Raw genomic sequence first — 55,449 nt, 5'->3', positions numbered from 1 at the left:
GGTTCGGACCCGAGGTGGTCTCGTTCGGACCGCGCACGAGGGAGCAGGCTCGACCCGCGGGTCACCGACGACGAGGTGACGACGGCACGCGCGATCCCGGCCGCGGCGGCTGCCTCGAGGACGGCCTGCGTGCCGTCCGTGTTGACCTGGTCGACCTCGGCGGCCCGTGCGGCACCGAAGGCGTAGACCGCGGCGCAGTGGACGACGGCGTCGCACCCCTGCATGGCGGCGCGGAGGACCGGCGGGTCGGTGAGGGCCGCGGTCGCGACGGGCACCGTGTGGACCCCGACCCTCACCTGCGTCCTGCGGTGCTCGGGGTCGGGCCGCGCGATCGCGAGCACCTCGTGCCCCGCGGCGAGGGCGGCCGCCACGACCTGGCCCCCCACCATGCCGGTGGCGCCGGTGACCGCGACCTTCATCGCGCACCCCGGACGTGGCGGAAGCCCTGCGCGTCGACCTCGGGACCGGTCGCCCTCGCGGCGCCCCTGGTGGGGTCGGGACCGGCCGGGATGCCCGGGCTGCCCGGGCGGTCGAGCCAGTCGGTGACCGCCCCGAGGACGAGGTCGAGGGCCTGCGTCAGGAGGGGTTCGGCGGGGTCCATGGGCGGTCGTCCGATCCGGAACCCGCGACCCTCGAAGCCGGCCTCCAGGTTGTCGAACGTCGTCGTGAAGAAGCGTCGGTAGGCCTCTTCCAGCAACGGGTTCCGCAGCTCGGGCACCGCGGCGAGGTCGATGCCCGCCCACGTCGCGGGGAGGGCGAAGAGCTGTCGCCCGCGCACCGCGACGAGGGTGCCCGACCGGGTGCGGGTGAAGGTCAGGCTGCCGTCGTCGAACTCGGCAGAACCGTTGGGGCTGCTGACAGTTCGCCAGGTAAGGCGGTGCCGGTCCGGGCTCCGCTCGACCAGCTCGATCTTGCAGACGTCGATCGGCTCACCACCCCACGCTGCCAGGTAGTTGGGCTGGGGCAGGTAGAGGTTCCGCTCGGCCTGACGCGTGCGAGTGGTGCCGGTGGAGGACGACGCCGACGAGACGGTCACCCGGCGCCCACCGAGGTAGTCGGCCATCAGGCTGATGCCCGCGGCCACGTCCACCCGGGCGACCCACTCGTCGAAGTCGGCCGGGACCTCGCGGCCCACCTCGAAGACGGTTGCCCCGTCCACGAGCCGCCAGCGCATCCCGTCGGCGTTCTCCGGGACCCCTTCCACCAGCGCGTCGAACGCCGCGAAGAACGCCGGCAGCCCGTCATAGGCGCTGACCGGGTATGCCGCGGGGTCGAAACCGAGGGGTACCTCACGGCGGTCGACGGTGTCCTTGTCCACCCCGGTGGACCAGGCGAGCGCGCTCCGTCGGGCGGCGCCGACAGCACCGAGGACGGCCGTGAGGGGAACGTGTCCGGCGGGGTCGTCGGCCGCGACGACCAGGGGGGTGAGCAGAGCCCGCAGCGTCGACAGCACCGCGTCGGCGGGCGACGCGCCCTCGTCCGGCCCGCCGGTGGCGGCGCTGAGGACCCGCGCCAGGCGCGGCTCCACCGCGACCGACCGCGCCGCGCCGCGGGCCAGCGGATGGGCCGCGTGGGCGCCCTCCAGCATCGTCAGGCGGCCCTCGGTGCGCCCCGGGGAGGGGCCGACGGCGAGCAGGGCGCGTTCGAACAAGGGTGACGTCGACCGGTCGAGCCCGAGCAGCGCCGCGGTGGCGCCGTCAGCCGCGAGCAGGTCGGTGGCCACCACGAGGGTGCGGCTGTCGAGCGGCTGGGCGAGCCGGCCGCCATCCGGTCCCACGCTTGCCTCGAGGGCGTCGACGACGACCAGCGTCGGGGCGAGGTGGGCCAGGAGGTCGGCAGCGACGTCCGCGGCCTCGGCACCGGCCACCTCGGGAGCCGCGCCGAGGAGCGTCGTGAGGCCCGCGGCATACCCGTCGACCAGGTCGGTGACCGCGCGGGCGGCCACCACCCGGGTGGGCGCCTCCACCCACGCGCGGGACGCGAGGTGACCGGACAGCACGCTCGTGTCGGGGACCCGTGCGGCGACGAGGTCGCGGCCGAGGTCGACCACGTCATAGCGCGTGCCGGTCGCCGTGCGGCCACCGAGACCCGCGAGCCGCGCCAGCTCCTGCACCGAGTCGTGCCCGCGGTCGCGGTCGTACGCCTGCACGGTCGCGCCGACCACGACGGGGCTGCATCCCTGGTCCTGCAACAGGTCCACCAGCGCATGGACCACGCTCGAGGCGACCGGTGTGGGCTGGCGCAGCCGCACGAGCACGACGGCGGCGCCGGAGAGCTCCGGGGCGAGGGCCGAGACCGCCGGGCCGAGGGCATCGACGTCCCCACCGCCGACCACGATGCAGGCCAGCGGGTCCCGGCTCGGCACGCCACGGGGTGCCACCCGTCCATGTAACCAGCGTGCCCTCGCCAGCGACAGGGGCCGATGACATAGTGAGTACGTGGCCGACGACATCGACATCCAGCAGCACATCAAGGGACTCATCGACGAGGAGCACAGCCTGCGCGGCAAGCTCGGCGCCGGCGAGATCAGCGTCGAGGAGGAGAACCAGCGCCTGCAGACCATCGAGGTCGAGCTGGACCAGTGCTGGGACCTGCTGCGCCAGCGTCGCGCCAAGCGCGAGTTCGGCGAGGACCCGTCCGCTGCCGAGGTGCGGGATGCCCGCATCGTGGAGAACTACCGGGGCTGAGCCACCCGCCGTTCACCCGGCGTTCGGCGTGGCGGACTGGACACCTCAGCGAGGGGTTCTACTCTCGAAGTAGGCCGGAACCCGACAAAGGGGGTGCGCCATGCGCACAACACTCGCCCACCTGCATGTTCCCCACCCGCACGTAGCCCACCATGAACCGAAGTGGTGGCTGAGCCACAGCCTCGTGGCCGTCGCGGCCGCTGCACTGATGATCTACGGTGCAGCCGTGCTGCTCGTCCTGGCCGGGTTGCTGCTCTTCGGCTGACCCCGTCACCCCCCAGATCTCCGCCCTGTTGGAAGTGGAACTACCGGATAGCCGGTAGTTCCACTTCCAACAGCGGTGGAATCAGTGGGTCACCAGCGTCGGTCGACCCACTCCTGGAGGTGGGGCAGCTCGTCCCCGATGACGGTCGAGTCGCCGTGGCCGGGCAGCACCACCGTGTCTGCGGGCAGGGTGAACAGCCGGGTGCGCACCGACTCGATGATGGTGTCGAAGTCGCTGTAGTTGTGGCGGGTCGCTCCCGGCCCGCCCGGGAACAGCGTGTCGCCGGTGAAGACGACCCCGAGCGCTGGGGCGTGGAAGCAGCACGACCCCGGCGTGTGGCCCGGGGTGTGGATGACGTGCAGCTCGACGTCACCGACGGTCAGTACCTGGCCGTCGGCCAGGGCCGCGTCGGGGGTGACCGGGTAGAGCTCGTCCCACAGGAAGCGGTCCTCCGGGTGCAGGTGCGCGGGCGCGCGAGTGCCGTCGCAGACCTCGCCCACCGCGTCGATGTGGTCGACGTGGCCGTGGCTGATGAGGACGCCCTGCACGCGCTGCTCGCGCGGGATCGACTTCACGATCGCGCGGCCGTCGTGGCCCGCGTCGATGACCAGGCACTCTGTGTCGTCGCCGATCACCCAGGTGTTGTTCTCGAGGGTCAAGGCGCCCTCGGGCCGGTCGAAGGTGCCTGCGGTGACGATGCGCGCGACGCGCACGCCGCCCGGGGTAGGTGCGATGTCCGGCATACCCCCATCCTCACCCATCGCGGCTAGGCTCGCGCAGGTGAGCCGGATCTTCACGACGAGCGTCGCCGCGGTCTACCCCCACTACGTGAACAAGGTGGCGAAGAAGGGCCGCAGCCGCGCCGAGCTGGACCGGGTGATCGAGTGGCTGACCGGGTTCGACGAGGCCGCGCTCACGCGGCACCTCGCCGACGAGACCACCTTCGAGGACTTCTTCGCCGCCGCGACGGTGAACCCCAACGCGTCGCTGATCACCGGGTCGATCTGCGGGATCCGGGTCGAGGAGGTCGAGGACCCCCTGATGCAGAAGATCCGGTACCTCGACAAGCTCGTCGACGAGCTGGCCAAGGGCAAGCCGATGGACAAGGTGCTCCGCGGCTGATGACCCACGGGCTCTTCGTCTACGGCACGCTCGCCCCCGGGCGACCCAACGCGCACGAGATGGACGGCATGGTCGGCACCTGGGAGCCGGCCGTCGCGCGCGGCGACCTGTTGCCGGACGGGTGGGGTGCGGCCGCCGGCTACCCCGCGATCGTGCTCGATGACGAAGGGCCCGAGGTGCCCGGGCTGCTGTTCCGGTCGGACGACCTGCCGGCCCACTGGGACCGGCTCGACGCGTTCGAGGGCGAGGGCTACGACCGGGTGCTGACGACCGTGCACCTGCACACCGGTGCGGAGGTCCGCGCCTACGTCTACGCCCTGCGGCGGTAGTCCCGAATCGCCCCCACGGTGTCGGGCGACTTGGTAGCGTCCGGGCGCATGAAGGTGGCGCCGTGTCAGCAGCGGGTGTGATCACGTCGCAGCAGACGGCTGCGCGGTCGAGGGTGGCTGTCCTCGTGGCTGTCCTCGCGGGGGTCCTGCTGGTGGTGGGCGCAGTGGGCCTGCGGTTCTACGAACCGCTGACGTGGAACGGTTACGTCGGCCCTGGGGGAACAGGTGCCACGCTGGTCGACGATCCGATCTTCGGGTCCGCCGCAGTCCTCGATGGACCGGCCGGCAGCACCGCGACCGTCGTCTACTCGGTCCGGAACGACGGTCACCTCCCGGTCACGGTCTTCGCTCCCGGCGCCGACAGGACGCCGGACGACATCGTCGACGTGCGCTGGGCCCCGGTGTTGGGACCGGGCAACACCTTCGGCGGGGTGCGACCCGACCCGGAGGCCACCTCGATGCGGGTCGGACCGGGTGAGGAGGTCGCCATGTGGGTCACCGTCACCAAGTCGTCCTGCGGGCCGGGTGTGACCACGACACTCGACGTCGTCCCGATCCGGTGGGGGCTGTTCGGCCTGACCAAGGTGCAGCAGTTCGAGCTGAGCCCCAAGGGCCCTCCGCCCCTGGTGCTCTGCAAGGCCTAGGAGGTACGTACGACCTAGGCGCCCGGGACCCACTCGACGAGACCGTCGAGCACGGCTCGGTCGCCGGTGATCTCCAGGGTCTCCAACGGGATCCGGCCGTACATCGTGAGGACGATCTCGCTGGCCGAGCCCCGGCCCGTCATGGTCGCAGGGTCCGTCGAGTCGCCACCATCCGGAAGGCGGGCGAAGCGAGCGCCGTCCCCGTCGAGCCAGAGCCGCCAGGCGGGGCCCTCGGTCGACACGTAGTCGAGCGTCGCCGGTTCGTGTGGCCAGGCGTACGTGGTGGCGTTGCAGGAGGAGAGGAACTCCTCGACGCCGTCCACAGCTGCCTCGTCGGGGATGGGCTGCGGTGCGCCGAGAGCGACCTGGGCGTCATAGGTGTGCACCGCGACCTCCTGCAGCTGGTGTCGGGCGACCGCCCCGGCCGTGAGTGGCGACTGCGAGACATCCCACCAGGCCCAGCTCCCCCGGTCCGGTCCGGCGTCCCGCAGGGTGGTGTCCAGCTCGGCAACCGAGTCGGCCAGCCAGGCCTGCAGGGCATCGCGGTCCCGGGGCGCGTCCGCGCCATCCCCAGGAGCCGTGCCCGCCGGTCGCTCGTCGGAGGGGCCGAACGCCACGATCGTCGCCCAGCGCTGTCGCCCTTGGCCGATGTGCTCGGCGAGGTCGAACAGCGTCCACCCGGGGCAGGTCGGCACCGGCACGTCGAGATCGGGCGCCGCGGCCACCAGGGCAAGGAAGGCGGTCGATCGCTCATCGATCAGTCTCAGCAGGTCGGGGAACTCCGGCGTCGTGTGCACCCCGGATGTCTACCAGCCCGATGACCCTCGGCGACATCGAGTTTCGGGCGGTCATCGGTATGAACCGTGCGGCCTTCGATCGTTTCTTGCTTCCGCGGGAGGCTCAGGCGTGGTTGCCGGCGCCGATGCGGGCGCGCAGGCCGAGGCTGAACACCTCGGCGGGAGGCTTCTGTGAGGACTCGAGCCTGCGGTAGGCCGTGGGGGTCGCGCCCACCTCGGCGAGGAACTGACGGTTGAAGTTGGCCATGTTGCGGTAGCCACTCAGCTCCGCCACCTGGGCGATGGAGGCCGGGGTCGTGTCGAGCAGGCGGCGGGCGTGCGCGATCCGCAGCTTCTTGACCATGTTGCTGAAGGTCATGCCGGTGGCACTGCGGAAGTACTTCGAGAACGTCGGCTCCGACATGTAGGCGAGCTTGGCCGCCGTGGAGAGCCGGATGTCGTCGGTGAGGTTCTCGAAGATGTAGGCCAGACCCGCCTCGACGGCGTTGAGCGAGTTCGGGTCGGTGGGGCGGCCGAGCCACTCACTGGCCACGACCTCGCGCTCCTCCTGGGGGGCGCGCGCGAAGATCGAGAGCAGGCGGAACAGGCTTGCGACCTGCTCGGTGCCCTCGCTGCGCACCACCTCGAGGATGTTCTCGGCGGCGCGCCAGGCGGTGGCGCCGGAGAAGACGATGCCTCGCGCGGACTGCGCGAGGATGTCGTCGATCTCCTGCAGCTCGGGGATGAGCCGCATGCACTCCCGCACCCACTCGTCGGTGAACTGGATGACGGCGTCGCGGTCGGGGGCCACCTGCCCCGGGGGCAGGTCACTCACCCAGTCGTGGGGTAGCAGCGGGCCCATGATGCTGACGTGTCCGGGGGCGAAGGTGCCCACGTGGTCGCCGGCGATGAAGCTGCCGTGGGTCTTGGTGATGAGGTGGATCTCGTACTCGGGGTGGGCGCCCCACCCACAGATCTCACTGGGGAAGTCGTGGGTGAGCGCACGGAAGGCGTGCTGCGGGTGAGGGGGGATCACCTCACGGCGAGGGGCGGTTGGGTAGGGGCTGCCGGGGCGGTGGGCCAAGGGGAGCTCGACCACTTCCGGGGGCGCGAAGCGCGCGAGGGGGCGCCTCGGCGTGCCCGTCGACTGATACGAAGTCCTCACCTCCATCTGCTCCAGCGTGCGGTCAGAGCCGATCGAGACCTCAGTCTGCCGCACGAACGCTCAGGCGTGAAGGGCCCTGCTCAGATGAGCGGAATGGGAAAGTATCGAAACTCTGGCGAAGGCGTCATTGTCCGGTTGCCTGCCTCGCGGCCACGCTGAGGTCATCCCGGCACCGCGGCCAGGACCAGGTGAGCCCCACCTCGTCCCCTGCGAACGGCGGGACTCGAGTACCAAAGGCTCACCTACCAAAGGAGTTAGGCATGCTCTGTTCGAAGCGCGCCCTGACCGCGGGTGCGGGCGTGGTGGCAGCCGCGCTCGCCATGGCGGCCTGCTCGTCGGGCGCAGTGTCCAGTGGCGGCGGCGGAGGCGACGGCAAGAACGTCACCCTCAACCTGGCCACCGTGAACAACGGCCAGATGAAGGACATGGAGAAGCTCAAGGGGGAGTACGAGACTGCTCACCCCGGCACCAAGATCAACTTCCAGGTCATGGAGGAGGGTGACCTCCGCGCAGCGGTCACCGCCGACGTCGCCAGCAAGGCCGGCCAGTACGACATCGTCACCATCGGCGCGTACGAGACCCCGCAGTGGGGTGCGAACGGCTGGCTGGTCGACCTGACCGGACCGCTCAAGTCCGACGCGGCATACGACGTCGACGACCTCCTCGCGCCGGTGCGCGAGGCGATCTCCAACGACGGCAAGCAGTATGCCGTCCCGTTCTACGGCGAGTCGTCGATCCTCATGTACAACAAGGAGATCCTCGACAAGGCGGGTGTCACCCTCTCCGCCAACCCCACCTGGCAGCAGGTCGCGGACGCGGCCAAGAAGGTCAACACCTCCTCACGGGCCGGCATCTGCATGCGCGGCAAGCCCGGCTGGGGTGACCTCTTCGCGCCGCTCACCACGGTCGTGCAGACCTTCGGTGGCAACTGGTACGACACCAGCTGGAACGCCACGGTCAACACGCCGGAGTGGAAGCAGGCGGTCACGTTCTACAAGACGCTGCTCGACACCTCGGGGGAGAAGGACCCGGTGTCCTACTCCTTCAACGAGTGCCTGACGGCGCTCAAGGAAGGCAAGGCCGCCATGTGGGCCGATGCCTCCGTGGCTGCCTCGATGCTCGAGGCCGACGACTCCCCGGTGAAGGGCAAGATGGGCTACGCCCACATGCCTGTCGACAAGACCAAGGAGTCGGGCTGGCTGTGGAGCTGGAACCTCGCGGTCCCGGCGACCACGAAGAACAAGGACGCCGCGATCGACTTCATCAAGTGGGCGACGAGCAAGGACTACCACAAGCTCGTCGGCGAGAAGCTCGGCTGGTCCCTGGTGCCCCCGGGTGCCCGTCAGTCGACCTACGACCTGCCCGAGTACAAGCAGGCTGCCGCGGCCTACGCGCCCATCACCCTGGACGTCATGAAGTCGGTGAACCCGAAGCAGCCGGGCGTGAACCCGCAGCCCTGGGTCGGTATCCAGTACGTGTCGATCCCCGAGTTCCAGGACGTCGGCAACCAGTGCGCCCAGCTGATCGCCGACTACCTCGCCAACCGCGGCACGGTGGACGACGCACTCGGCAAGTGCCAGGGCATCGCCAAGAAGGCGGGCGACGCGCACAAGTAGTCCCCGCCCGGTCCTGAGGACCTCCGTCCGAACTCGCACGGACGGAAGACAGGGTGCCGGGGTCGTGACTCCCATCCGGCTCCGGCACCCTCCCCCAGGTCCTTCCGCCCGTCCCGCAGATCGCCTGCTCACATCCCCCGAACACCACCTGTCCAAGCCACAACCAGGGGAGTTTCCTCATGGCCGTCACCGAGCTCGACACCGTCGTCGCGCAGACTGCGACCGACAAGCGGCGGGTCAAGACCACCTCGAAGGAGGTGTGGACCGCACGGTGGCTGTTGCTGCCGGCCGTCCTCTTCCTCATCCTGCTGACCCAGATCCCGTTCCTCACGACCGTCGGCTACTCGACGATCCGGTGGAACCTCCTCTACCCCAACGACCGCGGCTTCACCTGGTTCAAGAACTACGGCACGGCGCTGTCGTCCGGCGACCTGTGGCCGTCGATCGTCGCCACCGTCGTGATCACCGCGTTGGCCGTGGTGTTCTCGCTCCTGTTCGGCATGATGTTCGCCCTCCTGCTGAACCGTCAGTTCCGCGGGCGAGCGGTGGCCCGCACGCTGATGATCACGCCGTTCCTGATCATGCCTGCGGCCTCGGCGCTGATCTGGAAGTACTCGATGTTCGACACGAACATCGGCATCCTCAACTGGCTCTCGCGGACGCTGCACCTGCCGGTCATCTCGTGGAGCACCGAGCACCCGCTCCTGGCCGTGATCATCGTGCTGACGTGGGAGTTCACCCCGTTCATGATGCTGATCCTGCTGGCCGGGCTCCAGGGCCAGGACACGGGAATCCTCGAGGCGGCCCAGGTCGACGGCGCCGGCCCGTGGCGCATCTTCACCTGGATCACGTTGCCGCACCTGCGGATGTACGTGGAGATCGGTGTCCTGCTGGGCGCGGTCATCATCATCCAGGTCTTCGACCCGATCGCGATCCTGACCAAGGGCACCGGCGGCACCAAGACGCTCGCCTACCTGCTCTACGAGCGGGCCTTCATCGGCCTCGACGTCGGTCAGGCCGCGGCATACGGAGTCATCACCGTGGTGCTCACGATCATCGTGGCCACGATCGCGCTCCGCACCCTGTTCAAGGTCTTCATGGCTGGAGGAAGTCGATGACACGCAGCGTCCGGGGAGGCCTCGTCACCACACTCACGTGGGTGCTCGTCCTGGTCTTCTTCTTTCCCGTCTTCTGGATGATCATCAACGGCTTCAAGCCGGAGGCGATCGCCTCGTCCATCCACCCGAAGGTGTTCTTCAGTCCGGTGACCACCGGCTACCAGCTCGCGATGGACCGCGGGATGAAGGGCTACCTGATCAACTCCATCACCGCGTCGGTGACCGCGACGATCATCGCCGTGGTGCTCGCCATCCCCGCGGCGTACGCGCTCAGCATCCGGCGGGTGAAGAACGTCGAGAGTGCTCTCTCGTTCTTCATCTCCACCCGCTTCATGCCGATGGCCGCGGTGGTGCTGCCGCTGTACATCATCCTCAAGAACCTCGGCCTGCTCGACAACATCTACATGCTGGCCGTGGTCTACGGCGCGGTGAACCTGCCCGTCACGGTGTGGATGATGCGGTCGTTCTTCCTCGAGGTGCCGTTCGAGATCGTGGAGGCAGCCCGCGTCGACGGCGCCGGCCTCTACCGCGAGATCGTGCGGATCGTCCTGCCGCTGGTGCTCCCCGGCGTTGCCGCGGCCGCGCTGATCAGCTTCATCTTCAGCTGGAACGAGTACTTCCTCGCCACCCTGCTGACCAGCAACGCGGCCCGGACCACGCCACCGTTCCTCGGCAGCTTCGTCGACGGACGTGGACAGTTCCTCGCGGTCCTCTCCGCCGCCGCGACGATCGCGGCGCTGCCAGTCATCCTCGCCGGGTGGGTCGCGCAGAAGCAGCTGGTGCGCGGGTTGTCCATGGGCGCCATCAAGTAACCGACGGCCAGGACTACTTCCGTGACACACGAACCCACCCTCCACCACCGTGCCGCGGCCGGGGCGACCCTGCTCCCCGTCGTGCCCGAATGGGTCGCCCAACCCACCTACGACCGCTCGCAGGTGACGGCCTCGATCGTCCACTTCGGGGTCGGCGGCTTCCACCGGTCGCACGAAGCCGTCTACCTCGACACCCTGATGAACCAGGGGCAGGCGCTCGACTGGGGCATCTGTGGGGTCGGCGTGCTGCCGCACGACCGACGCGTCATCGACACCCTCGACGCCCAGCGTGGCCTGTACACGCTGATCGTCAAGCACCCTGACGGGAAGTGGTCCGCCAAGGTGGTGGGCTCGATCGTGGAGGTGGTCTTCGCCCCCGCGGACCGTGCGTACGTCGTTGACCGCCTGGTCGACGAGCGGACCCGCATCGTGTCGATGACCATCACCGAGGGCGGCTACCTGGTCAACCAGGAGACGGGTGACTTCGACGCGGACGACCCCGACATCAGGCTCGACCTCGAGCCGGATGCCGTGCCGCACACCGTGTTCGGGTACGTCGTCGCCGCGCTGGCCCGCCGCCGCGCCGAGGGTCGCGAGCCGTTCACGGTGATGAGCTGCGACAACCTGCCCGACAACGGAGACGTCGCGAAGCGGATGATCTGCGCGTTCGCCCGGCTCAAGGACCCCGACCTCGCCGACTGGATGGAGGCCAACGTCGCCTTCCCCAACAGCATGGTCGACCGGATCACGCCGGTCACGACCGAGGAGGACATCGAGCGGCTCACCGACCAGTTCGGCGTGACCGACCTGTGGCCGGTGGTCTGCGAGCCGTTCAGCCAGTGGGTGCTCGAGGACAGCTTCACCCAAGGGCGCCCGCCACTGGAGGACGCCGGGGTGCAGCTGGTCGAGGACGTCGTGCCCTACGAGCTGATGAAGCTGCGCCTGCTCAACGCGAGCCACCAGGCGATGTGCTACCTCGGCTACCTCGCCGGCTACCGGTACGCGCACGAGGTCTGCCAGGACCCCCTGTTCGTCCGCATGCTCGCCACCTTCATGGAGCAGGAGGCCAGCCCCACCCTCCAGCCGGTGCCGGGTGTCGACCTCGCGGAGTACCGGCGGCAACTGCTCGAGCGGTTCGCCAACCCCGAGATCCGGGACCCGCTCACCCGGCTGTGTGCCGAGTCCAGCGACCGCATCCCCAAGTGGCTGGTGCCCGTCATCCGCCACAACCTCGCCGCCGGTGGGGCGGTCGACATCTCCGCGCTGATCGTGGCGTCCTGGGCCCGCTATGCGGAGGGGAAGGACGAGCGGGGCGACCCGATCGAGGTCGTCGACCGGCGCAAGGACGCCGTCGTGGCCCGGGCCGCACGCCAGCACGAGGACCTCTGCGCGTTCCTGCGCGACCCCGACCTGTTCGGTGACCTCGCCGACCAGCCGCGGTTCACCGAGGCCTACACCCGCGCGCTCGCCGACCTGCACGAGCGCGGGGCCGTGGCCGCGACCGAGGCGGCCCTCCAGTCCTGACCCGGCCGACCACTGTGACGCATGGTCGGCCGGGTCAGCCCAACGGTGCGCCGAGGCCCGGCGTCCCGACCCACTGCCCGGTATGCCGCGCACCCCACTCGGTGCGCGGCATACCGACGGACGCGTGCCGGCGCAGACTGGCGCCTGCCGGCGCCGACTGGCGCGCGCCGGCGCCGAGCGGCGCGCGCGGGCATAGAACGGCGTGATGTCGCGTTGCGGGTCGAGGTAGGCACACCTGTCCACCTCGCGCGAAGCGCCGCACCCAGGAGTCACCATGAAGATCGCAGTCCTCGGCACCGGCAGCGTGGGGCAGGCCCTCGCCGGCCGCCTCCTCGAGCTCGGCCACGACGTGGTCGTCGGCACCCGCGACCCGGAGGCCACCCGCAGCCGCAGCGAGTCCTTCGTCGCCTGGCACGACGCCCATCGGGACGCGAGCCTGGCCACCTTCGCCGAGGCAGCAGCAGCCGCGGAGCTCGTCGTCAACGCGACAAGCGGGCCCGGCGCCCTCCCGGCGCTCGAGTCCGCCGGCGCCGACCACCTGGCCGGCAAGGTCGTCATCGACATCTCCAACCCGCTCGACTTCTCGGCCGGCTTCCCGCCCACCCTCTTCGTGAAGGACACCGACTCCCTCGCCGAGCAGATCCAGCGCACCTTCCCGCAGGCCCGCGTCGTCAAGACCCTGAACACCCTCACCGCCGCACTGATGGTCAACCCCGGGGATCTCGGCGCGGACTCGTCGGTCTTCGTCTCGGGCAACGACGACGCGGCCAAGGCCACTGTCACCGAGCTGCTCCAGAGCTTCGGTCACACCGACGTCATCGACCTCGGGGACATCACGACCGCACGCGGTCCGGAGATGCTGCTCCCCGTCTGGCTGCGGCTGATGGGCGCGCTCGGCACGCCCACGTTCAACTTCAAGATCGTCCGCTGAGGCGGTTTTGCCGCTGCCCGCCAGCACCCCGACGATCGGGGCATACCCGATCAAAGGGATATTCGGCGTAGTGTCACCCTTGTCGCGCTGGGGCCCGCTGGGTCCGCGCCGAGCTGAGGTCGTCCCGCCATGCCGAACGACACCGCACCAACCGTCCCAGAGCCACGACGCACCCTGGCCGAGCTGGCCGAGGACGTGCGCACGGCACGCGGGGAGGTCGCGGCGCGGCGGATGTCTCCGGTGACCCAGACCAGCCTGCTCTCGGCCCGTCGGGAGCTGCTCCGCGTGATGGAGCTCTATGCCGATGAGCTGGCCGCACGCCGGTTGCCGGTGCCTCACCAGCTGCGCGACGACCTGCGCCTGCTGCGGGAGATCCGCGGAAACCCCGGTAGTGACTGGCATCGGCGGGGCAGGGCCCTCTAGGGGCGTGCTCCGCGGTCAGTCTCCGCGACCGCTGCACAGACGCAGGAGGGCGGCTCCGTCGACTCCGTCGAAGAACCGCCCTCAGTGCGTCGGGGTGACAGGATTTGAACCTGCGGCCTCTTCGTCCCGAACGCCCTCGGGGGAATCGCCGGACCCAGATTCCGTTGCAAGGCAGTGCATCCTGGGATGCTTCAACGGTCCGAACTCAAGGCTTCTGAGGATCTGCGGGCTCGCGGTGGGCTCGCGCGTTCGCTCGTCCGAAACGCCGGGCGCGCCAACGTTGCACCGGCCCCAGTTCACACACCCAGAAGCCAGCCGCGAGTCCGTACACGAAGACGCCCACGGCGCGCCACCAGCTGAAGCCGTCGGTCCGGAGCCCGTTCGCCATTGCCAAGGCAAGGAGTCCGATGGAGACGAGGCACAGGGCGATGTACAGAGTGGACGGCCCTCTGCGGGCTGCTCGGCGTTCTGCGTCGTCCTGAGCAGTCGCACGTTCGGTCATGGACGCAGTGTGCCTGACCACAAGGCCGAAGGTTCGCCCTTCTGCCGACTGGGGTTGATCACAAACTACGGAGTGCCCGTCAGTCGTGCGGCCGTGAGGACTTTGGGCCAGTTCTCGTGCTTGGTGGCTGCCGCGTGGTTGTGGTTGTTCGGGGCGCGAAGACAGCCCTCGTGTCCTGCTCGGTGTCCTTCTGTCGCCCACTCCCGAACGGCAGTCCAGAAGCCTAGGGTGGATCCGTGGCATCGCTCGATTGGATCAGGCGACTCTGGCCGTGGCGTGCGCGGCGGTCGACCGATGGCTGGCCAGACATCACACCTCCGACGGTCCCTCCAGCTGGTCCACCCGTCTTTGACAACGGCCAGGAAGAGCCACCGACCCGATAGCGGAGCAGGGGAGCCTGCCGAAGTGGGCGGGTCAAGGGTGGACGGAGTCCATCACGCAGTGACGCGTAGCGCCCTTGATGCGTCCCGGAGGCGGGCGGAGAGTGGAGCGCAGGGTCGGCAGCTCGAAGGCGACTGTCGCGCATACTGTGCACATGCCACAGAGGGGCGAGCAGCAACGGGTCTCGGTCGTGGGGATGTTGTCCCTCGCGCTGTTGATCGGTTCCGGCCTCGTCCTGGCAACGTCGTTCTTGATTCCCTGGCCACCGGTCGTGGGCTTGCTCGCGATCTTGGTGGGCTTTCTGGCCCTCGTCGGGGTTGTCATGGTCGGGTTCAGGGGCAGCCGTCGCTCTGGACAGTCGGTTCGGGGTGCCGTTGGTCAGAGCGGTCGGGACGGACTGCGGTTCCTGCGCGACTTCCTGTAGCTGGGCGCGTGATAAACGCGCCGCAGGGGCGGCGCTGTCACGCCGAGATGTGTGTTTCCGAGGCTGAGTGCTGCCAACATGGCCGGGTGCGCGAGTATCAGTGGATTCAGGAGCATTGGCCGGCTGATGCGCGTCGTGATCCGCGGTTCGAAGGGCTGCACGGTGCTGTCGCCGAGCTGAGGCAAGAGGGCGACCTGATGGGTTTCGCCATGATGTCTGTAAACCAGTGGGCGACTCAGAAGTGGAGACTGTGGCGAAGGCGCCTGGTGAGCGCGGAGGACCGTCCCGACCTCGACCTGTCCCTCTTCGATGAGAAGGAGGGGTTCCCGACGTCGTGGTGGACCATGTCTCCCGAGGAGGCGACTCGCATGTACGAGGAGTGCGTGGTGCGCGGTCGGCTGGAATGGGAGGGGTCGGTGTACGACCTGCGTTGGCTTCCTGCGGATGAAGCGGCGACCGTGCGAGCGGAGAGGTTCTGGGAGCCAGACTGATGAGTAGGCGGCTTCGCTGACATTGCCCCTGTCCTATGGCGGGGGCCTTTGCATGTCGCGCGGGGTGCGGTGGGGTGCGCAGAGGGCGCGAAGCGCCCGGAGCGCGGGGCCCCATCGCGGGCCCTCGCGCCTCGCGGCGGAGCCGCGCTTGAGCCAGTAAGGAAAGTTCTCACGGCAGAGCAAGGACGCAGGCGAGAGCGCGCCGTCGATCGAAGTCCGCCTCTGCGCACGGCTTTCGACCGGGCCCTAGCCAGAATCTGAGTTCTGGTCTTCTGGGGCTACTGCTGTTGGCTTGGGAGCATCGGGTATGGGGCCCCTCCAGGCGGTGGTGCTCGGCCGCATGTAAAGGTTAGGTCTGACGTCGACCAGCGGAGCGACTCGCAGCCAACTCCAAAGGTCATGTGCGACGTCGACTAGAGGCTCGATGTTCGACTTTTGGGACACCTCGTGAATGCGCACGCCAGTGGCGATGTGCAAGGACGTTCGGGGCCTGCCGGAAGGTACGTCGTACGCCAGGTACCAAGCGCCTGCGGTGGCGATCCCGTTGGGCCACGTGCTGCGTGGTTGGTGCTCGATCGCTTGGGCAAATGTCCGGTACAACGTCTCCACGGTGATCTCGGATCGAGCAGCGACGATGAACGACATAACTCGATGGTCATCCTCGTCGGCCCGCACGTCGACGCCACGTGAGCCGCCAATGCCGCCGTTCACGATGTAATTTCGGCCTCCCCGGTGCGGTCGAGCGCCTTTACGGACCGGGCATTTTCTATGGCATTCCGAAGTGTCCTGCTCTTGAGAGTGGACTTGACCTCGATCACAGCTGCTACTGACTCGACTGGAAAGAATTGGGTACCGCCGACCTGGAATCGCGGGTGGTAGTCGCGGCGAACAATGATGAGATCCTGTTGACGACTTTGTTTCCCGGTGCTGTCGATGATGAAGCCTGTTGCGACCAAAAATCCCTCGGGTATCACCTCCCTGAGATACTGGCGCAAGACTTCTTCGCGGGCGCGGCCACGTTCGCCGCGATGCTTGACGGCCCCAACGGCTGCCATGCGTCTAGTCGCTTCAAAGGGCATGGGCGCCGATGATTTGCTGGGGTAGTGAGGGGCTGGGTCTCTCATCGGGATTGGGTTCGCTCACGGAACTGATCGTGTCATCGAGACGGGAAGGCATCCAGTCATATGTGGAGGACACTCGCGCCAGAGGAGGCCGGCGCAGCTAGACCCCGGGCGTGAAGCCCTAGCCGGGTACCGCTTCGAACGCGGCGGCGAGCCTCCGTCGGCCCCCTCTGGCAGTCGACAGACTGGCGTCATGTCCAACTTGGTTCATGGATCCACGACCATCCTTCTTGGCGCCGGGGCCTCGGTGGACGCGGGACTGCCGGTATCGTCCGAGCTAACGGAACGACTGGCCGCCGCCCTCTCGCAAAGAGACAGGACCGATCACGATCCGTACGGCGGCGAGCGGCTGAGCCGGATCATGCGCGCCGTTGTCGCCGTTCTTTCGGCTTGGGATGCCACCCATGGACGCGGCGTCACCGGGCCGATCGACGTCGAGAGGGTCTATGCGGCCTTGCATGCGATCCGGCACAGGGACGACCAAGAGATCGCGCCGTTCGTTTCGGACTGGAGCTCATTCCTCGCCCAGGAGAAGGCGGACGACTCGGTGCTACTGGATCTTGGACAGGCGCTGAAGCGGGCGTTCGCTGAAGGGACCCACTATGAGGTCGGCGCCACAGTTCAGCGGGCCTTCGAAGAGCTGCATGCGTTGAAGTCTTCGCACGACGTGTTCGGCGCGGTGGCCGATGCGCTGCTTAACGAGCTTCCGCGTGCACTCCATCTCGGTGATGCGAACATCGACTACTTGGCCCCGATGTGGCAGACCCCTGCGGACACCGTCGTCGCCACGCTGAACTACGACATGACCGTCGAGGCCTCCGCGGCGAAGTGCGGTGTGCCTCTCACCACAGGGGCCGAACGTTGGCGCGGTGGTTTCTCCTGGGTATTCGGGGAGGGGCGTCGGCTCCTCAAACTGCACGGCTCAGTGGACTGGACCCTGGTCAACGCAGACGACCCAGGCCGCATAGGCAACGACAGAATCGCGTGTTTCCCGCGGTATACGGTGGGAGATCCGAACGCGCCCTATCCTCGCGTTGTAGAGAGTCGCACAAGTGGGGCACCCGCTGTTGTGTTTGGGCGCGGAAACAAGATGCGTGCCGAGGGGCCTTACACCGCGCTACTTGTCGCCTTCGAGCAGGCTCTCCTCGCTTCGTCGAATCTCGTCGTCATCGGCTACTCGTTCCGGGATCAACACATCAACACTGTCCTCGAACGTTGGTACAACGCAGATCGAGATGGCCGTGGGCTCTTCGTTGTGGATCCTGGGTTTCCGTCGCGACCCCGCGGAGTAGACGACTACGCGTGGACTGTCAGCCGGCGCCTCCACGACCGGAACCCTGGACGGGGGGTGCTTCGGGCCAATCGGGGCCTGCTGCGGACTCCGGCCCAGGCTGGATTGCTGGAGCTGTTCGGAGCCGGCTGACCGAGTGATGGATTTTCTCGGGTCGTGCTTCGGGCGGTCGCGCTGCGGCGGACGAGAGATCCCACGTCTGACGGCCGGACGCGTGCTCTAGGGGCTCCTTCCGTCCGTGTGTTTGGCATTTCGGCCGTGGTTTCTCAGAACCTTGCTTCAGGGCGGCTTGGATGCGTCTATGTTGTGTCGCGGCAGTTTGTCTTCGTTGTCGCGCTTGGGGGGAATCCGTGTTTCGCATTGGTTTGCGGTCTGCTGGCGCAGGCTTGATTGTCGCTGCTCTGATTGGATCGGTTGGGGCGACGGGGTCGGTTGCGAAGGACGCTCGGCCTTCGCCAGCTGCCGCCAGTGACGCGCGCACCAGCGCATACGAGCCGCCGAAGATTCGCTACGGGAAGCAAGTTGGCAAGGCATCCAAGCTTGTTCCCGGACCTAAGCGCGCTGACCTGAGCAGAGCCCAACTTGCCACGCTTGCCTCAAGTGGCCCTCCGCCGGTGGTGGTGAGCAACGCGCAGGGCGACCAGATCCGGTTTGGCAGCCTGGCTCGTGGGACTGAAGGAGACCCGTACTTCAACTGCTCCTACGGGGACCCGGCCAAGAGCTTTTGGGGTGGCAAGGCGTTCGTGTATTGCCCCTTCGTCTCCCTTTGGGATTCTGCATCCAACTCGAACTCGGCGACGTCAACTAACAGCGCGCAGGACACGGCATGGGATGCCTGCGGGACGATGATCTTCTCGGGGGGTAACAGCGGTTACCACGACGACGGGGATGCCTCCCGCCTGACGATGGGCGATGGCATTGACGGTGACACATCATTGCTTGGTTCACGGGGGTATCGGTACCCGCGTTCGGGTGTGTGCTTTGGCGATTGGGTCACAGAGTTCTCTTTCACGGTTCGGTTCACCGACGGCCAGACCCTTACGGCGACGGTCACGCAGACGTTCCCCGTGTACGCGAGCGCCTCGGCCATGGTGGCGCAAACGGTCATCCAGCCGGCTCCGGAGGGTGGCGCGATTGGCGATAAGGAGCAGCTGGCTGGGTGTGGTCAGAGCCGGTCCACGCGCACCCAGGCGACACGGTTCCCCGTGGATCCGGCGACCGGAAACTTCTGGCACACCTTCACCGACCTGACGATCCCGGGCCGTGGCCCTGCGATCAGCGCGCGACGCACCTACAACTCCGTGTTGGCCCAGAATGATGGTCCGTTCGGGTACGGCTGGTCCGACGCCTACGGCGAACGCCTCAACATAGGCGCAGACTCCGTCACGTTCCAAGGCTGCAACGGCTCCGAGACAACCTTCGACAAGGAGGCGGACGGCTCGTACACCGCACCACCCCGCGTTGTTGGCACACTCACGCGCGATGCGCAAGGCGGGTTCGCCTACGCCGTGGCCGGCGGCAACACCAAGACCTTTGACGACCAAGGCCGCCTGACGTCGATCACGGACCCCTTCGACCAGGCGACGACCGTCACGTATCCGTCAAGCAACACGCGGGTGGTGACGGACCCCGCCGGGCGCACGGTGACCTTCACCTTCACCAATGGCCGTATCAGCGAACTACGCGATGGAGCCACGCCCGCAAGGGTCGTGACCTACGACTACGACCCGAGTGGAAACCTCACCGACGTCACCGACGTGGGAGGTGGGCACTGGCAGTTCGGCTACGACCAGGGCCACCACCTTCTCACCATGCGGTCCCCGCGATTCCACCAGTCGACCCAGTCACCTCCGCCTGTCGTCACGACGCACTACGACACTCAGGGGCGGGTGGATTGGCAGTCGGATCAGTTGGGGCGCAAGACGACCTTCGCGTATCAAACGAGCCCGACCGCGACCGTCGTCACCGACCCGGCCGGGAACGCGACGCGCTACGAGTACCAAGACGGGTTGATGGTCTTCGAGACCCGCGGATACAACAGCCCGAACTCGAACGACTGGCTGTACCGATACGACCCCGCAACGCTGGGCCGGACGCTCGTGGTCGACGGCAACGGATACCAGAGCTCCGCCACGTACGAGGCTGACGGCGACCTCAGCACAGCGGTCGACGCCAATAACGTGCAGACGAGCTATACCTACAACGCCCGGCATCAAGTGCGTACGGTTACTCGAAACATGTCAGCCGTCTCCCGCGACGTGGTGACCACCTTCGACTACGACGCATCCGGGCGGCTGAGGACGACATCCCAGCCCCTGATCTCCACCGGTGGGAACGTTACTGACACCGCGGTGACCACCCTCGAGTACGGCGACTCCGCACACCCGACCGACATCACTGGCGTGGTCGACCCTGGCGGGCACCGCACCACACGACGGTACGACAACGCCGGAAACCTCATTGCCGTCATCCAGCCGCCGACCGCACAAAACCCGGACGGCGACGAGACCACCTTCAGCTACGCGCAATACACGGGATGGCTGATGAGTGCCACCACGGCGCGTGGGAATCTGCCCGGCGCAGCGCCCGGGTCGTACACGACGACCTGGACGCACAACGCCTACGGAGACATCACAGCGGTGCGCAACCCGCTGTGGTCGGCGACGACCCCGGTCGCCAACCAGGTCGTGTTCACCTACGACGACGACGGCAACCTGGCCACATCCACCGACGGCATGGGACGCATCACCACCCTCACCTATGACGCGGCAGCCCAACTCACCAAAGCCGAACGCGGAACCACCCGCCTTCAACTAAACGACTACTACCCCAATGGTCGACTCAAGAGCACCACGGACGCCCTCGATGGCGAGACCAAGTTCACCTACGACTCCCTCGGAAACGTCCTCACGCGGACCGATCCGCTGAACCGGGTGACCACGCTGGCCACCGACCCACTGGGCCACGTCACCGCCGTCACGGACCCCAGCGGGCAAACCACCACCTACCGCTACAACGCCCTCGGCCAGGTCAAGGCAATCACCTTCCCATCCGGCGGCCCCGTCAGTTACTCCAACATCGCCTACGACGAGTTCGGCCGCCGAACAGCCGCCACCTCCACGGCAGGCACGGCCTCCTGGGTGTACGACAGCCTGGGGCGCCTGACCGGATCGACCAGCGCCACGGGCACAACCGTCGGCTACGGCTACGACCTCGAAGGACGCCAAACCAGCATCACCTACCCCAACAGCGCGGGCGCGGTCGTCCGTCACTACGACGAGTCCGACCGACTCACCGCCCTTGAGGCGTTCGGCGAGGCGCCCACCCAGTTCACTTACGAGGCGGACGGCGCCCTGAAGGGAATCCAATACCCCAACGGAACGGCAACCTCCTACCAGCACGACCAGGCGGGCCGCGTCCAGTCGATCAGCGCCACCCGCGGCGGAACGGTACAGACGAGCTTCGGCTACACCTATGACGGCAATGGCCAGGTCGCTACCGCCACTTCCACAGGCGTTCCCAGCGACAACCACACCTACACCTACGACGACCAGGCCCGCCTCAAGACCGTCGACAACCAGACCGCCCAGTACGACGGGAACGGGAACCTGACCACTCGCCTGGACGGCGTGAAACAGGCGTACGACCCGGCCTCCCAACTCTCCGGCAACCCGGCCGCGCCCATCACACCCGTCGGGTCGTCCAGTACATCCAACTCGAACGCCACGACCCTGACGCTGACCCTCCCCGCAGTGCAAGCCGGTGACCTAGCAGTCCTGTACGTCAGCTACCCGGCCGGCAAGACACTCACAGGCCCGGCCGGTGCCACCGAACGCGGCACCTACCTGTCCGGCGGCAGCAAGCCCGGCAACCTCGGCGTCTACACGAAGACACTGACCAGCACCGACACCTCCATCACCGTGTCGTTCCAAGGAAAGTTCGACAAGTCCGCCGCCGTCACCGTCTACCGCAACGTGAACCCCGTGAACCCGGTCGGCACCGTCACCGGCGCCTTCAACGCTGCCGGAACCTCCACCACCGTTCAATCCTTCGCCACCCAACCCGGAAACCGGCTGGTCTGGGGCGCCGGGGCGTACGGCACGGCAGGCACGTGGACACCCCCATCCGGAACCACGGCACGCACGAGCAAGACCGGGTCCAGCACCGACGTTGCCGTGGCAGACCAAGAAACTACCGGCTCGCCAACGGGCGCCATGGCAGCCACCCACACGACCAGTGCTGCCCTCACCACCGGGGTCCTGCTCCTGCAGCAGGCCGAAACCACCTACACGCACGACACCCGCGGCAACCGCACGAGCAGACTTGACCCAGCCGGCACCAGCACAAACTGGACCTTCGACAACGCCAACCAGCTGACCACCGCCGCCGGTGCCGCGTACACGTACGACGTCGACGGTCTGCGGACAACCAAGACAGTAAGCGGCACCACCACCAACTACGCCTGGGACGTGACCGCTCCCAACGCCGAACTGCTCGCCGACAAGGACGCCAACTACGTTTACGGCCCAAACGGCCTCCCCCTCCAACGAGTCACCGCCTCAGGCCGGTCCTACTACCAGCACGACCTGCTCGGCTCCACCCGCGCCCTCACCGACGCCACCGGCACCGTCCAGGCGACCCTCACATACGACCCCTACGGGAGCACCACCAGCGCAACCGGGTCCAGCACCAACCCCCTCAAATACGCCGGCCAATACCAAGACACAGACACCGGCCTCTACTACATGCGCGCCCGCTACTACGACCCCACCACCGCGAGCTTCCTCTCCCGCGACCCCCTCGAAGCGACGACAGCCCAGCCCTACGGCTACGCAGCCAACGACCCCATCAACCTCACCGACCCATCCGGACAGTGCCCCGTATGCCCCGCCGTAGCAGGAGCCCTCTGGGGCGGATTCGGCAACTACTTCAGCCAGGTCATGCGCAACCCACAGGCCGAATGCGACCCGATCGGCGAACTGAACTGGAAGGAGCTTGGTAAGGCCGCGCTCGAAGGCGCCGGACTTGCTGCGGGCGTCCAGGGGGCCGTCGCTGCCGTGGGAGCACGAGGTGTTGCAACCAGCAGCAGTTCGGCAGTCCTCGAGTTCGGCAGTCGAGCAGCCGCCCGGCAAGGCATCTCGGGGGATGCGTCGGCAGCCGTCAATCGCTTCTTCCGAGGTTCAACTGCGAAGAGTCAGGACTTCCGGGTGACCGAAATGGCCAGCGGCGGCTACAGACTTCAATTCTTCTCCCCTGCAAGAAACCCGGGCTACGGCAAGCTCTACGTTCAGGAGATCGATTCACAGGGCAACATCGTTGTCGAATACAAGAACACCGTAGGACCAAATGGCTTCATCGAAACGAAGTGGGTACATGGTGAGGGCTAGTGGCGAGCACGATGAGCTGGCAATTGCCCTCGGTCGGGTCCTAAATGGGGATGCGGCTGGCATGGCCGCGATCGTCGCCGTGGATCACGACCACCTTAGCGAGGCGGTTGCCGATCAGGAGGATCCGTTCGTCGTCTCGCGGGCTGCTGCCGTTGCCCTCCTCGACGGACTGCGGCGAGGCCTAATCACCCCCACTGAGGCACAAGTCTGGGCCTCCTTCGTCCGCCGGGGGTACGTGGCGAACGAGGGGGGTGGGCCAGTACGGGCTCTGGACATAGCTTTCGAGGATGCCTGGGAGGACGCGATTTCGGCTGCGGTGTCCCGGCTGGACGAGATCGGCGACCTAGTCGACGGAGAGGTCGAGCGCGGCGAAGTGCTCGACCTGCTGCAGCTCCTCGGCGAGCAGGGTGACCTATGAAGGCGCGTGCTCATGGCCGCGACTCAGAGCGGCAGCCGGTTTGTTGGGTCATTCGAGTGAGTCCTGTCCGTCGAAACCAGGGTGCGCGTTAGACGGAGGCCACTGAAAAGCCGCGCCTCGCCGGGTACCGAAGAGCTGCGCCGGGTACCGAAGACTCATCCGTGGTGAGGACTGGACTATTCGGGCAGTATCCGCAGGGCATAACCCCGGCCGAGCATCCGCTCGTAAGCGACCAGGACGTCGTCAGGCACCAGTTGAGCGGTAGCGAAGCCTTGGTTCGCGTAGACCCAGATGCGCTGAGTGTCGCCTACCAGCATGTTGAGCACCCTGTCCCGGTCGCCAATGGACGCGATGTAGTCGGCAAGGGTCTGCGGCCGTGAAGAGCAGATGACGTCGAGTTCGGGCCAGAGCTGCTGACATGTCGCGAAGGCGCGACGCTGTTGGTAGGGGCGGCTGATGATGGTCGCGGAGGTGGGGTGGATGCCTTCGCGTTCGAGCAGTGCGCGGGTCAGTGTGAAGTTTTCGCCGGTGTTGCGTGCGTGTTCTTCGAGGACGATCGCTGTGTCCGGGACTCCGAGCTGTTCGGCTCGTTCGCCGTAGTGGACCGCTTCCCCGCGGGGGAAGACTTCGACGGTCGTGGGTGCGTTGGCTCCGCTAAAGACGATGAGCGGGAACCGGCCCTGCCGGTAGAGGTCTGCAGTGTGTTCGGCGACGCCGATGTCGTGGCTGCCGAGACCGATCGCGATGTCGGTGTTCCGCGGCTCGTGGTGCATCTGGTGGTAGTCCCAGAGGATCTGGGCATCATCCATGACGCTCACGGCTGCCTCCTCATTCCGGCATGTCGTAGGTGTAGGTCCACGAGAAACGCGAGGCGGCGTGGACTCCGGTCGCGTACTCCACGGCATACCCGTCCTTGGTCCTGGTGATTCGCTCAAGGATCATGACCGGCTCTCCGGCTGGGAGTTCCAGCGTCGACATCTCGTCTGGTGTCGGCATCCGGGCGTGAAACGTCTCGGTGATCTCGTGGGGTTCAAGGCCTTGGAGCGTGAGGACGGCGAAGCCACCGCCGCGACCAGCCGGTCCCGGCGTCGCATCGACCAGGGGAGTGCCCTCGACGTCCTGGGGCCGGTAGTAGCTCGTGAGCGTGTGGGTGGGCCGGCCCTCTTGCTTGACGATGCGGGCTCGGGCGTAGACCTGGGAGCCGGGCTCGATGCCAAGGACTTCGACGGCCCTGGGTGGCGGGCTGACCAGCTCGACGGTCTGGGTCTGGTCGGTGCGCTGCCAGGGCTGTCCGGATGCCTCACGGTCGGCGATGAAGGCGACGCTGTCGCCGAACTTCCACATGCTCTTGGAGTACCGCTCGGCCCCCAGCCGGCGCATGGGCGGTCGTTCGCGAACGACGGTCCCTCGTCGTCGAACCGGGGTTACCAGACCCTCGGCCGACCAAGGGCACGCCTGGTCAGGCGCTTTCGCTGGCCGAGTTGCGGGTGTTCGTCGCAGCCCTCAAGCCTCCGCATCACGAGATCGCACTGGTCCTGGCGTTGGCTGGTCTGCGGTGGTCGGAGATCGCTGCGCTCGATGAGCGCGACGCGATGCGGGACGACGCCGGACGGCTGTTCCTGGCAATCAGGCGTCGCCATGTCCTCGACGAGGAGGGCAAGCGGGTCACTCTGCCGGGCACGAAGGGTGGGCGAGGTGTCACCCGGATGGTGCCGGTCCTGCCCGAGTTGGTGCCCATCGTGGAGCGTCACCTGACCGGGAAGCCGGACGCCCCGCTCTTCCCCTCGCCGCGAGGCGCGCGCCTCGACTCACGGCATTGGCGGCGAGACGGAGGGTGGAAGGAGGCGTGTGAGGTCGTCGACCGGGTAGGCCTGCGTCCCCATGACCTGCGGCACACCGCTGCAACGGCATGGCTCCGGATGACCGGCGACCTCAAGGCGGTCCAGAGCCTCATGGGGCACAGCACCGCGAGCATGACGCTCGACCTCTACGCGCACGTCCTCAACGACACCTTGACCAGGGCAGCGGACATGATGGCCAAGGGCTTGGCTGACGCGGCCGACGTGGAGTCTGAGAGCGCGGGCGAGTCCCTAAGAAATGCCGAGGGCTCGTAATGGGCTCGCAAGCGGCGTTCTTCGTGCTGTTCGATGTGGTCGCAGTTGCCAGGATTGTGGCTCTGACCTGCGGAAACATGTTGGTCGGGGTGACAGGATTTGAACCTGCGGCCTCTTCGTCCCGAACGAAGCGCGCTACCAAGCTGCGCCACACCCCGTGGCAATCGCCACCCACGCCAGTTCGACGGGAGCAGCGACAGTGAAGGATAGCCCACCTCACCCGGCCGCTCCCAATCGGTATGCCGGGTGCTCGCGGCCGGTGGTCGGGTCACCGACAATCGCGGCGCCAGCGCCACGGATCGACGCCGATCCGGACGAAGCACCTCCATCCGTGGCCACAGTGGCACGGATCGAAGCCAGGTGGCTCAGGAGCGCGGCGCCAGGGTGAGCAGCGTGGCCTCGGGGCGGCAGCAGAACCGGACGGGGGCGTAGGGCGACGTGCCCAGCCCCGCCGACACGTGCAGCCACGCTGCGTCCGGGGGCGCGGCGGACGACGGGGCGGACCCGGCCCCGGGCCACCAGCGCGAGACCCCCTTGGCCCGGTCGGTCGGCAGGTCGCAGTTGGTGACCAGCGCGCCGTAGAAGGGCAGCGCGAGCTGGCCGCCGTGCGTGTGGCCCGCGATCAGGAGCCGGGCTCCGTCCGCGGCCATCGGGTCGAGCACGCGCTGGTAGGGGGCGTGCGTGACGCCGATCGTCACGGCGGCGGAGGTCGAGGCCGGCCCGGCCACGGCGGCATACTCGTCCATCCGGATGTGGGCGTCGTCGGTGCCGACGAGCTCCACCTCTGCCCCGCCGACGGACAGGGTGGTGCGGGCGTTGTCGAGGTCGACCCATCCGCCGTCGCGCAGGCCGGCGCGCAGGTCCTCGACCGGCAGGCGCACCCGGCCCGCTGGAGCGTGGGCGTGCCGTCGGGTGAGGTAGCGGGCCGGGTTCTTCGGCACCGGCGCGTAGTAGTCGTTGGAGCCCATGACGAACACGCCTGGGAACGCGAACAACGGCTCCATCGCGCGCAGCGCCCCCGGGACCGCGTCGAGGGCAGCGAGGTTGTCACCCGAGTTGACCACCAGGTCGGGCTCCAACGCCGCGAGGCCACGCACCCACTCGATGCGGCGACGCTGGCGGGGCACGAGGTGGAGGTCGGAGACCTGGAGGACGCGCAGCGGCCGCGACCCGGGCGCGAGCACCGGCACGGTGAACCGCCGCAGGGCGAACCAGTTGCGCTCGACCACGCTGGCGTAGCCGACGCCCGCCACGCCCAGCGCGGCGACACCAGCGACCGTGCCCAGCGCGGCGCCCAGGGGAGTGTTCATCCCCGTCATCCTTGCAAACCGGATCTCGGTGTGTCGGACCACCACCCGCCTGCGAGACTGGGGGCATGACCGAGCAGAGTCTCAAGGCCACCGTCCAGAGCGACCTCACCGACGCCATCCGCCAGCGGGATGCGGTGCGGTCGGGCACGCTCCGCCTCGCGCTCACCTCCATCACCAACGAAGAGGTGTCGGGCACGGAAGCGCGCGAGCTCAGTGACGACGAGGTGCTCAAGGTGCTGGCGAAGGAGGCCAAGAAGCGCAAGGAGGCCGCAACCGCGTATGCCGGTGCAGGGCGCCCCGAGCTAGCCGCCAAGGAGGAGGCCGAGCTCGCGGTCCTCGAGGCCTACCTGCCCGCCCAGCTCTCTGACGACGAGCTCACGTCCATCGTCGCCGCCGCGATCGCGCAGACCGGGGCGACCGGTATGCCGCAGCTCGGCCAGGTCATGAAGGTCGCCCAGGGCGTCGTGGCCGGCCGCGCCGACGGTGGTCGCGTGGCCGCCGCCGTGAAGGCGGCGCTGACCAAGGGCTGACCCTGCTGTGGTGAGCCGCCCGCGGAGCCGGCTCCGCGGCATACCGAGACGAAAGGGCCCCGCACCGATGGTGCGGGGCCCTTTCGTCTGTCACCCGTGACCGGGTGGTGGCTTGGTCTTGGTCGGCTTCGGGTCGGGCGTCTTGGTGGGGTCGGGCTTGGGCGGCGGGTTGAAGCCGCTCGAGACGTAGAGGCCGACCGTCGACCCGCGCAGCGCCGAGCCGCTCGGGTTGGTGTAGACCACGATGCCCTGCGGGTAGCCGCTGTTGGTCTGTCCGGCGACCTGCACGAGGAAGCCGGCCTCCTTGAGCCTCGCGGTGGCCTCCGCGACCGACATGCCGCCGACGAAGGGCACCGAGATGCGGTCGCCGTTGACGATCTTGTTGCTCGGGTCGTCGAACTGGCGCTCGGGCAGGCCCTGCGACGCGTTCTCGATCAGGTTCTTCCAGATCGGAGCCGCGATGTCACCACCGAAGACGCCTCGGTAGTAGTTGCCGCCGAGCTGGATGCCGTTCATCCCGTTCTGCGAGTAGGGCGTGCCCACCCAGACCGCGGCGGCTCGCTGGGCCGTGTAGCCGACGAACCAGGACTCGACGTGCTTGTCGGTGGTGCCCGTCTTGCCGGCTGCGGGTCGCGAGCCGAGCTTCGCCCGGCTGCCGGTGCCGTCCTTGATCACACCGGTGAGCAGCTCGGTGGCGCCCTTGGCGACGTCGGGGTCGATGACCTGCTTGCAGCTCGTCGCGCCGATCTTGAGCGGCTTCCGGTCGGCGGTGGTGATCGACAGGATCGGGTTCGGGGGGCAGTACTTGCCGTTGTTCGCCAGGATCGCGTAGGAGCTGGCGAGGGTCATCGGAGTGACGTCACCGGTGCCGAGGACGGTGCTGGCGTAGCACGGCAGGTTCGTTCCCGAGCCGGTGTGCAGGTGCATCTTCGTCATCGTGTTGAGCACGTTCCTGGTGCCCAGCTTGAAGGTCAGCGACGCGAACGCGGTGTTGATGGAGTCGGCGGTCGCCTTCTTCAGCGGCAGCGGCTTGCCACCGATCGCGTAGTCGTTGTGGATCGTGTAGGGCCCACCCGGGGCGCAGGAACCGATCTCCTGCGGGGTGTAGACGGCGCCCCGCGTCGTGCTGGCGAACTTCGACGGCACCGTGCCGTTGACCGGCGTGCCGGTCTCGAGGGCCCGCACGATCGCGAACATCTTGGCCGTGGAGCCGAACTGGAAGCCCGCCGTGCCGTTGTACTTCTCGTCGACGTTCCAGTTCACCTCGGTGTAGCCGTAGGCGTTCTGCTGGGCCTTCGTCGTCGGGTACTTGGTGTTCTGCACCATGGCGAGCACCCGGCCGGTGCTGGGCTCGATGATCGTGCCGGCGCTGCCGACCATCCTGGAGTAGCCCGCCTTGGTCTTGTCCTTGGAGTCCTTGCCCATCGCGGTGTTGCCGAACGGCACCCGCTTGGTCAGGTCCTTGAGCGACTGCTCCTGCACCTGCGGGTCGAGCGTGGTCTGGATGGTCAGGCCGCCGCCGGTGATGTTCTTGATCCGCTCCGGACGGGTCTTGCCGAGCACGTCGAGGGCATGGTTGTCCATGTCCTTGAGGTACTCCATGACGTAGTTGCAGAAGTACGGCTCGGACGACGCGGCGCAGTTGCTCAGCGGGTTCTTCAGCTTGAGCATCTTCTTGACCGGGATGGCCTTCGCGGACTTGAGCTGCTTGGCCGTGATGATCCCCAGGGCGTACATCCGGTCGAGGACCACGTCGCGACGGGCCTGGGCCTTCTCGGGGTAGTTGCGCGGGTCGGTCTTGCCCGGGTTCTGCACGAGACCGGCGAGCAGGGCGGCTTGGGGGATGTTCAGCTTCGACGCGCTGACGCTGAAGTAGTGCTGGGCGGCGGCCTCGACGCCGTACGCGAGGTCGCCGTAGTAGGCCAGGTTGAGGTAGCCCTGCAGGATCTGGTCCTTGGTCATCTCCTTCTCCAGGGTGACCGCGTACTTGATCTCCTGGATCTTGCGCGCTGCGCTCTTGCGGACGGCCGCCTGGGCGGCCTCCTCGTCGTTGTTCCGCAGCGCGTTCTCCTGCAGCGTCAGCTTGACGTACTGCTGGGTCAGCGTGGACGCGCCCTGGACGTCGCCGCCCTGGGCATTCGACGCCACCGCGCGCAAGATGCCTCGGGGGTCGACCCCGCCATGCTCGTAGAACCGGCTGTCCTCGATGGCGATCTGCGCCTTCTGCATGATCGGCGCGACCTGCTTGAGGTTGACGATGATGCGGTTCTCCTGCTGGGGAGTCGCCAGGATGCCGCCGCGGGCGTCCTTGATGGTCGACTGCTGCGACAGCTGGGTGGCGGTGAACTCGCCGGGAAGGTCGTCGAACATCTTCACGCCGGAGGTCGCCGCGCTGCCCGTGGCGCCCACCGCGGGGATGAGCAGACCAGCCGTCAGCAGGCCCATGACCATCGCCGTGGCGACGAAGGCTCCGAGCAGGCTGACGACATTTCCGAGGTTGGTGGCGCGTCCTTGCATGCCGACAGGGTAACTGCCGAACCTTGAGCAGCCCGTTTCCCGCGAGTTGGGCAGCTGTATGGGCTGTTTGCGCCCGATTACGTCCTAGTTTTCGCACCGCCCGTTGGAGCGAGCCGCGATGGCTCGGAGTGACTAGTCCCTTTGGTCATGCCAGAACCACACGAATGGGCCATGTCGTCGGAGTGCCTTCAGTTCCTATCGTTTCCACACGTCGATACGGACATAAGACGCACGGTGAAGCGTCTGAAGCAGGAGTATCTGGAGGAACTGACAATGACTATCGCACCGGAGCGGCCCACCGGGCCCGCAGGGACCGTGTGGATGGATGACTGGGCCCCGCTGGGCTCCTGCTCCAAGTCAGACCCTGATGCACTCTTCGTCCAGGGTGCGGCCCAGCAGACCGCCAAGGTCGTCTGCCAGCGTTGCCCCGTGATCGCCGAGTGCCTCGCCGACGCCCTCGACAACCGCACCGAGTTCGGCGTCTGGGGTGGGATGACCGAGCGTGAGCGCCGGGCCCTGCTCAAGCGTCGTCCCAACATCACCTCCTGGGCCGCCCTGTTCGCGCAGGCCCGCAACCAGACCCCCTCCGAGGCGGAGAGCGCCTGACCTCGTCTGCACTCATGAGACGCCGCGGCTATCGCGGACCCCCGAACGAAGCCCTTGACCCATCCCCCGCGGGTCAGGGGCTTCGTCGTTCCTCGGACACCGGGTCGGGTGACCTGGAAGGCCTCACCCCGGAAGGTTGACCTTCACCCCGGAACCGTTCCGGGGTGAAGCACAACCTTCTCCCTAGACCCGATAAAGCTGGGGCGGGTGGGGTCAGGACGGATCAGGTGGGGGTGGGGGTGGGGGTGGGGGTGGGGGTGGTGAGGGCGGCGGCCACCTCGCGCAGGCCGGCCAGGTCGTGGATGTCCTGGGCCGAGGCCGGCACCTCCACCACGGGTATGCCGGGGTGTCCGGCCGTGAACCGCGCCGCCAGCCGCTCCTGCCGATCGGCGGTCTCTGCCAACGCGGCGTGCAGCCGCAGCAGCCCTTGCGTGGTGGCGGCCGTGGTCGAGCGGGTCTCTGCGTCGGCCAGCTGCTCGGCCGCGGCCAGGGCCCGTGCGGCCGTCAGGGAGGGCGCGGCCACGCGCTGGATCCGGTTCACGACGAGCCCGGCGAGCGGCATACCCTCCTCGTCGAGGCGACCGGCGAAGAAGGAGGCCTCGCGCAGCGCGTCGCGCTCGGGGGCGGCGACCACGACGAACGCGGTCTCGGGGGCCTTGAGCAGCGCGTAGGTCTGGTCGGCGCGCTCGCGGAAGCCGCCGAACATGGTGTCGAGGGCCGCCACGAAGGTCTGCACGTCCTGGAGCAGCTGGCCGCCCAGCACCCGCGACAGGGTGCTCGTGACGACATTCACCCCGACGCTGAACACCTTGAAGCCGGCCCGGCCGCCGGCCTTGGCCGGGGCGGACAGCAGCCGGATGAACCGCCCGTCGAGGAACGACCCGAGCCGCTTGGGCGCGTCGAGGAAGTCGAGCGCGGACCGTGACGGGGGAGTGTCGACGACGATGAGGTCCCAGCGCCCGGATCGCCCGGCCTCGGCCCGGAGCTGCCCGAGCTTCTCCATCGCCATGTACTCCTGCGTGCCCGCGAACGAGCTCGAGACCGCCTGGTAGAACGGGTTCGCGAGGATCTGGGCGGCCTTCTCGGGGGTGGCGTGCTGCTCGACCACCTCGTCGAAGGTGCGCTTCATGTCGAGCATCATGGCGTCGAGCGAGCCGTCCGAGCCGTCCGAGCCTGCCGCGCCGCCCGAGTCTGCCGAGCCACCCGAGCCTGCCGAGCCACCCGAGCCGTCGGTGCCACGGCCCACTCCGGCGACCGGGCGCGGGGTGTTGTCGAGCTCGGTGAGCCCCAGCGACTGGGCGAGCCGGCGGGCCGGGTCGATGGTGAGGACGACGACGCGCCGGCCGTGCTCGGCGGCCCAGAGGCCCAGCGCCGCAGCGGTGGTCGTCTTGCCCACGCCACCAGCGCCGCAACAGACGACGATGCGCGTCCCGGGGTCGGTGAGCAGGGCGGCGAGGTCGAGCCGCGGGGCTCCGGGGCGGGGAGTGGGCGGCGCAGCGGAGGCGGCCTTGGCGGACCGGGTGCGGGGAGGCATCAGACCATCCCCTGCTCGGTGAGGGCCTGGGCCAGCACGGTGATGCCGCCACCCTCGGTGCCCTCGGCGAGCAACGGCAGGCGCACGGTCAGCCGGCCCTCTTCCGCCAGGATGGCGTCCTGCTCACGCTCGAGGGCGATCCGGTCGGCGTGGTGGCCCGCGTCCGCCAACAGCCCGGCGACCAGGCCGTCGGTGACCTTCACCCCGACGGTGGCGAGGTCGGCCGCGACGCCGTTGGCCAGCCTCGCGTTGCGGGAGCGCCGCACCGAGGACAGCGCCTTGTCGGTGAGCAGCGGGTCGCGGAGCTGGTTGACGACGATCGCGCCGAGGGGGAGATCGGTGCGGCGCAGCTCGGCCAGTGCGTCGACGGTCTCCTGGACCGGCATCTCCTCGAGCAGCGTCACCACGTGGACCGCGGTGGTGTGGCTGCGCAGCATCCGGGTGATCGAGTCGGCCTGCGAGCGGATCGGGCCCACCTTCGCGACGTCGGCGACCTCGGCGTTGACGTTGAGGAACCGCACGACCCGACCGGTGGGCGGGGCGTCGAGCACCACGGCGTCGTACGTCGGGGCGGCCGGGCCCTTGCCGGACCGCCTCCCCGCGGCCTCGTAGACCTTGCCGATCAGCAGCACGTCGCGCACGCCCGGCGCGATCGTCGTGGCGAAGTCGACGGCCCCGAACCGGTCGAGCACCGTCATCGCCTTGCCGACCTTGTAGAACTTCTGGAGGTACTCGCGCAGGGAGTCCTTGGCATCGACCGAGATCGCCCACAGCTGGCCGCCGCTGCGGTCGTGCAGGATCCGGGTCTCGGTGTGGCCCAGCGGTGGCACGTCGAACGTCTGCGAGATCCCCTGCCGGTCCTCGACCTCGGCCAGCAGCACCCGCTTGCCCTGCCGGGTCAGCGCGAGCGCCAGCGCGGCGGCCACCGTCGTCTTGCCCGTGCCGCCCTTGCCGGTCACGACGTGCAGGCGGACCTTCGACAGGTCGGGAGCCTCGGGCATGACCTCAGCCTAGGAGGCCAGCAGGTCGACCGCCTCGAGGACCCTGGCGAACGCCGGGTGCTCGGGGTCGATCAGCCCGTAGTGGCCGCCACCGTCCACGGGCGTGAGGCGGACGTGCGGCCCGTGGTGCGCCGCGGCATACCGCTCGCTCAGCTCGAACGGCACCACGTCGTCGTCGCGAGCATGCACCAACAGCGTGGGTATGGCGGGGGCGAGCCGCGCGGGGTCGGCCGCGGCGTAGGCGTCGGGGACGTCGGCCGGCCGGCCGCCGAGGAACGTCGTGATCGCGTCGCCGCCCACGCCGTGCTCGACGCCGTCGGCGAGGTCGAGGACTCCGGCGAGGCTCACGACCCCGCGTATGCCGTGCGCCCACGACTGCGCCGCGGCCCAGGTCACCAGCTGGCCGCCGGCGGAGTGGCCGACGAGCACCCAGGGCTGGTCGAGGTCGGGGTCGCGGCGGACCGCGGTGACGGCGTCGGCGATGTCCTCGGTGGTCCCGGGCCACCCGCCGCCGGGCATGCCGGGGCGGCGGTACTCGAGGACCGCGGTCGGGTAGCCGGCGTCGGCGAACGCCTGGGCCTGCCGGCTCGCGTGGCCACGGTCGTACTCGGGCCGCCAGAACCCGCCGTGGACGACGACGACCGTGAGGCGTCGCGTGACCCGCTCGGGAAGGCGAACGTCGTAGACCTGGGCGGGGTCGTCGCCGTAGTACGTCGTGCGGGCCGGCGGGGCGGCCCGCTCGTCGAGCACCTGGATCGGGTCACGGGCCATGCGGCCATCCTGCCAGCGGTGGCTAGGCTGCCACCCATGAAGAAGTTCGAGTACGCGACGGTGCCACTCATCGTCCACGCGACGAAGCAGATCCTCGACCAGTGGGGCGAGGACGGCTGGGAGCTCGTCCAGGTCCTCACCGGTCCCGACGGCAACGGCCTGGTCGCCTACCTGAAGCGGGAGAAAGCCTGATGAGCGCAGTCGAGGACCGTCTGGCAGAGCTCGGCCTGACCGTGCCCGAGGTCGCCACACCGGTGGCCGCCTACGTCCCGGCCATCCAGGACGGGCGCCGGATCTACACCTCCGGTCAGCTGCCCATGGTGTCCGGGGCGATCGTGCAGACCGGCAAGGTCGGCGAGGGCCACGGGCTGGTGCCGCCGGAGGACGCGAAGAAGCTCGCGGAGATCTGCGCGCTCAACGCGATCGCCGCGGTCAAGAGCATCGTGGGCGACCTCGACAAGGTGACCCAGGTGGTCAAGCTCGTCGGGTTCGTCGCCTCGGACCCGGCCTTCACCGGTCAGCCCGGCGTGATCAACGGCGCCAGCGAGCTGATGGGCAAGGCCTTCGGCGACGCCGGAATCCACGCCCGGTCGGCCGTCGGGGTCGCCGTGCTGCCGCTGGACGCGCCGGTCGAGGTCGAGATCGTCGTCGCCCTCGCCGACGAGTAGTCCCGGCGTGGTCAGGCGCGAGTTCCCGATCGCCGACTCCCCGTCGCTGCGGGCCAGGGCGGACGCCTGGCTGAGTGCGCCCGACCCGTCGGGACCAGTGCCGCCCAAGCGCGCCGCCACCGTCATGTTCGTGCGTGACGGTGGCTCGGGCGTCGAGGTGTTCATGCTGCGCCGGGTGGCCTCGATGGAGTTCGCCCCGCGGATGATGGTGTTCCCCGGCGGCGGGGTCGACCCGCGGGACGCCGATGCGGCGCTGCCGTGGGCCGGACCGACCCCGGCCGAGTGGGCCGACCGGCTGGAGGTCGACGAGCCGACGGCCCGCGTGCTGGTTGCCGCGGCGGTGCGTGAGGTGTTCGAGGAGTCCGGCGTGCTGCTGGCCGGACCGTCACCCGACGAGGTGATCTCCGACGTCAGCGGGGACCACTGGCACGAACAGCGCCGTCGCCTGCTCGACCGCGAGGCGTCCCTCTCCGAGGTCCTGCAGGAGCACGGGCTGGTGCTGCGCTCCGACCTGCTCGGCTACCGCGCGCACTGGATCACCCCCGAGTTCGAGGTGCGTCGCTACGACACCCGGTTCTTCAGCGCCGCCGTGCCGCAGGGGCAGCGCGCCGACGACGACACCACCGAGGCCGACGTCGCCGACTGGGTGCGTCCGGCCGACCTCCTCGAGGCCTGGCGCGACGGGCGGGCGCTGATGCTGCCGCCCACCGTCGTGGCGGTGGAGGAGGTCGCTGCGGCGACGTCGGCCGCGGCGTTCATCGCGGAGACCCCGGTCATCGCTCCGGTGCAGCCCGAGCTGGTCGACACCGGCGACGGCCTGGTGATGCGGGCGGACCTCCCGCGATGACCTCAGGAATGGCGCAGGCGCCCGAGCCGTCGGCGGCCTTCGGCGACTGGCACGGCGGACAGGTGACCGAGCGGGCCCTCTGTGTCCTCTGCCCCAACCCGAGCCCGATGACCCTCGACGGCACCAACACCTGGGTGCTGCTCGAGCCCGGCTCGACCGACGCCGTCGTCATCGACCCAGGCCCCCTCGACGAGGGCCACCTGCGCGCAGTCGTCCACGCGGTCAGCGCGCGGGGTGCCCGTGTCGCGCAGACCATCCTCACCCACGGCCACCCCGACCACGCCGAGGGAGCCAGCCGCTTCGCCGAGCTGACCGGTGCCCCGACCCGGGCGGTCGGTCGCGGCCACGCCGACCTCGCGGACGGCGACGTCGTGACCACCGGTGGCCTCGACCTGCGGGTGGTCGCCACCCCCGGGCACACCTCCGACTCGCTGTCGTTCGCGCTTGCCGCGGACCACGCCCTGCTCACCGGCGACACCGTCCTGGGCCGCGGCACCACGGTGGTCGCGCACCCTGACGGTGAGCTCGCGGCATACCTCGCGTCGTTGGAGCGGATCGCCCGGCTCACGGGCGACGGCGAGGTGACCGCGATCCTGCCCGGGCACGGGCCGGTGGTGCCGGACGCGTCGGCGATGGTCGCGTTCTACCGCACCCACCGCGCCGAGCGGCTCGAGCAGGTGCGCCAGGCGCTCGCGGACGGCGCGGCCACCGCACCCGACCCGGTGCAGGCCGTCGTCGAGCGCGTGTATGCCGACGTGCCCCGCGAGGTCTGGCCGGCCGCGGCCCAGAGCGTGGCGGCCCAGCTGGACTACCTCCGGGCGCGCGGCTGACACTCCCGCGGGTCGATGTAAACGCGCCGGGAAAGACCGGCGTTTTTACATCGAACCGGCGAAGAGAGAGGCGGGAAGGGCCGAGGTCAGCGGGCGCGGCGCTTGAGGCGCTCGACGTCGAGCAGCAGCACCGCACGGGCCTCGAGCCGCAGCCAGCCGCGGGTGGCGAAGTCGGCGAGCGCCTTGTTGACCGTCTCGCGGGAGGCGCCGACCAGCTGGGCGAGCTCCTCCTGGGTGAGGTCGTGGGCGACGAGGATGCCTTCCTCGACCGGGCGGCCGAACCGGGCCGACAGGTCGAGCAGTGCCTTCGCGACGCGACCGGGGACGTCGGTGAAGACGAGGTCGGCCAGGTTCTCGTTGGTGCGGCGCAGGCGCTTGGCGAGCGCGGCCAGCAGGACCTTGGCGACGCTGGGGCGGCCCTCGAGCAGGCCGTTGAGGTCGTCGTTGCCGATGCCGAGCAGCTGGGTCTCGGCGACGGCGGTCGCGGTCATGGTGCGCGGGCCGGGGTCGAAGAGGCTGAGCTCGCCGAACATCTCGCCGGGGCCCAGGATGGCGACGAGGTTCTCGCGGCCGTCGGCGCTGCGCCGCCCGAGCTTCACCTTGCCCTCGCGGATGACGTAGAGCCGGTCGCCCTGGTCACCCTCCGTGAAGAGCACGTCGCCGCGCTCGAGGCGGGTCTGCGTCATCGAGGCCATCAGCGTCGTCGACGCCTCGTCGTCCAGCGCTGCGAACAGCGGGGCCTTCTTCACCACGTCGTGATCCACGGGCGACAGTGTGCCACGTCGGATGTCTGCGCCGCCCCGTAGTCTGTGCTGGTGTCTGGAGCTCCCGCGCGCGCCGCTGGCGACGAGTCCCCCGTCGCCCTGACCCGACGTGCCCGGCGGATGTACCGGCTGCTCCACGAGCACTACCCCTACGCCCACTGCGAGCTCGACTTCGACAACCCGCTGCAGCTCCTGGTGGCGACCGTCCTGTCCGCGCAGACCACCGACGTGATGGTCAACAAGGTCACGCCGCAGCTGTTCGCGCGCTACCCCGACGCCGCGGCCCTCGCCGGTGCCGACCGCGAGGAGATGGAGACGCTGCTCAAGCCGACCGGCTTCTTCCGGGCCAAGACCAACTCGGTGATGAAGCTCGGCGCGGACCTGGTCGAGCGGTTCCACGGTGAGGTGCCACCCCGGATGAAGGACCTCGTCACGCTGCCCGGTGTGGGCCGCAAGACCGCGAACGTCGTGCTCGGCAACGCCTTCGACATCCCCGGCATCACCGTCGACACCCACTTCGGCCGGCTGGTGCGCCGGTTCGGCTGGACCACCGAGAACGACCCGGTCAAGGTCGAGCACGCGGTCGGGGCGCTGATCCCGCGCAAGGAGTGGACGATGCTGTCGCACGTCCTGATCTTCCATGGTCGCCGGACCTGCCACGCCAAGAAGCCGGCCTGCGGCGCCTGCCCGGTCGCCCGGCTGTGCCCCTCCTACGGGGTGGGTGAGACCGACCCGGTCAAGGCCGAGAAGCTGCTCAAGTTCGAGCTCGCGCCCGGGGCGACCAACCCGTATGCCGCGGCGACCGGGACCCTCGCGCCGTGACCGTCGCTCGTCCCGCCTGGATCGACCGCGCCCGCGACGCGATCGCCGCTGCCGACCGGGGGTACTTCGAGACGTTCGCCCCGCCGCCGGAGGGTGGTCGGCGGTCCAGCGTGATGATCCTGTTCGGGCCGTCCGAGGGCGGGGGCGAGGACGTGGTGCTCACCGAGCGCGCCCACACCCTGCGCACCCAGCCCGGTGACATCTCCTTCCCCGGCGGCAAGCGCGAGCCGTCCGACGCCTCCGACGCTGCCGCCGCCCTGCGCGAGACGCAGGAGGAGGTCGGGATCGACCCCGCCACCATCGACGTCGTGGCCGAGCTGCCCGACATCTACCTGAGCCCACGCCAGTTCGTCGTCACGCCGGTGCTCGGGTGGTGGCGGGAGCCGAGCCCCCTCGACACGGTCGACCCCATCGAGGTGCACCGGGCCGTCCGGGCGCCGCTGGCCGACCTGCTCGACCCGGCCGCCCGGTTCACCGTGTCGCACCCGAGCGGCTACCGCGGGCCCGGGTTCGAGTTCGACGGGCTGTTCGTCTGGGGGTTCACGGCGGGACTCCTGTCCGCTGTGCTCGATTTCGGTGGTTTGACCGTTCCGTGGGACCGTAGCGTCGAGCGTCCGCTTCCTGACCGCTACCGGCCAGGGGGCTCGCAGGACGCCCTGACCCGGACCGCGACGGAAGGCCGAGCCTGATGTTCCTCGGACTGACCGTCCTCGACTACCTGCTGATCCTGCTGTTCATCAGCTACGGCTTCACCGGGTTCCGGCAGGGGCTGGTGGTCAGCGTGCTGTCGCTCGCCGGGTTCCTCACCGGGGGTGCGCTCGCGATGTGGCTCATCCCGAAGGGGATCGAGCACTGGACCGAGCTGGAGTCGTCTCCGCTGCTGCGGTCGGTCGTCCTGATCGCTGGGGTGTTCATCCTCGCGTCCAGCGGGCAGGCGATCGCCGTGGCGGTCGGTGGGTCGCTGCGGTCCAAGCTGAAGATCAAGCCCGCCCAGTGGTTCGACGCCAGCCTCGGGGCGGTCGCAGTCGTCCTCTCGGCCGCCGTGCTCGTCTGGTTCATCGCCGGAGCCCTCCGCGGTGGCGCCCCGGCCCCGATCGCCAAGGCCATCGGTGAGTCGCGCGTGCTGCGTGCCATCGACACCGTGGTGCCCCCGGGCACGTCTCGGTTGTTCGCGTCGTTCCGCGAGGTCCTCGACCGTGAGGGCTTCCCCCGCGTGTTCGACGGCCTCGAGAGCGAGCGGATCGCGCCGATCGCCCCTCCGGACCCTTCCGTCGCCCAGACCGCCGGGGTGCGACAGGCCGCGGCCTCGGTCATCAAGATCACCGGGGTCGCCGATGCCTGCAACCGTGGCCAGGAGGGCAGTGGCTGGGTCGTCGCCCGGGAGCGGGTGGTGACCAACGCCCACGTCGTCGCCGGCATGGACACCGCCACCCTGCGCATCCACGGCACCGGACGGTCCTACGTCGGCCGCGTGGTCATCTTCGACGCCAAGCGCGACCTGGCCGTCCTCGCCGTGCCCGGTCTGCCCGCCGACCCGCTGAGCCAGGGACCCGACCTGGCCCGGGGCGACAGCGGGGTGGTGGCGGGCTTCCCGCTCGACGGTCCCTACCGGCTCGACGCCGCCCGGGTCCGTGAGGTCGTCGACGCCCGGGGCTCGGACATCTACGGCAAGCCCGGCACGAGTCGCGAGGTCTACTCGCTCTACGCGCAGGTGCGTCCGGGCAACTCCGGTGGCCCGCTGCTGTCGACCGACGGCCGGGTGGTCGGGGTCGTGTTCGCCAAGTCGCTCGACGACCCCAGCACCGGGTACGCCCTCACGATGGACGAGGCCAAGCCGGTCCTCGACGCCGCGTCCAGCGCCTCGACCCCGGTCGACACCGGCGCCTGCGTCGCCGGCTGACGCCCGCGGCATACCGCTCGGACTTCCGCAGTTCTGGCCACCCATGTGGCACTCGGGCCCCGAACCGCTGTCTCCTGCCGCACCAGTGGCCACAAGTGCGGGGAGGGGTGGATCAGCGGAGGGTGCCGAGCCAGTCGAGCAGGTGCTGGTTGACCACGTCGGGCGCCTCTTCGGGCAGGAAGTGGCCTGCGTTGGGCACCAGGTGCCGTTCGAAGCGGCCGGTCACGTAGGCCGCCGAGCCGGCCGCCGGGTCGGCCAGCACCGCGCCGTCGTGCTCACCGTGCAGCTGGAGCACCGGCAGGTTGATCGGGGTCTTCATCCGGGCGGCGAACTTCCACCCGTCGGGCCGCACCTGGCTGCGCACCACCCAGCGGTAGTACTCCGCCGCCGAGTGGGCCACGAACGGCAGGGCCATCGCGTCGGAGTAGATCCGGGCCTCCTCCGGCGAGGGCCAGATGCCCTCGGGCGAGGCCCACTCGCGCAGCAGCCGCTGGACGTACCCGCCGTGCACGGTCATCTGCCGCTCCGGGACGAACGGTCGCTGCAGCCCACCGAGGTAGGCGTTGGCCTTGAGCTGGCGCAGGTTCGCGAACGACGCCTTCCGGAACACCAGCGGGTGGGGCATCGACAGCGAGGCGATCGCCCGGGTCACGGTGGGCTGCAGGGTCGGCATGCTCCAGGCGATCCAGCCACCCCAGCCGTGCCCGACGACCACCGCGCGCGACCCCCCGAGCGAGCGCAGCACCGACGCGACGTCGGTCGCCGAGGTGCGGGTGTCGTACCCGCGCGGCGGCTTGTCGGACGCGCCGTAGCCCCGCAGGTCCATCGCGCAGGCGCGGTAGCCGGCCTCGGCGAGCGCAGCCATCTGGTGCCGCCAGGCCCACCAGAACTGCGGGAAACCGTGCAGCAGCAACACGATCGGGCCCTCGCCCTGCTCGGCGACGTGGAACCTCGCGCCGTTGGCGGCGACGAAGCGGTGCTCCCACGGGCCCTCCATGAGGGCCATCGAGGCGTCGAGACTCATGGCTGGGTATGCCGTTCGGCTGGGTGTCGGTGGATGGGTCGGGTGTCGCGGTGGCCGGGTGGAGGTGGCGTGGCGGTGGCCGCGGTCAGGACGCGGACTTGACGGCGGTGACGGTGTCCTGGGCGTTCTTGATGGTGCGCTCCGGCTTGCCCTTGATCTTCTTCATGCTGCTGCGGCCGAGGAGCGCGAGGACGGCGGCGACGAGGAAGAGCAGGCCGGTGGTGATGAGGTAGCCCGCCCACTCGGGGAGCCAGATGTCGATCACGGCCACGATGGTGTGGAACAGGAAGATCAGCCCGAGCAGCGCGACGAACGCAGCCGCCCCGAACATGCCGGCCCCTGCCCCGGCCCGCTTGGCGTCGGCCGCGATCTCGGCCTTGGCCAACGCGATCTCGCTACGGACGATGGTCGAGACGTCGTGGGTGGCATCGGCCACGAGCTGTCCGATGGTCCGTTCGGTGCCGTCGCTGTTCAGCTGGTTGGGAGCCATGCGCCTTCACCTTCGCTTCCTCGTGTCCGGTCTGCCGGCTTCCCAACCCTAACGGCGTCGTTCGCCGTCCACACCCGTGACCTCGGCCGATGCGCCGTCGTCGTCGCGCGACTCCAGCTCCCAGAGTCGCCGGTAGACCCGGTTGCGGGCGCGCAGCACCACGGTGGCGAGGACCGCGGAGGCCAGCGAGCCGACCAGGACGGCCAGCTTGACGTGCTCGTCTCGCGGGCTGCCCGCACCGAAGGCCAGCTCTCCCACGAGGAGCGAGACGGTGAACCCGATGCCGGCCAGCAGCGACAGGCCGACGACGTCCCACCAGGCGAGGTCGTCGTCGAGCTCGGCCCTGGTGAACCGTGCGAAGACCCACGTCCCGCCGAACACCCCGACCAGCTTGCCGAGCACCAGGGCGAGCACCACGGCGAGGGCGGCCTCGTCGGCCAGGCTGTCGCCGAAGCCGCCGCCCACCACCGGCACACCCGCCGCGAAGAAGGCGAACACCGGCACCGCGACCCCAGCGGACAGCGGTCGCAGTCGGTGCTCCAGCCGGTGCGCCACGTCGACGTCGGCGGCCAGCGGGCGCACGGCTGGCACCCGGGCCATCCGGGACGCCCGTGGTCGCGGTTTCACCGGCACGGCCAGCCCGAGCAGCACCCCGGCCACGGTCGCGTGGATGCCCGAGGCGTGCACCAGTCCCCACGTCAGGGCGGCCAGGGGGAGCAGCAGCCACCAGTGCGCCACCCGACGCTGCACCAGTGCAGCGAAGAGCGCGAGGGGGACCAGTGAGAGGGCGAGCAGCGGGAGGTCGAGGCGCTGCGTGTAGAAGACCGCGATGATCGTGATCGCCACGAGGTCGTCGACGACCGCCAGCGTCAGCAGGAAGCTGCGCAGCGCCGAGGGCAGGTGGGTGCCGATCACCGCGAGCACGGCGAGCGCGAAGGCGATGTCCGTGGCCGTCGGGATCGCCCACCCGCGCAAGGCATCACCCTCCGCGCCCAGGGAGGTGACGGTCACGGCATACACCAGGGCGGGGAGGGCGACGCCGCACAGGGCGGCGGCGACGGGCAGCGCGGCCCTGGCCGGGGTGCGCAGCTCGCCGACCAGGAACTCGCGCTTGAGCTCGAGACCGGCGACGAAGAAGAAGAGGGCGAGCAGGCCGTCGGCAGCCCACTGCCCGAGGGTGAGGTCGAGGTGCAGGGCGGGTGGCCCGATCGTGGTGTCGCGCAAGCCCGTGTATGCCGCGTGCCACGGTGAGTTGGCCCAGGCCAGGGCCGCGGTGGCGGCCAGGAGGAGCAGCGCACCGCCGACCGTCTCGGTGCGCAGGGCTCCTGCGACGTGCTGCGCCTCCTGCCACGTGGTGCGGGCGAAGAGGCGGGGACGCAGGGGGTTGAGGCTCATGGGTTCCTCAGGGGTCGGCGACGGGGAGGACGTCGAACGACGCCGCCGACCAGACTTCCCGGCTCACCAGCGGCCCATCCTAGTCGTGGGCGACGGTGGGGACCGTGGTGCGCGCCTTGGCCCGGAGCTCCTCGAACATCGCGGCGAGGGCCTGGTCGTCCTCGTGGCCGGCACTGACCACGCCCTCCTGGGTGAGGGTCTTCCCGAACGCGAGCCCCGGGCCGTCGACCACCGTCATCTTGACCCGCTCGAGGGTCTGCCGCAGCGCCGACTTGGCGTAGCTCGCGCCGTGCCAGCCGTACCCGACACACCCCACCGGCAGGCCCTCCCACTCGGCGTAGAGGTAGTCGATGGCGTTCTTGAGGGCGGCGTTGTAGCCGCGGTTGTACTCCGGCATGACGAGCACGAGGGCGTCGGTCGCCAGCATCTTGGCCGACCACTGACGGGTGTGCTTGTGGGCGTAGTTGCCGTCCGCGGGCTGGCCGGGTTCGTCGAGGAAAGGCAGCCCGATCTCGCGCAGGTCATGGACCGTCACGTGGAGGTCCGCGGGCACGGCGTCGAGCACCCACTGCGCCACCTGGTGGCCGATCCGGTGCGGGCGGGTGCTGGCGATGATGACGGACACGCGCGGGGAAGCCATGGCGGAAGCCTAGGCCGGGCCGCCGCCGAGGCGTTCGACCCACTCGGCCGGCCACGGCGCGCTGGTGGCCCGCCCCGGTCCGCTGCGGTCGAGGTGCACCGTGACGTAGCGACCACGCGCGGCCCGGACGCGGGGGGCCTGCTCGAACTCCTCGCCCCACACCTCGAACCCGAAGGTCATCGACGACCTCCCGAGCTCGACCACCGAGACCGTCGTCGTCACCTCCTGACCGAAGAAGAGCGGCGCCTCGAAGTCCGCCTCGTAGCGGACGCGGGGCGCGACGGGGAAGTACCCGTCCATCCCGCGCTCGCGGGCGAGGTGGGCCTCGGCGGCCTCGACGAGCCGGATCACGGTGCTGTTGTGGTAGATCCCGGCGGCGTCAGTGTCGACCCACTCGATCCGGGAGCGCTGCGTCGCGGAGGCGAGGACGGGGCGCGCATCCGCGTTGTCGTCCGCCCAGTCGGCCCCGGGTGCGGCGGTGCTCACGCGGACACAGGGGTGGGGGCCGGCGCTGCGGCCTCGCTCGCGCCGGGGCGCCAGCGCAGGTGGACCGCGTTCTCGGTGCCCTCGCGCAGCAGGGCCAGTCGCGGCGGGATCTTGTCGGTGCGCGCCGTGGGCGGCCGGCGTCGCCCGGCCTTCCACGGGTCGGGCCACTCGGCTGCCGGCCCGGTGTAGTCCTGCTCCGCGGCCGCGTGCAGGGTCCACATCGGGTCGTAGAGGTGGGTCCGGCCGAGGGCACACAGGTCGGCGCGCCCGGCGAGGAGGATCGAGTTGACGTCGTCGTGCGACGAGATCGCGCCGACGGCGATGACCGCGACCCCGGCCGGCCGGGCGACCTCGTGCCGGATCCGGTCGGCGAACGGGGTCTGGTAGGACCGTCCGAAGGCCGGCTTCTCGTCCTTGGTGACCTGTCCGGAGGAGACGTCGATGGCCGCGGCGCCGTGGGCGATGAAGGCACGCGCGATCTCGACGCCGTCGTGCTCGGTGTTGCCGTCCGGCATCCAGTCGGTCGCCGAGATGCGCACCGTGACCGGCACGTGGGCGGGGACGGCCGCGGTCACGGCGTCGAAGACCTCGAGGGGGAAGCGGAGCCGGTTCTCCAGTGACCCGCCGTACTCGTCGGTGCGCTGGTTGGAGATGGGGGAGAGGAACGACGACAAGAGGTAGCCGTGCGCCGCGTGCACCTCGACGAGGTCGAAGCCGGCCTCCATGCCGCGCCTGGCTGCGTCGCGGAAGTCGGCGACCACCTGGTCCATGTCGGCGCGGGTCATCTCGCGGGGGAGGTGGCAACCCTCGCCGTAGGGGAGCGGCGACGGTCCGACCACCTCCCAGTTGTCCTCGGGCAGCGGCTCGTCCATGCCCTCCCACATCAGCTTGGTCGAGCCCTTGCGGCCGGAGTGCCCCAGCTGCAGCCCGATCTTCGCGGTGCTGCGCTCGTGCACGAACCGCACGACCCGTGCCCAGGCGTCGCGCTGCTCGTCGGTCCACAGCCCCGGGCAGCCGAGGGTGATCCGGCCCTCGGGTGACACGCAGGTCATCTCCGACATCACCAAGCCGGCCCCGCCCAGAGCCTTGGACCCCAGGTGCACGAGGTGGAACTCACCGGGTACACCGTCGACCGCGGAGTACATGTCCATCGGGGAGAGGATGACGCGGTTCTTCAGCTGCAGCGGGCCGATTCGCACCGGCTGGAACATCGCCGGTGCCAGCTCGTCGCCCCCGGCCACCTGTCGCGCGAACGCGCCCTGGATGCGGGCGGCGAACTCGGCGTCGCGGTCCTTGAGGTTCTCGAAGGTGATCCGCCGTGAACGGGTCAGCAGGTTGAAGACGAACTCGTCGGGGTCCTGGTCGGCGTACATCCCGATGTTCTCGAACCACTCGAGGCTGGCCTGCGCCGCGCGTTGCGTCGACTCGACGACCGGCTTGCGCTCGTCCTGGTAGGCGGCAAGGGCTTTCGGGACGGAGTCGTGCTCGTGCAGGCAGGCGGCCAGGGCCAGCGCGTCCTCCATGGCGAGCTTGGTGCCCGACCCGATGGAGAAGTGGGCGGTGTGCGCGGCGTCGCCGATCAGGACCACGTTGTCGTGGTGCCAGCGCGCGTTGCGCACCGTCGTGAAGCTCAGCCACTTGGAGTTGTTGGTGAGGATGCGGTGTCCGCCGAGGTCGTCGGCGAAGATCTCCGCGACCCGCTCGACGGCATACTCGTCCGACACCCCGGGAGGGAACACCTCGTCCTCGGTGCGGTCGAACCCGGCCCGGCGCCAGACGTCCTCGTGCATCTCCACGATGAAGGTGGATCCCTGGTCGGAGTAGGGATAGCCGTGGATCTGCATGGTGCCGAACTCGGTGTTGCGCACGATGAACTGGAAGGCCTCGAAGACCAGGTCGGTGCCGAACCAGATGTACTTGTTGTGCCGCGGGTCGAGGCTGGGGCCGAACGCGTCGGCGTACCTGCCCCGCACCTGGGAGTTCAGGCCGTCGGCGGCGACGACGAGGTCGTGGGACGCGCGCAGCTCGTCGGCATCGGGCGCGACGGTGCGGTAGTGGACCTGCACGCCGAGCTCGGCGACCCGGGCCTGCAGGATGCGCAGCAGCTCCTTGCGGCTCATCGCCGCGAAGCCCTGGCCGCCGATCGTCGACGACTGCCCGTCGATCGCGACGTCGATGTCGGTCCACCGCGCGAACTGGCTCTCCATCGCCCGGTAGATCGTGGTGTCGGCGCTCTCGATCCCGCCGAGCGTCTCGTCGGAGAAGACCACCCCGAAGCCGAAGGTGTCGTCGGGGGCGTTGCGCTCCCAGACGGTCACCTCGTGGCCTGCGTCGAGCTGCTTCATCAGGGCGGCGAGGTAGAGGCCGCCGGGGCCGCCACCCACGATCGCGATCCTCATGAGGTCCTCTCCTCTGCCTGGTCGCGCTCTGCCTGGTCGCGCTCTGCCGGCTGGTGGTGGGTCAGGTCGCGGAGCTTGAAGTGCTGGAGCTTGCCGCTGGTGTTGCGTGGCAGCTGGTCGACGAACCGGACCCGACGGGGGTACTTGTACGGCGCCAACGTCGCCTTGACGTGGTCCTGGATCTCCCGCGCCTTGGCGTCGTCGCCGACCACTCCTTCGCGGAGCACGACGAACGCGCTGACGATGGAACCGCGCTCGGGGTCCGGCTCGCCGACGACCCCGGCCTCGACCACGTCGGGGTGTCCGTCGATGGCGGCCTCGACCTCGGGGGCGCCGATGTTGTAGCCGGACGACACGATCATGCTGTCGGTGCGGGCCCGGTAGAAGAAGTAGCCGTCCTCGTCCTCCACGAAGGTGTCGCCGGTGACGTTCCAGCCGTCGACGACGTAGGCGTGCTGCCGGTCGTCGTCGAGGTAGCGGCACCCGACCGGCCCGATCACGGCGAGCCGTCCCTCGGTGCCGGGAGCGACCGGCTGGTCGTCGGGGCCGAGGATCGTGGCGCGGTAGCCGGGGACCGGCTTGCCCGTGCTCCCCGGACGGATGTCGTCGCCGGCGGCCGAGATGAAGATGTGCAGCATCTCGGTGGCGCCGATGCCGTCGACGATGGCCAGCCCGAGCTCGGAGCGGACGGTCTCCCACACCTCCTGCGGGATGTGCTCGCCGGCGCTGACCGCGATGCGGAGCCCCTCGAGCCTGGGGAGGTGGCCGGCCTTCATGATCTGCTTGTATGCCGTGGGGGCCGTCGCGAGCACCGTCACCCCGTGCTCCTCCACGATCCCGGCGAGCTGCGCCGGCGTGGCCTGCTCGGTGACCAGCGCGCACGCGCCGGCGCGGAGGGTGAAGACCACGAGCATGCCCAGCCCGAAGGTGAACGCGAACGGCGCCGTGCACGCGACGACGTCGTCCTCGGTGAGCCGCAGCGTGTGGCGTCCGAAGGTGTTGTCGATCGACAGGATGTCGCGGTGGAAGTGCGTCGTGATCTTGGGGACGCCGGTGCTGCCCGAGGTCGGACCGAACAGGGCGACATCGTCCGCAGCGGTGGCGACGGCAGTGAACTCACCGGACTTCGTGGCGCAGCGGCTGGCCAGCAGGTCGTTCGGGCCTCCGTCGCCGTAGGGCACGACGACGAGGTCAGGCGCCAGGGTGTCGCGGACCTCGATGGCATCGACGACGGAGCGCAGGTCCACGAGGGCGATCGACGGCTTGGTCTTCTCGACGATCGGGCCGAGCTCGCGGGCGCGCAGGGCCGCCATCGTCGTGACCACCACGCCGCCGGCCTTGAGGGTGCCGAGCCAGGCGGCCACGGTCCAGGGGTTGTTGGGTGAGCGCAGCAGCACGCGGTTGCCGGGCACCAGTCCGAGGTCGTCGGTCAGCACTGCGGCGACCTGGTTGACGGTCCGGAGCAGCTCGCCGTAGCTCCACACCGAGCCGTCGGGCGTGCGCAGCGCCGGCCGGTCAGGGCCGTGCTTGGCGATCGTCGCATCGAGCAGCTCGACCGCGGCATTGAGCCGGTCGGGGTACTGCAGCTCGGGCGTCGTGAACTCCAGGGTCGGCCAGTCGCCGGCGGGCGGCAGGTGGTCGCGGGCGAACGTGTCGGTGTAGCCGCTCGGAGAGAGCGCGGCCGGCGAGCTGGACATCACTGACCTCCGGTGGTGGCGCGGATCATGCCTTCCTGCACGACGGTCGCGAGGTGCTCGCCGTCGGGGGTGAAGAAGCGGCCGAGGCCGACACCACGACCGGAGTCGGCGGACACCGCCTCCTGCGCGTAGAGCAGCCAGTCGTCGAGGACCCCGGGCCCGGGCTGTCGGTGGAACCACATGGCGTGGTCGAGGCTGGCGGTGACCAGTCCGGGCCGCGCCCAGGGCAGGTCGAGGACCCGGAGCACCGGCTCGAGGATCGTGTAGTCGCAGACGTAGGCGAGGACGGCCAGGTCGCGCTGGGCGTCGGTGAGCCCGTCGACCGGGCGCAGGGCGTCGAACGGCTTGACCCACAAGGCCTGCTGGGGCGTGCGGCCGCCGTCCACCTCGAGGTAGACCGGTCCCGGCACGTGTCGCATGTCGAAGCTGCGGCCGCCGGACCAGTACTCCTTCGACTCCGCGGTCATCGTCGAGTCCCCGCCCGGCGCGCGGTCGAGCAGGTATGCCGCGGAGCTGGGCAGCGTGTCCGGTGCGGCGACGTCGGCTGGCGGCGACGCGGCATACCGGCCTCCGGGCTCGCCCGCGGCGAAGCTGGCGAGGCAGGTGTAGGCGGCCTTGCCGTTCTGGAAGGCACGGACCTGGCGGGTGGCGTAGCCGCGGCCGTCGCGGAGCACCTCGACCTCGTAGGTGACGGGCGCGCCGATGTCGACGGGGCGCATGAAGTAGCTGTGCATCGAGTGCATGGTCTTGCCGTCGGTCACCGTGAGCATCGCTGCTGCTGCGGCCTGCGCGACCATGTCACCGCCATACGCCTTGGGCCACGGGCAGGGCTGCGTCGTCGCCGTGAAGGCGACGTCGAAGTGCTGTGGTGCAACGGATTCCAGCTCGAGCGCCCTCGTCACGATCTCCGAGGTGGGCGCCTGGGCCCCGCCGGGGGTGCTCGTCACGGGCGGTCCGCCCAGTTGCGCAGCTCGTCGTCCGAGACCTGGGGGAGGTTGACGACGATGTTCTCGGGGGTGCGGGTCGTCATCCAGGTGAGCGGGTTGTTGCGGTCGAGGTTGCACTCGACGTGCGGCATGAACGGCGGCACGAAGACCCAGTCGCCCTCGGCCATGTCCAGGTAGTCCTCGAACCGCTCGCCGAAGTAGATGCGGGCCCGGCCCGAGAGGACGTAGCCGCCGGTCTCCGCCTCGCCGTGGTGGTGCGGTGCCGAGCGGTAGCCCGCCTCGTTGCTCACCTTGCCGAACCACAGCCGGGTCGCCGGGGTGTGCTGGATGCTCACGCCGGAGATCCGGCTGGCGCCCTCCGACTGGCCGGTGTCGCCGACCTCCAGCCCACCGCGGGTGACGACCGGGACGACGAGGCCGCTGGCGTCGGCATACATCGAGTTGTCGCCCTCGAGCTGGTACTTGCTGAAGTCAGGTTCCACGGGTGGCTCTCCTTCGTCGGTGGCGGCAGTCCGGTCGGACAGGTCGGTCGGTGGGGCTGTCAGGCTGGTTTGGTCAGGCGGATCGTGTTGCGTAGCAGACCGATCCCCTCGATCTCGGTCTCGAGGACATCGCCGTCGGCGAGGAACCGCTGGGGGTCACGGGCGACGCCGACTCCTCCGGGTGTGCCGGTGAGCACCAGGTCGCCGGGGCGCAGGACCGTGAAGGTCGAGATGTAGGCGAGCAGGGCGGCGGAGTCGAAGACCAGCGTGGCCGTCGTGTCGCGCTGCACCTCCTCGCCGTTGACGCGGCAGGTGATGGTCAGGCCCCGCGTGGGGTCGACGTCGTCGGGGCTCACGACGACGGGGCCGGTCGGGGTCGAGTCGTCCCACGCCTTGCCCTGGAACCACTGCAGCGTGCGGTACTGCCAGTCGCGCACCGACACGTCGTTGGCGACCGTGTAGCCGGCGATCGCGGCGGTGGCCGTCGCGCGGTCGGCGCCCCGGATCGTCGCCCCGACCACCACGGCGAGCTCGGCCTCCCAGTCGACGTCGGTGCCGGCGGGCAGCGCGACGTCGTCGACCGGGCCGACCAGGCTGTCGGCGTACTTCACGAACAGCGTGGGGTGGCTCGGCAGCTCGCGACCGGTCTCGAGGATGTGGTCGCCGTAGTTGAGCCCGCAGCAGATCACCTTGCCGGGCCGGGGAAGCGGGGCGACCGGCTCGGCCCCGGGGAGCAGCTCGCCCAGCGGGGTGTCCGGGCCGAGGGTGCCACCCGCGGCGAGGTGGGCGGACAGGTCGGCGGCCGGGAGGGCCCGCCAGCCGTCGGCGGTGCGGGCCGCGGCATGGGTGGTCCCCTCGTGGGCGACGGTGCCGAACTGCATATAGCGAGATTTTCACGATCGTCGCCAAAGGTCAATAGATGGGCTAGGCTCGAAGCACGCCCAGCCCGACCCTGGAGGTTCGATGTCCGCCCAGCCGCTGACCCCCGTACCCGTCAACCCCGCGTCCCTGGCCGCGCCGAGCGGTTACTCGCACGGCACGCTGAGCGGCAACACGCTCTACCTCGGTGGGCAGACCGCCCTCGACGCGCAGATGCAGATCGTGCCGGGCGGCATCGTCGAGCAGTTCCGGCAGGCGTTCTCCAACGTCCTCACCACCCTGGCCGAGGCCGGCGGGATCCCCGAGGACCTCGTCAGCATCACGATCTACCTGACCGACATCCCCGACTACCAGGCCCACGGGCGCGAGATCGGTCGTGCCTGGCGTGAGCTGGCCGGCCCGGTCTACCCCGCGATGGCCGGCATCGGCACCACTGCGCTCTGGCAGCCCGAGGCCCTGATCGAGATCGTGGGCGTCGCGGTCATCCCGGACGAGCGGCTCCGGTCTGCGCGGTGACGAAGTCGTGCGCCGGCTCTGCGAGGAGGCGGTGCAGCTCGAAGAAGGTCTCGGCCGCCCGAGTGCCCGACCACGAGGCGGGCAGCAGGTCGGTCGGCAGGCCGGGGTCGAGATAGGGCAGCCGTCGCCACGCGGTGAGTGCCCGGATGTAGTCGGCGAACGCCTGGGGCCCGGGCTCGACCTCGGGTTGCGCAGCCCAGCTCGCCCGCGCGGGCTCGTGGGCGTCGAGGAAGTCCGTGTAGAGCTGGCCCAGCGCGTCGAGGTCCCACCACTGGGCGACCTTGTCGGCAGGGTCGCCGAAGGCGACGTACTCGGCGCGGAACAGGTCGACATAGAGGTCGAGCCCGTTGGCGACGAGCACCTCCCGCGCGTCGTCGGCGAGGTGGCCGGGAGCGATCCACACGCCGGAGGACACGGTGCCGAAGCCGAGCCAGGCCAGTCGGGCTCTCAGGGCGTGCCGCTTCTGGCGCTCGGACTCGGGCACCGAGAAGACCACGACGACCCAGTCGCGGGACTGTGGCTCGGGGCGGGCGAAGATGCGGCGGTCGCCGACCTCGAGCACGTGGCGGGCGTACTCCGACAGGGCGTAGCCGGCGACGCCATCCCTGCGCTCGGCCTCGACGATCCCCCGGCGCTTGAGCCGCGACAGCGACGAGCGCACCGCCTGGTCGTCGACCCCGGCCGCGGCCATCAGCCGGATCAGGGCGCTGACGCTGATCCAGCCGCCGAACTCGCGGACGTAGAGCCCGAGCAGCGTGACGATCAGCGCCCGCGGCGGCAGGGGCCCCCGCTCGGTGCCACCATCGAGCTCGGTCGTCGTCACGGACGAAATCTATCCGGCCCCCTCGCAGCTTTATCGGGTCTAGGAGGAACGTTGACCTTCACTCCGGTTCAGAAGTCGAGCGAAGATCAACGTTGTTGCCAGACCCGATAAAGCTGTTGGCCGGGGGCAGGGTTGTTCTGAGGCCCTGAATCGCTCTAGAGTTTCGTTTAACAGAAATTGAAATCCGCATCGTGGAAGATTGAGGTCGAGTGATGTCAGCACCGAGCCCGGGATACTCCATCACCGTGCGGGCCCAGGCGCCTGTCGCGATCGACACCACTGGTGTCATCGCCGCAGCGGTGGCCGCGGCCGGAGGGGCGCTCACCGCCCTCGACGTCGTGGAGTCGCGCAGCGACCACTTGGTCGTCGACGTGACCTGCAACGCCTCCGACGCCGACCACGCCGACCAGATCACTGCGCAGATCGCCGCTGTTCCTGGAGTGACGGTGCGCAAGGTGAGCGACCGCACCTTCCTGCTCCACCTCGGCGGCAAGCTCGAGGTCGTGCCGAAGGTGCCGCTCAAGCACCGCGACGACCTGTCCCGCGCCTACACCCCCGGGGTGGCCCGGGTCTGCCTGGCCATCGCCGAGAACCCCGAGGACGCCCGCCGCCTCACCATCAAGCGCAACACCGTCGCCGTGGTCACGGACGGCTCCGCGGTGCTGGGGCTCGGCAACATCGGGCCCGCTGCGGCGCTCCCGGTCATGGAGGGCAAGGCGGCGCTCTTCAAGCAGTTCGCGGGGGTCGACGCGTGGCCGGTGTGCCTCGACACCCAGGACACCGAGCAGATCATCATGATCGTCAAGGCGATCGCCCCGGTCTACGGCGGCATCAACCTCGAGGACATCTCGGCGCCGCGGTGCTTCGAGATCGAGGCCCGGTTGCGCGACGAGCTCGACATCCCGGTCTTCCACGACGACCAGCACGGCACCGCGATCGTCACCCTCGCGGCCCTGCGCAACGCCCTGCGCGTCGTGGACAAGAAGCTGGAGGAGGTGCGGATCGTGGTCTCCGGGGTGGGTGCCGCCGGACATGCCATCGTCCGGCTCCTCGACGCCCAGGGTGCCACTGACATCATCGGGTGTGACCGCCGCGGCGCCCTGGATCCCGAGGCCGACCACGCGGACGAGTTCCGCGGCTGGATCGCCCGCAACACCAACCCCTCCCGCACGACCGGGACGCTCAAGGAGGTGCTGCGCGGGGCCGACGTGTTCATCGGCGTCTCGGCGCCGAACCTGCTCGACGGCGACGACATCGCGGGCATGGCCGACCGGGCCGTCGTCTTCGCGATGGCCAACCCCGACCCCGAGGTCGACCCCGTGGCGGCAAGCCACCACGCCGCGGTCGTCGCCACGGGCCGGTCCGACTACGCCAACCAGATCAACAACGTCCTTGCCTTCCCCGGTTTCTTCCGCGGACTGCTCGACGCCGGTGCCCGCGACATCACCGACGAGATGATGATCGCGGCGGCGGCGGCGATCGCCGACTGCGTCCACCCCGACGAGCTCAACGCCAGCTACATCGTGCCCAGTGTCTTCGACGCCGACGTCGCGCCAGCGGTGGCTGCCGCAGTGCGACAGGCGGCCGGAGGGCGGCACGCCGACCAGGCCACGCGGCATACCGGCTCCGCCACGAGCCGCGAGGCGGCGACCCGGTGACCGTCGACCTGGCTGCCCTCGGCGCGACCCTCGACGAGCGCCTGCGGCACGCCGATGCCGACCTCGCCGCGCGCTTTCCCGGCGAGCGACCGGTGCGCCAACCGGTCCACACGGTCTACGTGCCCGCTGACCGCTACGACTCCGAGCTGGTCGGGCGCTGGCGGACCGAGGCGGTCGCTGCCCTCGACGAGCACGGCGGTGGTGCCGACGGGGTGGCCGACGCGTTCGGGATGCCCCCGACGCTCGCTGCCGACCTGCTCCAGCGGGTGCGGGACAAGCTCGAGCGCGAGGCCATCGAGGACCTGCGGATCGACTTCGAGGACGGCTACGGCGCACGGTCCGACGAGGAGGAGGACGCAGCCGTCCAGGCCGCGGCCGCGGCGCTCCTGCGCGCCGTCGACGCCGGGACCGCGACCGCCTTCAACGGCATCCGGTTCAAGAGCTTCGAGGCACCCACCCGGCAGCGCGGCCTGCGCACGTTCGCGCGGTTCATCGAGGCGGTGACCCGCGACGGACGGCTGCCGGACGGGTTCGTGGTGACCTTCCCGAAGGTCACGTCGGTCGACCAGGTCGAGGCGATGGTGGTCGCCTGCGAGCAGCTCGAGCAGGGCGTCGGGCTGGCCCCCGGGGCGATCCGGTTCGAGATCCAGGTCGAGACCCCCCAGGCCATCGGCGGGCCGGACGGCACGGCCCTGGTCGCCCGGATGGTGCACGCCTCGTCGGGCCGCTGCACCTCGCTGCACTACGGCACCTACGACTACTCCGCCTCTTGCGGCATCGCGGCGGCCTACCAGTCGATGGAGCACCCAGCGGCTGACCATGCCAAGGCGGTCATGCAGGTCGCTGCTGCGGGGACCGGCGTGCACCTCTCCGACGGCTCGACCAACGTGCTGCCCGTCGGCGACCACGAACAGGTCGTGGCGGCCTGGCGGCTGCACGGACGGCTGGTGCGACGTTCGCTCGAGCGCGGCTACTACCAGGGCTGGGACCTGCACCCGGCCCAGCTGCCGAGCCGGTTCCTCGCGACCTACGCCTTCTACCGCGAAGGACTGCCGGCGGCCGGCCAGCGCCTGAAGAACTATGTGGGACAGGTGGATTCGGGTGTCATGGACGAGCCGGCCACGGCACGTGCCCTGTCCGACTTCGTGGTCCGGGCGCTCGACTGTGGTGCCACGGACGAGCAGGAGGTGCAGGCCCTGACCGGCCTGGACCGCGCTGCCATCGACCGCCTGGCCCGTCGTTCGCCCGCCTGACCGCCTGGCGTCCCTCCTCGCCTCGTTGACGCCACGTCGCTGACCTCAGCGGGGCGCGCGGGTAGGTTGGGCGCATGCGCGTGCGGGTGGAGTTCACGACCGAGCCGTTCCATGGCGAGGACGACCAGCTGCCGGCGCACGTCACCGCGTCCGCCGACGCGCTGAGGTATGCCGGGTTGTCACCCGACCTGGGACCGCTCGGCACGTCCGTGGAGGGCGAGGCCGAGGTGGTCGTCGACGCCATGGCCGCGGCGCTCAAGGAAGCCTTGTCCCACGGAGCGACCCGGGTGACGCTCGCCCTGGGGGACGTCGACGCCGTCACCGCCTCTGCGCCGGCTGCTGGTGCCACGGACTTCACCGACGGGCTGTCGCGGCTCATCGCCGACGTCGAGCGCGAGCTCGGGGGCGCGCTGGCGACCCTGCCGCGCGCCGAGAAGCAGCACGCCGTGCGTCTGCTGGAGGAGCGCGGGGCGTTCGAGATGCGCCGCAGCGCGGAGACCGTCGCGGAGGCGCTGGGCCTGACCCGCTTCACCGTCTACAACTACCTCAACCGGATCCGCGACTCGGCGGCCGAGCCCACCGGCTGACGCGGCACACCTCATCCCTGGGATCCCGGTGACCGCTCGTCGCAAGGGCACCGGAACTTTTGAGGCGACCACTTTTCAACAAACTGTTGACTGGGTCACACCTTCGCATTTATGGTTCCATCATTCGTAAACGGGTTTCCACCATTCGGAAGATCTTCGAATCGCTCGGGAAGCCATCCGCGCCACCCACGCCTGACCCGCCAGGGTCGACGGGCACCGCAAGGAGCACCATGAGCTTCGTCCTCGGACCCAACCAGTACGGCAAGGCGGAGAACCGCGTCGTCCGCGTCTACCGCGACACCGCCCGCCACGAGATCCGCGACCTCAACGTGTCGACCGCCCTGCGCGGCGACTTCACCGAGGCGCACACCACCGGTGACCAGGCCAACGTCCTGCCCACCGACACCCAGAAGAACACCGCTTTCGCCTTCGCCAAGGAGCACGGCGTCACCTCCCCGGAGGACTACGCCCTCACCCTCGGCCAGCGCTTCCTCGACGTGACACCCGCCGCGAGCGCCAGCCGGATCGAGGT

The 55,449-nt window shown here is 69.6% G+C and carries 56 protein-coding genes and 1 tRNA gene (2 of these 57 only partly in view); 31 read left to right on the top strand and 26 right to left on the bottom strand.

Features of this window, described 5'->3' with window-relative positions; all coding sequences use genetic code 11:
- A protein-coding gene (locus ASG95_RS19480) for an NAD-dependent epimerase/dehydratase family protein (protein WP_057378522.1) crosses the window boundary here: on the bottom strand, positions 1–419 show its start. The gene continues 715 nt to the left of window position 1, outside the view; the window shows 419 of its 1,134 coding nt (coding positions 1–419); it begins with the start codon at positions 417–419; the stop codon falls past the left edge of the window.
- On the bottom strand, positions 416–2,380 hold the full coding sequence (locus ASG95_RS19475; RefSeq protein WP_162259428.1) for a DUF362 domain-containing protein: 1,965 nt from the start codon (positions 2,378–2,380) through the stop codon (positions 416–418). Before ASG95_RS19475 ends, ASG95_RS19480 begins: the two co-directional genes overlap by 4 nt.
- A 58-nt stretch (positions 2,381–2,438) precedes the next feature.
- Here ASG95_RS19475 and ASG95_RS19470 point away from each other — a divergent pair, with 58 nt between their 5' ends.
- Both ASG95_RS19470 and ASG95_RS21515 read left to right on the top strand, forming a co-directional pair.
- Positions 2,439–2,687 carry a DUF2630 family protein gene (locus ASG95_RS19470; RefSeq protein ID WP_056921618.1) on the top strand — a complete coding sequence of 83 codons (249 nt, stop codon included), beginning with the start codon at positions 2,439–2,441 and terminating at the stop codon, positions 2,685–2,687.
- Between the two features lie 100 nt (positions 2,688–2,787).
- Positions 2,788–2,952, top strand: a complete 165-nt coding sequence (locus tag ASG95_RS21515; RefSeq protein WP_157582288.1) for a hypothetical protein — start codon at positions 2,788–2,790, stop codon at positions 2,950–2,952.
- Positions 2,953–3,041: 89 nt separating this feature from the next.
- Here the strand turns inward: ASG95_RS21515 and ASG95_RS19465 are convergent, their stop codons facing one another.
- The gene (locus ASG95_RS19465) at positions 3,042–3,695 is read right to left on the bottom strand and encodes an MBL fold metallo-hydrolase (RefSeq protein ID WP_057378520.1); all 654 of its coding nucleotides are present in this window, start codon (positions 3,693–3,695) and stop codon (positions 3,042–3,044) included.
- A gap of 37 nt (positions 3,696–3,732) precedes the next feature.
- On the opposite strand from ASG95_RS19465, the gene ASG95_RS19460 reads away from it, so the two are divergent.
- From ASG95_RS19460 to ASG95_RS19450, 3 genes are all read left to right on the top strand, one after another.
- Positions 3,733–4,074, top strand: a complete 342-nt coding sequence (locus tag ASG95_RS19460) for a DUF2200 domain-containing protein (protein ID WP_057378519.1) — start codon at positions 3,733–3,735, stop codon at positions 4,072–4,074.
- A complete protein-coding gene (locus ASG95_RS19455; protein WP_057378518.1) occupies positions 4,074–4,403 on the top strand; it encodes a gamma-glutamylcyclotransferase family protein in 330 nt (109 codons plus the stop codon). Before ASG95_RS19460 ends, ASG95_RS19455 begins: the two co-directional genes overlap by 1 nt.
- A 62-nt stretch (positions 4,404–4,465) precedes the next feature.
- On the top strand, positions 4,466–5,047 hold the full coding sequence (locus tag ASG95_RS19450) for a hypothetical protein (RefSeq protein WP_157582285.1): 582 nt from the start codon (positions 4,466–4,468) through the stop codon (positions 5,045–5,047).
- 14 nt (positions 5,048–5,061) lie between these two features.
- On the opposite strand, the gene ASG95_RS19445 is transcribed toward ASG95_RS19450, so the two are convergent.
- Both ASG95_RS19445 and ASG95_RS19440 read right to left on the bottom strand, forming a co-directional pair.
- Positions 5,062–5,844: a maleylpyruvate isomerase family mycothiol-dependent enzyme gene (locus ASG95_RS19445; RefSeq protein WP_056921622.1), complete on the bottom strand. Its 783-nt coding sequence runs from the start codon at positions 5,842–5,844 to the stop codon at positions 5,062–5,064.
- Positions 5,845–5,947: 103 nt separating this feature from the next.
- Positions 5,948–6,994: an AraC family transcriptional regulator gene (locus ASG95_RS19440; protein WP_082593301.1), complete on the bottom strand. Its 1,047-nt coding sequence runs from the start codon at positions 6,992–6,994 to the stop codon at positions 5,948–5,950.
- A 254-nt stretch (positions 6,995–7,248) separates the two neighbouring features.
- Here ASG95_RS19440 and ASG95_RS19435 point away from each other — a divergent pair, with 254 nt between their 5' ends.
- The 8 genes from ASG95_RS19435 (at position 7,249) to ASG95_RS19400 (ending at position 15,210) form a co-directional block, all read left to right on the top strand.
- Positions 7,249–8,604, top strand: coding sequence for a sugar ABC transporter substrate-binding protein (locus ASG95_RS19435; RefSeq protein WP_057378516.1), 1,356 nt, complete (start codon positions 7,249–7,251; stop codon positions 8,602–8,604).
- Positions 8,605–8,783: 179 nt separating this feature from the next.
- Positions 8,784–9,722, top strand: coding sequence for a carbohydrate ABC transporter permease (locus ASG95_RS19430; RefSeq protein ID WP_057378515.1), 939 nt, complete (start codon positions 8,784–8,786; stop codon positions 9,720–9,722).
- Entirely contained in the window at positions 9,719–10,534 is an 816-nt protein-coding gene (locus tag ASG95_RS19425) for a carbohydrate ABC transporter permease (protein WP_056921625.1), read from the top strand. The genes ASG95_RS19430 and ASG95_RS19425 overlap by 4 nt, the downstream gene beginning before the upstream one ends.
- A gap of 21 nt (positions 10,535–10,555) precedes the next feature.
- Complete coding sequence (locus tag ASG95_RS19420) at positions 10,556–12,058, top strand: mannitol dehydrogenase family protein (protein WP_082592905.1); 1,503 nt, start codon at positions 10,556–10,558, stop codon at positions 12,056–12,058.
- A 274-nt stretch (positions 12,059–12,332) separates the two neighbouring features.
- Positions 12,333–12,989 (top strand): NADPH-dependent F420 reductase, encoded by a 657-nt coding sequence (locus ASG95_RS19415; RefSeq protein WP_057378514.1) that lies wholly within the window; start codon positions 12,333–12,335, stop codon positions 12,987–12,989.
- Between the two features lie 129 nt (positions 12,990–13,118).
- A complete protein-coding gene (locus tag ASG95_RS19410) occupies positions 13,119–13,412 on the top strand; it encodes a hypothetical protein (RefSeq protein WP_057378513.1) in 294 nt (97 codons plus the stop codon).
- A gap of 1,037 nt (positions 13,413–14,449) precedes the next feature.
- Positions 14,450–14,719, top strand: a complete 270-nt coding sequence (locus ASG95_RS19405; protein ID WP_157582283.1) for a hypothetical protein — start codon at positions 14,450–14,452, stop codon at positions 14,717–14,719.
- Between the two features lie 86 nt (positions 14,720–14,805).
- A complete protein-coding gene (locus ASG95_RS19400; protein ID WP_057378511.1) occupies positions 14,806–15,210 on the top strand; it encodes a hypothetical protein in 405 nt (134 codons plus the stop codon).
- A gap of 707 nt (positions 15,211–15,917) precedes the next feature.
- On the opposite strand, the gene ASG95_RS21510 is transcribed toward ASG95_RS19400, so the two are convergent.
- The gene (locus tag ASG95_RS21510) at positions 15,918–16,265 is read right to left on the bottom strand and encodes a DUF6602 domain-containing protein (RefSeq protein WP_157582280.1); all 348 of its coding nucleotides are present in this window, start codon (positions 16,263–16,265) and stop codon (positions 15,918–15,920) included.
- A 259-nt stretch (positions 16,266–16,524) separates the two neighbouring features.
- Here ASG95_RS21510 and ASG95_RS19395 point away from each other — a divergent pair, with 259 nt between their 5' ends.
- The 3 genes from ASG95_RS19395 (at position 16,525) to ASG95_RS19385 (ending at position 23,427) form a co-directional block, all read left to right on the top strand.
- Positions 16,525–17,754 carry an SIR2 family protein gene (locus ASG95_RS19395; protein ID WP_082592903.1) on the top strand — a complete coding sequence of 410 codons (1,230 nt, stop codon included), beginning with the start codon at positions 16,525–16,527 and terminating at the stop codon, positions 17,752–17,754.
- 488 nt (positions 17,755–18,242) lie between these two features.
- Positions 18,243–23,009 (top strand): RHS repeat-associated core domain-containing protein, encoded by a 4,767-nt coding sequence (locus ASG95_RS22280; RefSeq protein WP_162259427.1) that lies wholly within the window; start codon positions 18,243–18,245, stop codon positions 23,007–23,009.
- Positions 23,010–23,070: 61 nt separating this feature from the next.
- Positions 23,071–23,427 (top strand): hypothetical protein, encoded by a 357-nt coding sequence (locus tag ASG95_RS19385; protein WP_157582276.1) that lies wholly within the window; start codon positions 23,071–23,073, stop codon positions 23,425–23,427.
- A gap of 176 nt (positions 23,428–23,603) precedes the next feature.
- Here ASG95_RS19385 and ASG95_RS19380 read toward each other — a convergent pair whose 3' ends face one another.
- Entirely contained in the window at positions 23,604–24,236 is a 633-nt protein-coding gene (locus ASG95_RS19380) for a YdcF family protein (protein WP_057379015.1), read from the bottom strand.
- Between the two features lie 19 nt (positions 24,237–24,255).
- Positions 24,256–24,807: a UTRA domain-containing protein gene (locus ASG95_RS19375; protein ID WP_082592899.1), complete on the bottom strand. Its 552-nt coding sequence runs from the start codon at positions 24,805–24,807 to the stop codon at positions 24,256–24,258.
- Positions 24,808–24,914: 107 nt separating this feature from the next.
- On the opposite strand from ASG95_RS19375, the gene ASG95_RS19370 reads away from it, so the two are divergent.
- Complete coding sequence (locus ASG95_RS19370) at positions 24,915–25,541, top strand: site-specific integrase (RefSeq protein ID WP_057378506.1); 627 nt, start codon at positions 24,915–24,917, stop codon at positions 25,539–25,541.
- Positions 25,542–25,622: 81 nt separating this feature from the next.
- On the opposite strand, the gene ASG95_RS19365 is transcribed toward ASG95_RS19370, so the two are convergent.
- Together ASG95_RS19365 and ASG95_RS19360 are read right to left on the bottom strand one after the other, a co-directional pair.
- Positions 25,623–25,699, bottom strand: a tRNA-Pro gene (locus tag ASG95_RS19365).
- A gap of 207 nt (positions 25,700–25,906) precedes the next feature.
- Positions 25,907–26,851: a metallophosphoesterase gene (locus ASG95_RS19360; RefSeq protein ID WP_057378505.1), complete on the bottom strand. Its 945-nt coding sequence runs from the start codon at positions 26,849–26,851 to the stop codon at positions 25,907–25,909.
- A 65-nt stretch (positions 26,852–26,916) separates the two neighbouring features.
- Between ASG95_RS19360 and ASG95_RS19355 the strand changes: the two genes are divergently transcribed.
- Positions 26,917–27,381 carry a GatB/YqeY domain-containing protein gene (locus ASG95_RS19355; RefSeq protein ID WP_057378504.1) on the top strand — a complete coding sequence of 155 codons (465 nt, stop codon included), beginning with the start codon at positions 26,917–26,919 and terminating at the stop codon, positions 27,379–27,381.
- Between the two features lie 90 nt (positions 27,382–27,471).
- On the opposite strand, the gene ASG95_RS19350 is transcribed toward ASG95_RS19355, so the two are convergent.
- Complete coding sequence (locus tag ASG95_RS19350) at positions 27,472–29,898, bottom strand: transglycosylase domain-containing protein (RefSeq protein ID WP_057378503.1); 2,427 nt, start codon at positions 29,896–29,898, stop codon at positions 27,472–27,474.
- A gap of 273 nt (positions 29,899–30,171) precedes the next feature.
- Here ASG95_RS19350 and ASG95_RS19345 point away from each other — a divergent pair, with 273 nt between their 5' ends.
- Complete coding sequence (locus ASG95_RS19345) at positions 30,172–30,504, top strand: WhiB family transcriptional regulator (protein WP_082592895.1); 333 nt, start codon at positions 30,172–30,174, stop codon at positions 30,502–30,504.
- Positions 30,505–30,727: 223 nt separating this feature from the next.
- On the opposite strand, the gene ASG95_RS19340 is transcribed toward ASG95_RS19345, so the two are convergent.
- From ASG95_RS19340 to ASG95_RS19330, 3 genes are read right to left on the bottom strand one after another with little or no spacing between them, the layout of a single operon-like run.
- Positions 30,728–32,038, bottom strand: coding sequence for an ArsA family ATPase (locus ASG95_RS19340; RefSeq protein WP_057378502.1), 1,311 nt, complete (start codon positions 32,036–32,038; stop codon positions 30,728–30,730).
- A complete protein-coding gene (locus tag ASG95_RS19335; protein WP_056921633.1) occupies positions 32,038–33,039 on the bottom strand; it encodes an ArsA-related P-loop ATPase in 1,002 nt (333 codons plus the stop codon). The genes ASG95_RS19340 and ASG95_RS19335 overlap by 1 nt, the downstream gene beginning before the upstream one ends.
- A 9-nt stretch (positions 33,040–33,048) precedes the next feature.
- On the bottom strand, positions 33,049–33,810 hold the full coding sequence (locus tag ASG95_RS19330) for a S9 family peptidase (protein ID WP_057378501.1): 762 nt from the start codon (positions 33,808–33,810) through the stop codon (positions 33,049–33,051).
- Positions 33,811–33,846: 36 nt separating this feature from the next.
- On the opposite strand from ASG95_RS19330, the gene ASG95_RS21505 reads away from it, so the two are divergent.
- The 4 genes from ASG95_RS21505 to ASG95_RS19315 are packed head-to-tail and all read left to right on the top strand — an operon-like array spanning position 33,847 to position 36,155.
- A complete protein-coding gene (locus tag ASG95_RS21505) occupies positions 33,847–34,002 on the top strand; it encodes a DUF4177 domain-containing protein (RefSeq protein ID WP_157582273.1) in 156 nt (51 codons plus the stop codon).
- Complete coding sequence (locus ASG95_RS19325) at positions 34,002–34,478, top strand: RidA family protein (RefSeq protein ID WP_057378500.1); 477 nt, start codon at positions 34,002–34,004, stop codon at positions 34,476–34,478. Before ASG95_RS21505 ends, ASG95_RS19325 begins: the two co-directional genes overlap by 1 nt.
- 7 nt (positions 34,479–34,485) lie before the next feature.
- Positions 34,486–35,325 (top strand): NUDIX domain-containing protein, encoded by an 840-nt coding sequence (locus tag ASG95_RS19320; RefSeq protein ID WP_057378499.1) that lies wholly within the window; start codon positions 34,486–34,488, stop codon positions 35,323–35,325.
- Entirely contained in the window at positions 35,322–36,155 is an 834-nt protein-coding gene (locus ASG95_RS19315) for an MBL fold metallo-hydrolase (RefSeq protein WP_200961942.1), read from the top strand. Before ASG95_RS19320 ends, ASG95_RS19315 begins: the two co-directional genes overlap by 4 nt.
- 86 nt (positions 36,156–36,241) lie before the next feature.
- On the opposite strand, the gene ASG95_RS19310 is transcribed toward ASG95_RS19315, so the two are convergent.
- On the bottom strand, positions 36,242–36,919 hold the full coding sequence (locus ASG95_RS19310) for a Crp/Fnr family transcriptional regulator (RefSeq protein ID WP_056921638.1): 678 nt from the start codon (positions 36,917–36,919) through the stop codon (positions 36,242–36,244).
- 120 nt (positions 36,920–37,039) lie between these two features.
- Between ASG95_RS19310 and nth the strand changes: the two genes are divergently transcribed.
- Genes nth through ASG95_RS19295 form a run of 3 tightly spaced genes read left to right on the top strand, consistent with a single transcriptional unit; the run spans position 37,040 to position 39,641 of the window.
- Positions 37,040–37,741, top strand: coding sequence for an endonuclease III (nth, locus tag ASG95_RS19305; protein WP_082592894.1), 702 nt, complete (start codon positions 37,040–37,042; stop codon positions 37,739–37,741).
- Complete coding sequence (locus ASG95_RS19300; RefSeq protein WP_235544059.1) at positions 37,738–38,430, top strand: CoA pyrophosphatase; 693 nt, start codon at positions 37,738–37,740, stop codon at positions 38,428–38,430. Before nth ends, ASG95_RS19300 begins: the two co-directional genes overlap by 4 nt.
- Positions 38,430–39,641: a MarP family serine protease gene (locus ASG95_RS19295; RefSeq protein ID WP_057378497.1), complete on the top strand. Its 1,212-nt coding sequence runs from the start codon at positions 38,430–38,432 to the stop codon at positions 39,639–39,641. The genes ASG95_RS19300 and ASG95_RS19295 overlap by 1 nt, the downstream gene beginning before the upstream one ends.
- A gap of 112 nt (positions 39,642–39,753) precedes the next feature.
- On the opposite strand, the gene ASG95_RS19290 is transcribed toward ASG95_RS19295, so the two are convergent.
- The 10 genes from ASG95_RS19290 to ASG95_RS19245 all read right to left on the bottom strand — a co-directional run bounded on the left by ASG95_RS19290 (position 39,754) and on the right by ASG95_RS19245 (position 50,082).
- A complete protein-coding gene (locus tag ASG95_RS19290; protein ID WP_056921640.1) occupies positions 39,754–40,665 on the bottom strand; it encodes an alpha/beta fold hydrolase in 912 nt (303 codons plus the stop codon).
- Between the two features lie 85 nt (positions 40,666–40,750).
- A complete protein-coding gene (locus ASG95_RS19285; RefSeq protein WP_056921641.1) occupies positions 40,751–41,155 on the bottom strand; it encodes a phage holin family protein in 405 nt (134 codons plus the stop codon).
- Positions 41,156–41,203: 48 nt separating this feature from the next.
- Positions 41,204–42,550 (bottom strand): Na+/H+ antiporter NhaA, encoded by a 1,347-nt coding sequence (gene nhaA, locus ASG95_RS19280; protein WP_057378496.1) that lies wholly within the window; start codon positions 42,548–42,550, stop codon positions 41,204–41,206.
- A 79-nt stretch (positions 42,551–42,629) separates the two neighbouring features.
- Positions 42,630–43,190: an NADPH-dependent FMN reductase gene (locus tag ASG95_RS19275; RefSeq protein WP_057378495.1), complete on the bottom strand. Its 561-nt coding sequence runs from the start codon at positions 43,188–43,190 to the stop codon at positions 42,630–42,632.
- Between the two features lie 9 nt (positions 43,191–43,199).
- Positions 43,200–43,676, bottom strand: coding sequence for a thioesterase family protein (locus tag ASG95_RS19270; protein WP_200961941.1), 477 nt, complete (start codon positions 43,674–43,676; stop codon positions 43,200–43,202).
- A complete protein-coding gene (locus ASG95_RS19265; protein WP_057378494.1) occupies positions 43,673–46,075 on the bottom strand; it encodes a bifunctional salicylyl-CoA 5-hydroxylase/oxidoreductase in 2,403 nt (800 codons plus the stop codon). The genes ASG95_RS19270 and ASG95_RS19265 overlap by 4 nt, the downstream gene beginning before the upstream one ends.
- Positions 46,072–47,772, bottom strand: coding sequence for an AMP-binding protein (locus ASG95_RS19260; protein ID WP_057378493.1), 1,701 nt, complete (start codon positions 47,770–47,772; stop codon positions 46,072–46,074). The genes ASG95_RS19265 and ASG95_RS19260 overlap by 4 nt, the downstream gene beginning before the upstream one ends.
- A complete protein-coding gene (locus ASG95_RS19255; protein ID WP_057378492.1) occupies positions 47,772–48,719 on the bottom strand; it encodes an acyl-CoA thioesterase II in 948 nt (315 codons plus the stop codon). The genes ASG95_RS19260 and ASG95_RS19255 overlap by 1 nt, the downstream gene beginning before the upstream one ends.
- Positions 48,716–49,156, bottom strand: a complete 441-nt coding sequence (locus ASG95_RS19250; protein WP_200962016.1) for a cupin domain-containing protein — start codon at positions 49,154–49,156, stop codon at positions 48,716–48,718. The genes ASG95_RS19255 and ASG95_RS19250 overlap by 4 nt, the downstream gene beginning before the upstream one ends.
- A 104-nt stretch (positions 49,157–49,260) precedes the next feature.
- Positions 49,261–50,082 (bottom strand): fumarylacetoacetate hydrolase family protein, encoded by an 822-nt coding sequence (locus ASG95_RS19245; RefSeq protein WP_057378490.1) that lies wholly within the window; start codon positions 50,080–50,082, stop codon positions 49,261–49,263.
- Positions 50,083–50,164: 82 nt separating this feature from the next.
- Between ASG95_RS19245 and ASG95_RS19240 the strand changes: the two genes are divergently transcribed.
- On the top strand, positions 50,165–50,596 hold the full coding sequence (locus tag ASG95_RS19240; RefSeq protein WP_056921649.1) for a RidA family protein: 432 nt from the start codon (positions 50,165–50,167) through the stop codon (positions 50,594–50,596).
- Here the strand turns inward: ASG95_RS19240 and ASG95_RS19235 are convergent.
- On the bottom strand, positions 50,562–51,419 hold the full coding sequence (locus ASG95_RS19235) for a PaaX family transcriptional regulator C-terminal domain-containing protein (protein ID WP_157582270.1): 858 nt from the start codon (positions 51,417–51,419) through the stop codon (positions 50,562–50,564). The two genes, ASG95_RS19240 and ASG95_RS19235, sit on opposite strands and share 35 nt — an antisense overlap.
- A gap of 212 nt (positions 51,420–51,631) precedes the next feature.
- On the opposite strand from ASG95_RS19235, the gene ASG95_RS19230 reads away from it, so the two are divergent.
- The 4 genes from ASG95_RS19230 to pucL all read left to right on the top strand — a co-directional run.
- The gene (locus ASG95_RS19230; protein ID WP_057379011.1) at positions 51,632–53,077 is read left to right on the top strand and encodes an NAD-dependent malic enzyme; all 1,446 of its coding nucleotides are present in this window, start codon (positions 51,632–51,634) and stop codon (positions 53,075–53,077) included.
- A complete protein-coding gene (locus ASG95_RS19225) occupies positions 53,074–54,330 on the top strand; it encodes an aldolase/citrate lyase family protein (protein WP_057378488.1) in 1,257 nt (418 codons plus the stop codon). The genes ASG95_RS19230 and ASG95_RS19225 overlap by 4 nt, the downstream gene beginning before the upstream one ends.
- 74 nt (positions 54,331–54,404) lie before the next feature.
- Positions 54,405–54,917, top strand: a complete 513-nt coding sequence (locus ASG95_RS19220) for a helix-turn-helix domain-containing protein (protein WP_057378487.1) — start codon at positions 54,405–54,407, stop codon at positions 54,915–54,917.
- Between the two features lie 230 nt (positions 54,918–55,147).
- Positions 55,148–55,449: the beginning of a factor-independent urate hydroxylase gene (gene pucL / locus ASG95_RS19215; RefSeq protein ID WP_057378486.1), read on the top strand. It continues 607 nt past the right edge of the window; the window shows 302 of its 909 coding nt (coding positions 1–302); the start codon lies at positions 55,148–55,150; its stop codon lies off the right edge, out of view.

The sequence above is a fragment of the Phycicoccus sp. Soil803 genome (genome assembly GCF_001429685.1).
Classification (GTDB): domain Bacteria; phylum Actinomycetota; class Actinomycetes; order Actinomycetales; family Dermatophilaceae; genus Pedococcus.
Note: the sequence above shows the minus strand (reverse complement) of the source record. Positions and strands in the feature narration are given on the sequence as shown.

What these genes read in the sequence shown, in the direction of transcription:
- ASG95_RS19330 (WP_057378501.1), bottom strand. Translation starts at nt 33,810, where the DNA reads ATGGCCCGTGACCCGATCCAGGTGCTCGACGAGCGGGCCGCCCCGCCG.
- ASG95_RS19430 (WP_057378515.1), top strand. Translation starts at nt 8,784, where the DNA reads ATGGCCGTCACCGAGCTCGACACCGTCGTCGCGCAGACTGCGACCGAC.
- ASG95_RS21515 (WP_157582288.1), top strand. Translation starts at nt 2,788, where the DNA reads ATGCGCACAACACTCGCCCACCTGCATGTTCCCCACCCGCACGTAGCC.
- ASG95_RS19220 (WP_057378487.1), top strand. Translation starts at nt 54,405, where the DNA reads ATGCGCGTGCGGGTGGAGTTCACGACCGAGCCGTTCCATGGCGAGGAC.
- ASG95_RS19260 (WP_057378493.1), bottom strand. Translation starts at nt 47,772, where the DNA reads ATGTCCAGCTCGCCGGCCGCGCTCTCTCCGAGCGGCTACACCGACACG.
- ASG95_RS19410 (WP_057378513.1), top strand. Translation starts at nt 13,119, where the DNA reads ATGCCGAACGACACCGCACCAACCGTCCCAGAGCCACGACGCACCCTG.
- ASG95_RS19325 (WP_057378500.1), top strand. Translation starts at nt 34,002, where the DNA reads ATGAGCGCAGTCGAGGACCGTCTGGCAGAGCTCGGCCTGACCGTGCCC.
- ASG95_RS19345 (WP_082592895.1), top strand. Translation starts at nt 30,172, where the DNA reads ATGACTATCGCACCGGAGCGGCCCACCGGGCCCGCAGGGACCGTGTGG.
- ASG95_RS19415 (WP_057378514.1), top strand. Translation starts at nt 12,333, where the DNA reads ATGAAGATCGCAGTCCTCGGCACCGGCAGCGTGGGGCAGGCCCTCGCC.
- ASG95_RS21510 (WP_157582280.1), bottom strand. Translation starts at nt 16,265, where the DNA reads ATGGCAGCCGTTGGGGCCGTCAAGCATCGCGGCGAACGTGGCCGCGCC.
- ASG95_RS19290 (WP_056921640.1), bottom strand. Translation starts at nt 40,665, where the DNA reads ATGAGTCTCGACGCCTCGATGGCCCTCATGGAGGGCCCGTGGGAGCAC.
- ASG95_RS19240 (WP_056921649.1), top strand. Translation starts at nt 50,165, where the DNA reads ATGTCCGCCCAGCCGCTGACCCCCGTACCCGTCAACCCCGCGTCCCTG.
- ASG95_RS19350 (WP_057378503.1), bottom strand. Translation starts at nt 29,898, where the DNA reads ATGCAAGGACGCGCCACCAACCTCGGAAATGTCGTCAGCCTGCTCGGA.
- ASG95_RS19340 (WP_057378502.1), bottom strand. Translation starts at nt 32,038, where the DNA reads ATGCCTCCCCGCACCCGGTCCGCCAAGGCCGCCTCCGCTGCGCCGCCC.
- ASG95_RS19375 (WP_082592899.1), bottom strand. Translation starts at nt 24,807, where the DNA reads ATGCGCCGGCTGGGGGCCGAGCGGTACTCCAAGAGCATGTGGAAGTTC.
- ASG95_RS19265 (WP_057378494.1), bottom strand. Translation starts at nt 46,075, where the DNA reads ATGAGGATCGCGATCGTGGGTGGCGGCCCCGGCGGCCTCTACCTCGCC.
- ASG95_RS19250 (WP_200962016.1), bottom strand. Translation starts at nt 49,156, where the DNA reads ATGTATGCCGACGCCAGCGGCCTCGTCGTCCCGGTCGTCACCCGCGGT.
- ASG95_RS19465 (WP_057378520.1), bottom strand. Translation starts at nt 3,695, where the DNA reads ATGCCGGACATCGCACCTACCCCGGGCGGCGTGCGCGTCGCGCGCATC.
- ASG95_RS19335 (WP_056921633.1), bottom strand. Translation starts at nt 33,039, where the DNA reads ATGCCCGAGGCTCCCGACCTGTCGAAGGTCCGCCTGCACGTCGTGACC.
- ASG95_RS19395 (WP_082592903.1), top strand. Translation starts at nt 16,525, where the DNA reads ATGTCCAACTTGGTTCATGGATCCACGACCATCCTTCTTGGCGCCGGG.
- ASG95_RS19285 (WP_056921641.1), bottom strand. Translation starts at nt 41,155, where the DNA reads ATGGCTCCCAACCAGCTGAACAGCGACGGCACCGAACGGACCATCGGA.
- ASG95_RS19440 (WP_082593301.1), bottom strand. Translation starts at nt 6,994, where the DNA reads ATGGAGGTGAGGACTTCGTATCAGTCGACGGGCACGCCGAGGCGCCCC.
- ASG95_RS19405 (WP_157582283.1), top strand. Translation starts at nt 14,450, where the DNA reads ATGCCACAGAGGGGCGAGCAGCAACGGGTCTCGGTCGTGGGGATGTTG.
- ASG95_RS19425 (WP_056921625.1), top strand. Translation starts at nt 9,719, where the DNA reads ATGACACGCAGCGTCCGGGGAGGCCTCGTCACCACACTCACGTGGGTG.
- ASG95_RS19230 (WP_057379011.1), top strand. Translation starts at nt 51,632, where the DNA reads ATGTCAGCACCGAGCCCGGGATACTCCATCACCGTGCGGGCCCAGGCG.
- ASG95_RS21505 (WP_157582273.1), top strand. Translation starts at nt 33,847, where the DNA reads ATGAAGAAGTTCGAGTACGCGACGGTGCCACTCATCGTCCACGCGACG.
- nhaA (WP_057378496.1), bottom strand. Translation starts at nt 42,550, where the DNA reads ATGAGCCTCAACCCCCTGCGTCCCCGCCTCTTCGCCCGCACCACGTGG.
- ASG95_RS19455 (WP_057378518.1), top strand. Translation starts at nt 4,074, where the DNA reads ATGACCCACGGGCTCTTCGTCTACGGCACGCTCGCCCCCGGGCGACCC.
- ASG95_RS19315 (WP_200961942.1), top strand. Translation starts at nt 35,322, where the DNA reads ATGACCTCAGGAATGGCGCAGGCGCCCGAGCCGTCGGCGGCCTTCGGC.
- ASG95_RS19295 (WP_057378497.1), top strand. Translation starts at nt 38,430, where the DNA reads ATGTTCCTCGGACTGACCGTCCTCGACTACCTGCTGATCCTGCTGTTC.
- ASG95_RS19380 (WP_057379015.1), bottom strand. Translation starts at nt 24,236, where the DNA reads ATGGATGATGCCCAGATCCTCTGGGACTACCACCAGATGCACCACGAG.
- ASG95_RS19385 (WP_157582276.1), top strand. Translation starts at nt 23,071, where the DNA reads ATGGCCGCGATCGTCGCCGTGGATCACGACCACCTTAGCGAGGCGGTT.
- ASG95_RS19275 (WP_057378495.1), bottom strand. Translation starts at nt 43,190, where the DNA reads ATGGCTTCCCCGCGCGTGTCCGTCATCATCGCCAGCACCCGCCCGCAC.
- nth (WP_082592894.1), top strand. Translation starts at nt 37,040, where the DNA reads ATGTACCGGCTGCTCCACGAGCACTACCCCTACGCCCACTGCGAGCTC.
- ASG95_RS19355 (WP_057378504.1), top strand. Translation starts at nt 26,917, where the DNA reads ATGACCGAGCAGAGTCTCAAGGCCACCGTCCAGAGCGACCTCACCGAC.
- ASG95_RS19245 (WP_057378490.1), bottom strand. Translation starts at nt 50,082, where the DNA reads ATGCAGTTCGGCACCGTCGCCCACGAGGGGACCACCCATGCCGCGGCC.
- ASG95_RS19360 (WP_057378505.1), bottom strand. Translation starts at nt 26,851, where the DNA reads ATGAACACTCCCCTGGGCGCCGCGCTGGGCACGGTCGCTGGTGTCGCC.
- ASG95_RS19435 (WP_057378516.1), top strand. Translation starts at nt 7,249, where the DNA reads ATGCTCTGTTCGAAGCGCGCCCTGACCGCGGGTGCGGGCGTGGTGGCA.